Origin of the sequence: Ensifer sp. KUDG1, from assembly GCF_050434285.1 — a bacterium.
Classification (GTDB): Bacteria; Pseudomonadota; Alphaproteobacteria; order Rhizobiales; family Rhizobiaceae; genus Ensifer.
Map to the genome: position 1 here is coordinate 775,277 of NZ_JBNDIG010000002.1, position 57,671 is coordinate 832,947.

General features: G+C 63.2%; 49 protein-coding genes (2 of these 49 running past the window's edge). 27 read left to right on the forward strand and 22 right to left on the reverse strand.

The annotated features are described in order from the left end of the window. Together M2267_RS09345 and soxR are read right to left on the reverse strand one after the other, a co-directional pair. Positions 1–209: the 5' portion of a hypothetical protein gene (locus M2267_RS09345; protein WP_429114175.1), read on the reverse strand. The gene continues 31 nt to the left of window position 1, outside the view; only the first 209 of its 240 coding nucleotides appear in the window; it begins with the start codon at positions 207–209; the stop codon falls past the left edge of the window. Between the two features lie 51 nt (positions 210–260). Further along, positions 261–731, reverse strand: coding sequence for a redox-sensitive transcriptional activator SoxR (soxR, locus tag M2267_RS09350; RefSeq protein WP_043623833.1), 471 nt, complete (start codon positions 729–731; stop codon positions 261–263). 77 nt (positions 732–808) lie between these two features. Between soxR and M2267_RS09355 the strand changes: the two genes are divergently transcribed. Beyond that, on the forward strand, positions 809–1,384 hold the full coding sequence (locus tag M2267_RS09355) for an NADPH-dependent FMN reductase (RefSeq protein WP_429114177.1): 576 nt from the start codon (positions 809–811) through the stop codon (positions 1,382–1,384). 73 nt (positions 1,385–1,457) lie between these two features. Here the strand turns inward: M2267_RS09355 and M2267_RS09360 are convergent, their stop codons facing one another. Beyond that, positions 1,458–1,919: a tRNA (cytidine(34)-2'-O)-methyltransferase gene (locus M2267_RS09360; protein ID WP_429114178.1), complete on the reverse strand. Its 462-nt coding sequence runs from the start codon at positions 1,917–1,919 to the stop codon at positions 1,458–1,460. A gap of 482 nt (positions 1,920–2,401) precedes the next feature. Between M2267_RS09360 and M2267_RS09365 the strand changes: the two genes are divergently transcribed. From M2267_RS09365 to M2267_RS09390, 6 genes are all read left to right on the forward strand, one after another. Beyond that, the gene (locus tag M2267_RS09365; RefSeq protein WP_429114180.1) at positions 2,402–4,255 is read left to right on the forward strand and encodes an ABC transporter ATP-binding protein; all 1,854 of its coding nucleotides are present in this window, start codon (positions 2,402–2,404) and stop codon (positions 4,253–4,255) included. 121 nt (positions 4,256–4,376) lie between these two features. After that, the gene (locus M2267_RS09370) at positions 4,377–6,242 is read left to right on the forward strand and encodes an ABC transporter ATP-binding protein (protein WP_429114181.1); all 1,866 of its coding nucleotides are present in this window, start codon (positions 4,377–4,379) and stop codon (positions 6,240–6,242) included. 367 nt (positions 6,243–6,609) lie between these two features. Further along, complete coding sequence (petA, locus tag M2267_RS09375) at positions 6,610–7,188, forward strand: ubiquinol-cytochrome c reductase iron-sulfur subunit (RefSeq protein ID WP_192446244.1); 579 nt, start codon at positions 6,610–6,612, stop codon at positions 7,186–7,188. A gap of 14 nt (positions 7,189–7,202) precedes the next feature. Beyond that, positions 7,203–8,483 (forward strand): cytochrome b, encoded by a 1,281-nt coding sequence (locus M2267_RS09380; protein WP_429114184.1) that lies wholly within the window; start codon positions 7,203–7,205, stop codon positions 8,481–8,483. Positions 8,484–8,515: 32 nt separating this feature from the next. After that, positions 8,516–9,385, forward strand: a complete 870-nt coding sequence (locus M2267_RS09385) for a cytochrome c1 (protein WP_043626068.1) — start codon at positions 8,516–8,518, stop codon at positions 9,383–9,385. Positions 9,386–9,991: 606 nt separating this feature from the next. Next, complete coding sequence (locus M2267_RS09390; protein ID WP_429114185.1) at positions 9,992–10,375, forward strand: hypothetical protein; 384 nt, start codon at positions 9,992–9,994, stop codon at positions 10,373–10,375. A gap of 310 nt (positions 10,376–10,685) precedes the next feature. Here M2267_RS09390 and M2267_RS09395 read toward each other — a convergent pair whose 3' ends face one another. Then, the gene (locus M2267_RS09395) at positions 10,686–17,357 is read right to left on the reverse strand and encodes a kinesin (protein WP_429114187.1); all 6,672 of its coding nucleotides are present in this window, start codon (positions 17,355–17,357) and stop codon (positions 10,686–10,688) included. Positions 17,358–17,894: 537 nt separating this feature from the next. Between M2267_RS09395 and M2267_RS09400 the strand changes: the two genes are divergently transcribed. Continuing rightward, entirely contained in the window at positions 17,895–18,263 is a 369-nt protein-coding gene (locus M2267_RS09400) for an Hpt domain-containing protein (RefSeq protein ID WP_043624557.1), read from the forward strand. Positions 18,264–18,505: 242 nt separating this feature from the next. Further along, on the forward strand, positions 18,506–18,826 hold the full coding sequence (locus tag M2267_RS09405) for a 2Fe-2S iron-sulfur cluster-binding protein (RefSeq protein ID WP_043624554.1): 321 nt from the start codon (positions 18,506–18,508) through the stop codon (positions 18,824–18,826). Between the two features lie 436 nt (positions 18,827–19,262). Here M2267_RS09405 and M2267_RS09410 read toward each other — a convergent pair whose 3' ends face one another. Then, the gene (locus M2267_RS09410; protein ID WP_043624550.1) at positions 19,263–19,892 is read right to left on the reverse strand and encodes a DUF922 domain-containing Zn-dependent protease; all 630 of its coding nucleotides are present in this window, start codon (positions 19,890–19,892) and stop codon (positions 19,263–19,265) included. A 107-nt stretch (positions 19,893–19,999) separates the two neighbouring features. On the opposite strand from M2267_RS09410, the gene folP reads away from it, so the two are divergent. From folP to folK, 3 genes are all read left to right on the forward strand, one after another. After that, a complete protein-coding gene (folP, locus tag M2267_RS09415) occupies positions 20,000–20,851 on the forward strand; it encodes a dihydropteroate synthase (protein WP_429114189.1) in 852 nt (283 codons plus the stop codon). Positions 20,852–20,965: 114 nt separating this feature from the next. Next, positions 20,966–21,334, forward strand: coding sequence for a dihydroneopterin aldolase (gene folB, locus M2267_RS09420; RefSeq protein WP_034794609.1), 369 nt, complete (start codon positions 20,966–20,968; stop codon positions 21,332–21,334). Then, positions 21,324–21,848, forward strand: a complete 525-nt coding sequence (folK, locus tag M2267_RS09425; RefSeq protein ID WP_043624544.1) for a 2-amino-4-hydroxy-6-hydroxymethyldihydropteridine diphosphokinase — start codon at positions 21,324–21,326, stop codon at positions 21,846–21,848. Before folB ends, folK begins: the two co-directional genes overlap by 11 nt. Positions 21,849–21,927: 79 nt before the next feature. Here folK and M2267_RS09430 read toward each other — a convergent pair whose 3' ends face one another. The 4 genes from M2267_RS09430 to M2267_RS09445 all read right to left on the reverse strand — a co-directional run bounded on the left by M2267_RS09430 (position 21,928) and on the right by M2267_RS09445 (position 25,977). Then, the gene (locus M2267_RS09430) at positions 21,928–22,479 is read right to left on the reverse strand and encodes a hypothetical protein (protein WP_043624541.1); all 552 of its coding nucleotides are present in this window, start codon (positions 22,477–22,479) and stop codon (positions 21,928–21,930) included. A 262-nt stretch (positions 22,480–22,741) separates the two neighbouring features. Then, positions 22,742–23,827 carry a YcjF family protein gene (locus M2267_RS09435; RefSeq protein ID WP_429114194.1) on the reverse strand — a complete coding sequence of 362 codons (1,086 nt, stop codon included), beginning with the start codon at positions 23,825–23,827 and terminating at the stop codon, positions 22,742–22,744. After that, entirely contained in the window at positions 23,824–25,320 is a 1,497-nt protein-coding gene (locus tag M2267_RS09440; protein ID WP_429114195.1) for a YcjX family protein, read from the reverse strand. Before M2267_RS09440 ends, M2267_RS09435 begins: the two co-directional genes overlap by 4 nt. 147 nt (positions 25,321–25,467) lie before the next feature. Then, positions 25,468–25,977 carry a SixA phosphatase family protein gene (locus M2267_RS09445; protein WP_429114197.1) on the reverse strand — a complete coding sequence of 170 codons (510 nt, stop codon included), beginning with the start codon at positions 25,975–25,977 and terminating at the stop codon, positions 25,468–25,470. A 404-nt stretch (positions 25,978–26,381) separates the two neighbouring features. Here M2267_RS09445 and dksA point away from each other — a divergent pair, with 404 nt between their 5' ends. Continuing rightward, complete coding sequence (dksA, locus tag M2267_RS09450; RefSeq protein WP_043614592.1) at positions 26,382–26,801, forward strand: RNA polymerase-binding protein DksA; 420 nt, start codon at positions 26,382–26,384, stop codon at positions 26,799–26,801. A 171-nt stretch (positions 26,802–26,972) separates the two neighbouring features. Here dksA and M2267_RS09455 read toward each other — a convergent pair whose 3' ends face one another. Beyond that, positions 26,973–27,959, reverse strand: coding sequence for a flagellar biosynthetic protein FliO (locus M2267_RS09455; RefSeq protein ID WP_429114200.1), 987 nt, complete (start codon positions 27,957–27,959; stop codon positions 26,973–26,975). Between the two features lie 268 nt (positions 27,960–28,227). Here M2267_RS09455 and cckA point away from each other — a divergent pair, with 268 nt between their 5' ends. Next, positions 28,228–30,864: a cell cycle histidine kinase CckA gene (cckA, locus tag M2267_RS09460; RefSeq protein ID WP_429114203.1), complete on the forward strand. Its 2,637-nt coding sequence runs from the start codon at positions 28,228–28,230 to the stop codon at positions 30,862–30,864. A gap of 107 nt (positions 30,865–30,971) precedes the next feature. Here the strand turns inward: cckA and M2267_RS09465 are convergent, their stop codons facing one another. After that, positions 30,972–31,901: a pseudouridine-5'-phosphate glycosidase gene (locus tag M2267_RS09465; protein WP_043614584.1), complete on the reverse strand. Its 930-nt coding sequence runs from the start codon at positions 31,899–31,901 to the stop codon at positions 30,972–30,974. Between the two features lie 31 nt (positions 31,902–31,932). Next, complete coding sequence (locus M2267_RS09470) at positions 31,933–32,880, reverse strand: carbohydrate kinase family protein (protein WP_429114205.1); 948 nt, start codon at positions 32,878–32,880, stop codon at positions 31,933–31,935. A 319-nt stretch (positions 32,881–33,199) separates the two neighbouring features. Here M2267_RS09470 and recA point away from each other — a divergent pair, with 319 nt between their 5' ends. The 4 genes from recA (at position 33,200) to M2267_RS09490 (ending at position 39,421) form a co-directional block, all read left to right on the forward strand. After that, a complete protein-coding gene (gene recA / locus M2267_RS09475; RefSeq protein ID WP_043614579.1) occupies positions 33,200–34,288 on the forward strand; it encodes a recombinase RecA in 1,089 nt (362 codons plus the stop codon). Between the two features lie 231 nt (positions 34,289–34,519). After that, entirely contained in the window at positions 34,520–37,183 is a 2,664-nt protein-coding gene (alaS, locus tag M2267_RS09480; protein ID WP_429114208.1) for an alanine--tRNA ligase, read from the forward strand. A gap of 182 nt (positions 37,184–37,365) precedes the next feature. Beyond that, positions 37,366–38,217 (forward strand): AraC family transcriptional regulator, encoded by an 852-nt coding sequence (locus tag M2267_RS09485; protein ID WP_429114210.1) that lies wholly within the window; start codon positions 37,366–37,368, stop codon positions 38,215–38,217. A 208-nt stretch (positions 38,218–38,425) separates the two neighbouring features. Beyond that, positions 38,426–39,421: a carbon-nitrogen hydrolase family protein gene (locus tag M2267_RS09490; protein ID WP_429114212.1), complete on the forward strand. Its 996-nt coding sequence runs from the start codon at positions 38,426–38,428 to the stop codon at positions 39,419–39,421. 33 nt (positions 39,422–39,454) lie between these two features. On the opposite strand, the gene M2267_RS09495 is transcribed toward M2267_RS09490, so the two are convergent. Next, positions 39,455–40,051 (reverse strand): demethoxyubiquinone hydroxylase family protein, encoded by a 597-nt coding sequence (locus tag M2267_RS09495; protein WP_429114523.1) that lies wholly within the window; start codon positions 40,049–40,051, stop codon positions 39,455–39,457. Between the two features lie 23 nt (positions 40,052–40,074). Beyond that, the gene (locus tag M2267_RS09500) at positions 40,075–41,289 is read right to left on the reverse strand and encodes an NADP-dependent isocitrate dehydrogenase (protein ID WP_043614565.1); all 1,215 of its coding nucleotides are present in this window, start codon (positions 41,287–41,289) and stop codon (positions 40,075–40,077) included. A gap of 278 nt (positions 41,290–41,567) precedes the next feature. Here M2267_RS09500 and M2267_RS09505 point away from each other — a divergent pair, with 278 nt between their 5' ends. The 3 genes from M2267_RS09505 (at position 41,568) to murI (ending at position 45,270) form a co-directional block, all read left to right on the forward strand. Next, a complete protein-coding gene (locus tag M2267_RS09505; RefSeq protein ID WP_429114216.1) occupies positions 41,568–43,544 on the forward strand; it encodes an FUSC family protein in 1,977 nt (658 codons plus the stop codon). Positions 43,545–43,607: 63 nt separating this feature from the next. Further along, on the forward strand, positions 43,608–44,438 hold the full coding sequence (locus M2267_RS09510) for an RNA methyltransferase (RefSeq protein ID WP_429114219.1): 831 nt from the start codon (positions 43,608–43,610) through the stop codon (positions 44,436–44,438). After that, positions 44,425–45,270 carry a glutamate racemase gene (murI, locus tag M2267_RS09515; RefSeq protein ID WP_429114221.1) on the forward strand — a complete coding sequence of 282 codons (846 nt, stop codon included), beginning with the start codon at positions 44,425–44,427 and terminating at the stop codon, positions 45,268–45,270. Before M2267_RS09510 ends, murI begins: the two co-directional genes overlap by 14 nt. On the opposite strand, the gene M2267_RS09520 is transcribed toward murI, so the two are convergent. Continuing rightward, on the reverse strand, positions 45,267–45,452 hold the full coding sequence (locus tag M2267_RS09520) for a hypothetical protein (RefSeq protein WP_429114222.1): 186 nt from the start codon (positions 45,450–45,452) through the stop codon (positions 45,267–45,269). The two genes, murI and M2267_RS09520, sit on opposite strands and share 4 nt — an antisense overlap. A 343-nt stretch (positions 45,453–45,795) precedes the next feature. On the opposite strand from M2267_RS09520, the gene M2267_RS09525 reads away from it, so the two are divergent. Then, positions 45,796–47,313 carry an ATP-binding protein gene (locus M2267_RS09525; protein WP_043614551.1) on the forward strand — a complete coding sequence of 506 codons (1,518 nt, stop codon included), beginning with the start codon at positions 45,796–45,798 and terminating at the stop codon, positions 47,311–47,313. Between the two features lie 72 nt (positions 47,314–47,385). Here M2267_RS09525 and M2267_RS09530 read toward each other — a convergent pair whose 3' ends face one another. Next, positions 47,386–47,721 (reverse strand): cupin domain-containing protein, encoded by a 336-nt coding sequence (locus tag M2267_RS09530; RefSeq protein WP_429114225.1) that lies wholly within the window; start codon positions 47,719–47,721, stop codon positions 47,386–47,388. A gap of 109 nt (positions 47,722–47,830) precedes the next feature. Between M2267_RS09530 and M2267_RS09535 the strand changes: the two genes are divergently transcribed. From M2267_RS09535 to M2267_RS09555, 5 genes are all read left to right on the forward strand, one after another. Then, positions 47,831–48,358, forward strand: a complete 528-nt coding sequence (locus M2267_RS09535) for a MarR family winged helix-turn-helix transcriptional regulator (protein ID WP_052201699.1) — start codon at positions 47,831–47,833, stop codon at positions 48,356–48,358. Positions 48,359–48,585: 227 nt separating this feature from the next. Next, positions 48,586–49,203: a 30S ribosomal protein S4 gene (rpsD, locus tag M2267_RS09540; protein ID WP_034794529.1), complete on the forward strand. Its 618-nt coding sequence runs from the start codon at positions 48,586–48,588 to the stop codon at positions 49,201–49,203. A gap of 153 nt (positions 49,204–49,356) precedes the next feature. Continuing rightward, positions 49,357–50,304, forward strand: coding sequence for a glutaminase (locus tag M2267_RS09545; RefSeq protein ID WP_034794526.1), 948 nt, complete (start codon positions 49,357–49,359; stop codon positions 50,302–50,304). A 128-nt stretch (positions 50,305–50,432) separates the two neighbouring features. Then, complete coding sequence (gene ttcA, locus M2267_RS09550) at positions 50,433–51,317, forward strand: tRNA 2-thiocytidine(32) synthetase TtcA (RefSeq protein WP_043614545.1); 885 nt, start codon at positions 50,433–50,435, stop codon at positions 51,315–51,317. Further along, positions 51,314–52,138 (forward strand): inositol monophosphatase family protein, encoded by an 825-nt coding sequence (locus M2267_RS09555; RefSeq protein WP_043614542.1) that lies wholly within the window; start codon positions 51,314–51,316, stop codon positions 52,136–52,138. Before ttcA ends, M2267_RS09555 begins: the two co-directional genes overlap by 4 nt. A 78-nt stretch (positions 52,139–52,216) precedes the next feature. Here M2267_RS09555 and M2267_RS09560 read toward each other — a convergent pair whose 3' ends face one another. From M2267_RS09560 to purL, 6 genes are all read right to left on the reverse strand, one after another. Further along, positions 52,217–53,509, reverse strand: coding sequence for a multidrug effflux MFS transporter (locus M2267_RS09560; protein ID WP_429114229.1), 1,293 nt, complete (start codon positions 53,507–53,509; stop codon positions 52,217–52,219). Positions 53,510–53,590: 81 nt separating this feature from the next. Further along, positions 53,591–54,829: a multidrug effflux MFS transporter gene (locus M2267_RS09565; protein ID WP_429114231.1), complete on the reverse strand. Its 1,239-nt coding sequence runs from the start codon at positions 54,827–54,829 to the stop codon at positions 53,591–53,593. A gap of 477 nt (positions 54,830–55,306) precedes the next feature. Then, on the reverse strand, positions 55,307–55,645 hold the full coding sequence (gene grxD, locus M2267_RS09570; RefSeq protein ID WP_043614534.1) for a Grx4 family monothiol glutaredoxin: 339 nt from the start codon (positions 55,643–55,645) through the stop codon (positions 55,307–55,309). A 131-nt stretch (positions 55,646–55,776) separates the two neighbouring features. Further along, positions 55,777–56,025, reverse strand: a complete 249-nt coding sequence (locus M2267_RS09575) for a hypothetical protein (RefSeq protein WP_192446216.1) — start codon at positions 56,023–56,025, stop codon at positions 55,777–55,779. Between the two features lie 6 nt (positions 56,026–56,031). Further along, positions 56,032–56,265 (reverse strand): BolA family protein, encoded by a 234-nt coding sequence (locus M2267_RS09580; RefSeq protein WP_034794447.1) that lies wholly within the window; start codon positions 56,263–56,265, stop codon positions 56,032–56,034. A 225-nt stretch (positions 56,266–56,490) separates the two neighbouring features. Beyond that, positions 56,491–57,671, reverse strand: the 3' portion of a protein-coding gene (purL, locus tag M2267_RS09585) for a phosphoribosylformylglycinamidine synthase subunit PurL (RefSeq protein WP_429114234.1). The gene runs 1,051 nt beyond the window's last position; only the last 1,181 of its 2,232 coding nucleotides appear in the window; its start codon lies beyond the right edge, outside the window — the gene reads right to left on this strand; it ends in the stop codon at positions 56,491–56,493.

A 57,671-nucleotide genomic window follows, 5' to 3' on the forward strand; every position in this document is an offset into this window, starting at 1 on the left:
AGAATTTTTCCGAGAAGAATCAATAGATTAATGATCGCGGTCAGTCCAAGTATCACGGTCCCCAGGGCAAGCGCCAGGAATGTATTGACGACGCATTGCCGATCCCCTGGGGCGCAAGCGCGATCGTCAAGATAATAGAACCATGAGAACAGGATGAGGGCGAGAAGTGGGACGATTATCGCAACGCGACGTCTAAGTTCTGCCTTCACCTTCTTCTCCGCGCAATGACCATATTGGGGCGCCTCCGGTCGAGGCCGCCCTTAAGGGTGGCCGTCCTCATCCATGAGCCTTGGGCCAGCGCCTTCCATCGACAGCACGTCGTGCGGATTGCGCAGCGGACATTCACGCAAGGACAGGCAGCCGCAGCCGATACAGCCTGTTAGGTGGTCACGCAAAGCCATGAGGTTGGCGATGCGCTCGTTCAGCTGTTCGCGCCAAGTTTCGGACAATCTGCCCCAATCCTCGACCGTCAGCGGACGATCGTCCGGCAGCACCGACAAAGCGTCCTGGATTTCCGACAATGGTATGCCGGTGCGCTGCGCCACCTTGATGACCGCGACGCGCCTGAGCACGCCGCGCGGATAGCGGCGCTGGTTGCCGCGGGTGCGGTTGCTGCGGATGAGGCCCTTGGCCTCGTAGAAATGCAGGGTGGAGACGGCGACGCCGCTGCGCTCCGCCACTTCGCCCACGGTCAGTTCACGGCGCAATTCGCTTTGCTTCACAATCGTCATGACGGCTATTGACCTCAACTAATATTGAGGTTTTATAGCATTGGCTCCATGACTGAGACAACTGGAGCTTGATCCCCATGACTGAGAAAATGACCCTTGCCGTGATCTATGGCAGCGCGCGCCAGGGTCGCTTCTGCGACACGGTCGCCAACTGGCTGATCCGGGAACTTTCGGCTTCCGATACGTTCACGCTGACGATCATCGATCCGGCTAGGCTCAGGACGTCCCGGGGCCTTGGCGCCGCGGTCAATCCCGGCGAATGGCTGGAGCGCAAGATCGCCGAGGCCGATGCCTTCATTGTCGTCACCCCCGAATACAATCACGGCTACCCGGCGGCGCTGAAGGAGCTGATCGACTCGGTCTACGAGCCCTGGCATGCAAAGCCAGTCGCCTTCGTTTCCTATGGTGGCGCTTCGGGCGGCATCCGCGCAGTCGAGCAATTGCGCCAGGTGTTTGGAGAGTTGCATGCGGTGACGCTGCGCGACGGGCTGACCTTCCCCAAGGCTTGGTCGAAGTTCGACGCCGCCGGCAACCTCTACAAGCCCGAGGAGCTGCGCGCGCCGCTGTTTTTGATGATGGATCGCCTGACCTGGTGGTCGCGGGTGTTGAAGCAGGCGCGCAAGACCAAGCCTTACAACGAAGTCGCGGCTTGATGCGCCGCGTGTGAAAGGCGGCGGGATCTCAGAGGCTCGGACCGCCGCCATGGAGACGGCTATGGAATCGGTATCAGAGCGGCGAAACCTGCCGGATCGCTTCGCCGGCGATCATCGCGGCAGAGATGGCGATGTTCAGCGAGCGTTGGCCGTCGGCCATCGGAATGAGAATGCGGCCGTCGGCGCGCTCGTGCACGTGGTCGGGCACGCCGGCGCTTTCCCGCCCGAAAAGCAGGATGTCGTCCTGGCGGAAATCGTAGCGGGTATAGGGCAGGGCAGCCTTGGTGGAGGCGAGCACCAGGCGGCGTCCACTCGCAGCACGCCACTCCTCGAAGCGCTCCCAGTTGACGTGACGGGTCAGCGCCACCGATGCGATATAGTCCATGCCGGCGCGCTTCAGGTTGCGGTCGGAAAGGTCGAAGCCGGCGGGCTCGATCACGTCTACGCCAAGCCCGAGACAGGCCGCCATACGCAGGATCGTGCCGGTGTTGCCGGGAATGTCGGGCTGGTAGAGGGCGATGCGCAGATTGCTCATGGGGTCGTGGCTGCTCCGGGAGATAGGGGCGGAACGAATATCGATGGCGGCTCCTATCGCACCGAATGCATGAGCGATCCACCCTCGATCGAACGGCATGGCCGTCAATTTCAGGTCGCTCATTTTGCCCGCGCTAATCTGTGCCGAAACGGCAACAGCGGTCGGAGCGATGAAAAATTGGGCAAAAAAGTGCCTGCGACAATCTGGCATGCGAGCGCGAATAAGGGTAGAGATCGGACCTCTTCAACGCGAACCGACGGAGGCAAACATGAATGTATCGATGTTGACACGCCTTCCTGGAGTAGTGGGCCACCGTTTGGCCTGACCGGTTCCGCGACCTATCTTTTAACCGAGATCGACGCGCTTCCGGAACTCCGGAAGACGAAGCCCTTTGTGGGCTGCATTTCCGGACTGACTTTTTCATCATAAGAATGCGGGGCGAAATCCCGCTTTCCTTCAAAATACTCTGAAGGAGCAATGTTATGTTTGGCTGGTTTGAATCCCGCCTCAATCCTTACCCTGCGGAGGAACCGACGGTTCCGCCGAAGACCCTGTTCGGCTTCTGCTGGCACTATTCCAAGCCGGCGGCACCCTGGCTCGTCATCATGTCCGTCTGCACGGCGCTGATCGCCATTGGCGAGGTGGCACTGTTCCAGTTCCTCGGCAACATGGTGGACTGGCTGTCGAGCGCCGACCGCGAGAGCTTCCTTGCCGCCGAAGGCGGACGGCTGTTCTGGATGGGCGCGCTCGTCCTCATCGGCCTGCCGGGCCTGGTGGCGATCGATTCGCTGATCATGCACCAGGTGCTGCTCGGCAACTATCCGATGATCGCCCGCTGGCAGATGCACCGCTACCTGCTGCGCCAGAGCATGACCTTCTTTGCCAACGAGTTCGCCGGACGCGTGGCAACGAAAGTCATGCAGACGTCACTGGCCGTGCGCGAAACCGTGATGAAGATCCTCGACGTCTTCGTGTATGTCGTCAGCTACTTCGTCACGATGCTCGCCGTCGTCGCTACCGCCGACTGGCGGCTGGTGATCCCGCTCGGCATCTGGCTGGCGATCTACATCTGCATCGTGAGCTACTTTGTGCCGCGGCTGCAGAAGATCTCCAAGGAGCAGGCGGACGCGCGCTCGATGATGACCGGCCGGATCGTCGACAGCTACACCAATATCGGTACGGTCAAGCTGTTCTCGCATGCCGGCCGCGAGGAAGGCTATGCCCGTGACGGCATGGACGGCTTCCTCGACACGGTGCATCGCCAGATGCGCAAGGTGACGCTGTTTCATGTGCTGGTCTATGCCAACAACAGCATCGCGCTCTTTGCGATCGCCGCGCTTGGCATCCATCTCTGGCTGACGAGTGCGATCTCCGTCGGCGCGATCGCGATCGCCGTCGGCCTTGCGATGCGCATCAACGGCATGTCGCAGTGGATCATGTGGGAAGTCTCGGCGCTGTTCGAGAATATCGGCACGGTCTATGACGGCATCGGCATGATGACCAAGGCGCACGACATCGTCGACGAGCCGGACGCCAAGGCGCTGACAGCGGAGAAGGGGGCAATCGCCTTCGACAACATCCGCTTCCACTACGGCAAGGCCAAGGGCGTCATCGATCACCTCTCGCTCGACATCAAGCCGGGTGAGAAGATCGGCCTTGTCGGTCGCTCGGGCGCCGGCAAGACAACGCTGATGAACCTGCTGTTGCGCTTCTACGACCTGGAGGATGGCGCGATCCGGATCGACGGCAAGGATATCGCCACCGTCACGCAGGACAGTCTGCGCTCGCAAATCGGCGTCGTGACGCAGGACACCTCGCTCTTGCACCGGTCCATTCGCGACAACATCGCCTATGGCCATCCGGAAGCGGACGACGAGGCGATCATCGCGGCGGCCAAGAAGGCGAATGCCTGGGACTTCGTTCAGGGGCTCGAGGACAACCAGGGCCGCAAGGGCCTGGATGCCCAGGTCGGTGAACGCGGCGTCAAGCTCTCCGGCGGCCAGCGTCAGCGCATCGCGATCGCGCGCGTGTTCCTGAAGGACGCGCCGATCCTGATCCTCGACGAGGCGACCTCGGCACTCGATTCCGAAGTCGAGCAGGCGATCCAGGAGAACCTGTTCGCTCTGATGGCAGGCAAGACGGTGATCGCGATCGCCCACCGGCTGTCGACGCTGACGGAGATGGACCGGCTGGTGATCCTCGAGGCGGGCCGCATCGTCGAGACCGGTTCGCATGCCGAGCTCGTGGCCCATGGCGGTCTCTACGCCGATCTGTGGTCTCGCCAGTCGGGCGGCTTCATCGCCGACGATGTCGAGAAGGAAGAGGCAGCGGAGTAAGCAACCCAAGGCCCGCAGTTCGAATGAGCGGCGGGCCTCTTTCGTTAGACGTTACGCATTTGTAATCTGCAATTGTGTCGAAACCGATTGCTGTTGTCGCCGAACCGCCTATATCGGAACCATGCTCAGCGCCATCGTCAGCCTCTTCGAGAACTGGATCAAGCCCTTCGCACCGCGCGAGCGCCTGCAGCCGCCGAAATCGCTCTGGGGTTTTGCCTGGTTCTATGCCAGCCAGGCCAAAGGACCGTTTATCGCAATGGCGGTGCTCGGCGGCCTCGTTGCTATGCTGGAGGCGGGGCTCTTCTATTTCGTCGGCCGGCTCGTCGATCTGCTCGACACCGTGAAGCCGGAAGCCGGCTGGAGCGGTCTGATCGCCGCCAATGGGCCGGAACTCCTGTTCATGCTCTTGACGGTCATGGTCTTCCGCTTCGTCGCGGTGTCGCTGGCGGCGCTCGTTGAAGAACAGGCGATCACGACAGGCTTTTTGAACCTGGTGCGCTGGCAATCCTATGTGCATGTCGCCCGGCAGTCGCTGACCTTCTTCCAGAACGACTTTTCCGGCCGCATCGTCACCAAGGTCTGGGCCGGGGCACAGGCAACGAGCGACCTGCTCGTCTCCCTGCTGCAGGTCGTCTGGTTCATCGTCATCTACACCGCGTCGACCATGGCGCTGGTGGCGCAGCTCGACTGGCGCCTGGCGGCGATGGTCGGCTTCTGGATCGTCGTCTTCCTGGTGCTGGCGCGCTTTTTCGTTCCGCGCATCCGCAAGCACGCGCGCGATACCGCCGAAATGGCGTCGATGCTGAACGGCCGCATGGTCGATGCCTATTCCAACATCCAGACATTGAAGCTCTTCGGGCGCGACGAGGAGAACGACCGCTATATCCGCGGCGGCTTCGACCGGTTCCAGCGCGCGGTCATCCCGTTCACGCGGCTCTTGACGGCGGTGCGTGCTTCGCTGGCGCTGCTTTCCGGCCTGATGATCACGGCGATCGCGGTCTATGCCATCCATCTCTGGCTCGCGGGCTCGATCAGCTCCGGCGCGGTCGCTTTCACGCTGGCGCTGGTGCTGCGGCTCAACATGCTGCTCGGCCGCATGATGACGCAGTTCAATTCGATCATGCGCAACATCGGCACGATCCAGAACTCGGCCGAACTGGTCTCGCAGTCGATCGGTCTCGTCGATCGGCCGGACGCGACGGAGCTTGCCGTGAGCAAGCCGGAAATCCGCTTCGAACACGTGCGCTTCCACTACGGTAAGGGCGAGCGCGTCATCGACGACTTTTCTCTCGTCGTCCGTCCGGGCGAGAAGGTGGGCATCGTTGGCCGATCCGGCGCCGGCAAGTCGACGCTCGTCAATCTGCTGTTGCGCTTCTACGACCTTGAAAGCGGGCGCATCCTGATCGACGGGCAGGATATCGCGACCGTAAGGCAGGAATCGCTGCGCGCCCAGGTCGGCATGGTCAGCCAGGATACCTCGCTGCTGCACCGCTCGATCCGCGACAACGTCCTCTTCGGCCGCCCCGATGCGAACGAGGAGCAGCTGATCGCCGCGGCACGGAAAGCCGAAGCCTATGATTTCATCGCCGACCTTCAAGACCAGCGCGGCCACAAGGGGTTCGACGCCCATGTCGGCGAGCGCGGCGTCAAGCTTTCGGGCGGCCAGCGTCAGCGCATTGCGATCGCCCGGGTGATGCTGAAGGATGCGCCGATCCTCGTGCTCGACGAGGCGACCTCGGCGCTCGATTCCGAAGTCGAAGCGGCGATCCAGTCCAATCTCGATCGCCTGATGCAGGGCAAGACGGTGCTCGCGATCGCTCACCGGCTGTCGACGATCGCGGCACTCGACCGGCTGGTGGTGATGGACAAGGGACGGATCGTCGAACAGGGAACGCACGCCGAACTTGTTGCCCGCGGCGGGCTTTACGCCGGCCTCTGGTCACGCCAGTCCGGCGGATTTCTCGCCCGGGAAGAGGCGGCGGAGTAAGGCGCTCTTCGGACGCCTCCAGGCCCATCCGGCGGGTGCAAATTCCGCCTAACTGATGGCCGTCAAGTCCTTGTGCCAATTGGCCGCGCTTTTCCCCGCGACAATCTGCCCACATCCCCTTGTCAAGGCTGGACATAATTTGCGATCAAGCATAGAACGCGCCGGATTGACGGGGATTCTGCGTGCCGTGTGCGCGCCGATTCTTTTCGGATTCTGTGCCGATGTCGCATTTGCAACTGCAGGGCGACGGGGCGACAGCACTATGAATAGGGCGTGGTTCCTTGACCTGGATCAAACCGCAAGGGGCAGGAATTTCGCCGGGGGCGGATGCGGTTTCCGCAATATTGCGTGAGAGGATGGTTTAGCCGTGAGCGAACACGACACTTCAAGCGAGGCCTTGGGCGAGCCCACTCGCCGCGACTTCCTTTATCTGGCTACCGGTATGGCAGGCGTCGTTGGCGCTGGCGCCGTCGCCTGGCCGTTCATCGACCAGATGCGTCCGGATGCATCAACGCTCGCGCTCGCCTCGATCGAGGTTGACGTATCGAGCCTGCAGCCCGGTATGTCGCTGACCGCGAAATGGCGCGGCAAGCCGATCTTCATCCGCAACCGTACGGAGAAGGAAGTCGAGGAGGCAAAGGCCGTCCAGCTCGACGAGCTTAAGGACCAGGTTGCGCGCAACGCCAACCTTCCGGCCGATGCAACCGCGAGCGACCTCGATCGTTCCGCCGGCGAAGGCAAGGAAAACTGGATCGTCATGATCGGTTCCTGCACCCATCTGGGCTGCGTGCCGCTTGGCCAGGCCGGTGATTTCGGTGGCTGGTTCTGTCCCTGCCACGGTTCGCACTACGATACGGCCGGCCGCATCCGTAAGGGTCCGGCGCCGGAGAACCTTCACGTGCCGACCTTCTCGTTCGTATCCGACACAGTTATCAAGATCGGTTGAGGGGACTACTGATAATGAGTGCTGAACATTCAACCTACACGCCGACGACTGGCATTGAGAAATGGGTTGATTCCCGTCTGCCGTTGCCGCGTCTGATCCACGATAGCTTCATCAGCTATCCGGTTCCCCGGAACCTGAACTACGCCTACACCTTCGGTGCCATGCTCTCGGTCATGCTGATCGTCCAGATCCTGACCGGTATCGTGCTGGCCATGCATTATGCCGCCGACACCGCCGTTGCGTTCAACTCGGTCGAAAAGATCATGCGCGACGTCAACCACGGCTGGCTGCTGCGCTACATGCACGCCAACGGCGCGTCGTTCTTCTTCATCGCCGTCTACCTGCACATCGCCCGTGGTCTCTACTACGGCTCGTACAAGGCTCCGCGCGAAATCCTCTGGATCCTCGGCGTGGTCATCTACCTCCTGATGATGGCGACCGGCTTCATGGGCTACGTTCTGCCCTGGGGTCAGATGTCCTTCTGGGGCGCGACCGTTATCACCGGCTTCTTCACCGCCTTCCCGCTGGTGGGTGAGTGGATCCAGCAGTTCCTGCTCGGCGGCTTCGCCGTTGACCAGCCGACGCTGAACCGCTTCTTCTCGCTGCACTACCTGCTGCCCTTCATGATCGCCGGCGTCGTCGTCCTGCACATATGGGCCCTGCACGTAACGGGTCAGACCAACCCGACCGGCGTTGAAGTCAAGTCCAAGACCGACACCGTTCCCTTCACGCCTTATGCGACGCTGAAGGATGCACTCGGCGTTTCCGTCTTCCTGATCATCTATGCCTGGTTCGTCTTCTACCAGCCGAACTTCCTCGGCCATCCGGACAACTACATTCCGGCTGACGCGCTGAAGACGCCTGCTCACATCGTTCCGGAATGGTACTACCTGCCGTTCTACGCGATGCTGCGCGCCATCACCTTCAACATCGGCCCGATCGACTCCAAGCTCGGCGGCGTTCTGGTGATGTTCGGCTCGATCATCATCCTGTTCTTCCTGCCCTGGCTCGACACGTCCAAGGTCCGCTCGGCCGTCTACCGTCCGTGGTACAAGCTGTTCTTCTGGGTCTTCGTGGTCAACGCCATCCTGCTCGGCTGGCTCGGCTCGCGTCCGGCAGAAGGCCTGTACGTCGTGATGTCGCAGATCGGCACGCTGTACTACTTCGGCTTCTTCCTCGTCATCATGCCGGTCCTCGGCCTGATCGAAACGCCGAAGCGCATTCCGAATTCCATCACCGAAGCGGTGCTGGAAAAGCAGAATGCCAAGGCGCAGCCGGCCGCCGCGCGCGCCTGATCAGAACAGCGATTGATAAGGAACCCACAACAATGAAAAAGCTTGTTACAGGCATTCTGTCACTCGCTGTCGTCGCTGGTCTCGGTCTCGGTGCGGCTGTTGCCGAAGAGGCGAAGGGCGGCGAGGAGCATGGCGGCGGTACGCCCCACTATCCGATCCACAAGCCGGAACAGCAGGACTGGAGCTTTGCCGGTCCCTTCGGTCACTACGACAAGGGCCAGCTGCAGCGCGGCCTGAAGGTCTACACCGAAGTCTGTTCTGCCTGCCACTCGATGAACCTGGTTGCCTTCCGCACGCTGGAAGGCCTGGGCTACTCGGATGCACAGGTAAAGGCTTTCGCGGCGAACTACGAAGTCCAGGACGGCCCGAACGCCGACGGCGAGATGTACACCCGCAAGGCTGTCGCCTCCGACCACTTCCCGTCGCCTTACGCGAACAAGGAAGCGGCTGCCGCATCGAACAACGGTGCAGCTCCGCCGGACTTCTCGCTGATCGCCAAGGCACGCGGCATCGAGCGCGGCTTCCCGCAGTTCATCTTCGACATGTTCTGGCCCTACCAGGAAGGTGGCCCGGACTACATCCACGCGCTGCTGACCGGCTACCAGGATCCGCCGCAGGGCGTCGAAGTCGCTGAAGGCACGCACTACAACCCGTACTTCGCCAACGCTGCCGCGCTGGCGATGGCTCAGCCGATCTCCGCCGACCAGGTCACCTATGACGACGGCACGCCGCAGACGGTCGACCAGTACGCCAAGGACGTTTCGGCGTTCCTGATGTGGGCCGCCGAGCCGCACCTCGAAGAGCGCAAGCGCACCGGCTTCATGGTCATGGTGTTCCTGCTGATCTTCACCGGCCTGGTGTACCTCACCAAGAAGTCGGTCTACGCCAACAAGGAACATTGATCGGTTTCCGGCTCAGGCCGGTACGACCAAGACCCAACGAAAAGCCCCGGTTCGTCCGGGGCTTTTTGCGTTTCAGGGCCTCATGCAAGGCAGTGAGGAAGGCAACGCCGGTTCGGCGAAGCCCTATGTGCCTTGGCTCATGATCGGGGCCAAGCGGCACATACGCACCATCCTCCGCCTTTGAACGCGGAAACGCCACGCGGCCTCTGGCCCCGGCACATGAGGTGCCTCGTCGTCCGCCCAGCAAGGCAAGTCTCAGCTCCTCTCGCGGCTTCTGCAATCGTTTTCCAGACGGACCATCGGGCACGCGACCTATCGAGACTGTCCGCCGCCAGCCGTCGATAGATGTCGCCGTCGTATGCAAACGATTGTATTTGGCAAACGTTTGCACACGACCGAGTTCTCGCGTTCGGCCGACTGGGGTGACGTCGCCGGCTTGCAGCACAAACCGAGAGCCCTTCGGCAGAACGAGGGGTGACCGGCACTTGCTTCCGAGTGCCTGCGCGCCTCGTGGGCGCGTTAATCACGTCTGCGTTCTAGGTTGCACCATCCGGATGCGGCGTCGTATTCGGATTTGTCGTTTTCTGTTTAAGAGGTTGAAACCCAATGTATATTTCGCGCAAACGCCTGGCGGTCGCCGTCGCGATCGGCCTGGCCTTCGTTCCCGGCATCGCGCAGGCGGAAAGCTATTCGGCGCTCACCAAGCAGGGCTACACCACCGGAAAGCTCGCCAGAGGCAAATCCGGCGCCTGGGGCTGGGTTGTCGGCAATGGCGAGAGGACGTTCTTTTGCCGGCTCAACGTCGCCTCGGCCTATGTGAACAAGAAGGAGATGGTGAGCTTCGCCGCAAGCGGCCGCATGCTCAAGATCGACCGTGCGACCTATGACGGCGCGCTCGGCGGACCGGACCCGAACAAGCCTTACCTGAAAGATCTGCAGGCGGGCCGGGTCAAGCCCGCCGATGTCGGCGGCTGCTCGCCGCTGCGCTGACTGGTCGGATCCCGTCGCTTCGCCCAGTGTGGCTGTACAGGGCGTCGACAACGCGTTGTTCACGACGTCTGCCGACGAACCCAAATCCCGCTTGTCCGGCTCCGCTCGCGGGCAGTGGTCCTGAAGCAGCGAGAAGCTCGATAGCACGGCGCACGGGCGCAGAGAGCGCCTGAAAAGCACACCGCGTCATAGAGGGCTTGCCACATCCGAGCGGAAGCGATCAGTCGCTTCTCTTCTCTGATATCCCCGCATACGAAAACGGCCCCGTCACGAGACGGGGCCGTTTTCCTTGTTCTCTATCCGGGCTCGCTTAGCTGAAGCGGCCGGCGGCGTGGGCGAGCATCGTGTAGACCTTGCCGGTATCCGACGTCAGGTAGGTCTGCGTGATGCGCTTGTCCGGGTCGTTGCGTGCGACGTCCGCGAGCAGCTTTTCGAAATCGGCGATGTAGCGGTCGACGGCGGTGCGGAACTCCGGCTCGCGGTCGTACTTGCGCTTGATCTCGTCGAAGGTCTGCTGGCCCTTGAGCGTGTAGAGGCGACGGGTGAAGACGTCGCGCTCGCCGCGCTGGTAGCGGCGCCACAGATCGACCGACGCATCGTGATCGATGGCGCGGGCGATATCGACCGAAAGCGAGTTCAGCGATTCAACCACGTGGCGCGGGTTGCGGCTGTCGCCGGTCCGTGCCGTCGGCTGGGCCTCGGCCGGGCGCTGCGGCGCGGGCGAGGGTGCCTCTTCGCGGGACGCCGCACGGAGCAGGTCGCGCATCCAGCCACCACCTTCGGCGACCTCGTTGCTGACGGCCTGCGACGGCGCCGGCTGGCGAACGGCGGGCTGTTCGATGCCGAGGCTGCCGCGGAGCGCTGGTGCCGGTTCCTGACGGCGCGGCTGCTCGACGACGGGCTGCTGCGCTACGGGCTGCTGAACCACCTGCTGCTGGGCCGCTGGCTGGGGCTGGGGCTGTGCGACCGGTTGCGGCTGCGGGGCTGCCTGCTGCTGCACCGGACGGGCGACCGGAGCGGCGGCCGGCTGCTGGCGCAGCGGCTGGGCCACTTCGAGCTGCGTCGAGGACTTGCCGATGATATCCGACAGTTCCTGCAGCGCCTTGATCTGCTCGCTGACGGCGCGGCGCATGACGGCCGCGTTTTCCTTGGCTTCTTCCGGCAGGTCGAAGGCACCGCGCTTCAGTTCTTCGCGGGTCATGTCGAGTTCCTTGCGGATCTCGCCGGCAGAGCGACGGATTTCGTCGGTCGCACCACTGAAGCGGCCGATCGCCTCGTCGATCGCGACGCGAACGGCGTCACGCAACTGGCCTGCGACGCCATCGGACTTCTTGCCGCTCTCGGCAAGCATGCGCTCGATGTCGGATACCGAGGCCGCAACGCTGCCGCGCAGACGCGAGGCGACTTCCTTGGAGCGTTCTTCGGCATTGGCAAAGGCGCCTTCGATCGAGGCACCGGCATCTTCGCCGACCTTGGCGATCGCCTGCCGAAGGGCTTCCGACGCGCCGAGCGCACGGCCTTCGACCGAAGTGAGCGTCTTGTTGACGTCGGCGAACGAGGTCTCGACGCCGGAGCGAAGCGTGTTTGCGATCTGGCGCGAACGCTCTTCGGCGCGGCTGAACACCTGTTCGACCGAGGCGCCGGCTTCATCGCCGGCCTGGGCCAGCGTGTTGCGCATCGCTTCAGCAGCTTCGGCTGCCCGCTGTTCGGCGCTGGTCAGCAGACGACCGACATCGGAGAAGGACTGCTGGATGCCGCTGCGCAGGTTGCCGGCAACGAGGCCCGAGCGCTCTTCGGCGCGCTGGAAGGCGCCGTCGACGAAGCCCTCGAGCGCACGCATCGTGCGTTCGATCTCTTCCGAGCGCTGGACGAGGCCGACCGACAGGGTGCGAAGCGCATCCTGGCGTTCCTCGAGCGTGCTGACGAGGTTCGACTGGGCGGCGCCGAGCAGGTCGGAGGCTTGGCCGAGAACGCGCGAGTGGTCTTCGAACCGGCCGACAATGCCGCCGATCTGCGACAGGGTGGAGGCCGAGATATCGGAGAGCTTGTCGACCTTGCCTTCGATGAGGCGGGTGGAGGTCGACAGCATGTCGGAGGCCTGGCGGGTCGATTCCGACACGCGGGCGATCGTCGATTCCAGACGCTGGTCCATTTCGCCGAGGTTGTTGCTCGCCTGGTCGATGACGGTTGCGATCGCCGCATTGTTGCTGGCGAGCTGATCGATCAGGCCGATGGCGGTCGATTGCAGACGGTTCTCGACCATCTTCATCGCCTTTGCCGTCTCCTCGGCGCGATAGGAGATCGCGTTCAGCGTCTCGCCGGTGCGCTCGGCAATGGCGTTGACCAGGGCCGCATTTTCCGCACGAAGGCGGTCGGCGCTTTCCTGGGTGACGGCGGCGATGCGCTCGGCGGCCTCGCGGCCGGTCGCCGCATACTGGTCGATGACCGGGCGTGCCTGCTCGTCGATCAGTCGCGACAGCTCCATCGAGCGGCCGGCGAGCATCGAGTTGAGTTCGCGGGTGCGGTCGTCGAGCGTGTTGCGGATCGCCTCGCCACGGGCTTCCAGCGCCTTCTCCGTATTGGTGAGGCCCTGGTGGATGTTGTCGGCGTGGTTGGCGATCTGGCTGTGCGTTGCGGCCAGCCGTGCGGTTGCGCTGTCGGCCGCATCGGCGATCGAGCGGGCGAGTTCGGCATGACGCGCTGCGGTGGCTGCCGCCTTCTGCTCGATCGAGTTGGCAAGCTCGGCATGGCGTGCGGCCGTGGAGGCTGCCGTCTGGTCGATCGTGTTGGCGAAATCCGCCTGGCGCGCGGCAAGTGCTGAGGCGAAATCTTCGCCGGCCTTCGACAGGAGCCCGGCCGAGCGGACGGCTTCCGCGTCGATTTCCTGGGCCGCATCGCTGATGGCGCCGCGCAGGCTGTTCACAAGGCCAGCGGCCTTGTCTTCCATGCGCAGCGTTTCCGCATCGAGCTCCTGGGCGACGTCGCCAACGGCACTGCGCAGCGTGTTGACGAGGCCGGCAGCCTTGTCTTCCATGCGCAGCGTTTCTGCGTCGAGTTCCTGCGCGACATCGCCAACGGCGCTGCGGAGCGTGTTTGCAAGACCGGCTGCCTTGTCTTCCAGGCGTACGGCTTCGGCATCGAAGTCCTCGGCCACGCCACCGACGGCGCTGCGCAGATTGGCGACGATGTCGGACGTCTTGCCTTCAAGGCGGTTGGCTTCGGCGTCGATATCCTGCGTTGCCTCGTGAACGGCGCCGCGCAGGCTGGTGACCAGAACGGCCGCCTTGCCCTCGATCGTGCGGTTGACGTTCTCAAGGCCGATGTTGAGGGCGCGATCCATGGTGCCGAGGCGTTCGGCGATGCGCTCCGCACCGGACTCGATGGCGCCGGTGATCCGGGTGGCCGCCATTTCGCTCATGCGGTCGATGTCGCCAGCGCGGTCGCCGAGGCTGTCGGCGATACGCTGTCCGGCACCGTCGACGATCTGGTTGACGCTGCCGACGCTGTCGCGAACCCGGTCTTCGAGCGAGCTGAGGCTGACTTCCAGGCGCAGGCCGGTATCGTCGACCAGGGTGTTGACGTCGTTGACGCTGCCGCGAATGCGGTCCTGAAGGGCGCCGAGGCTGTTTTCGATCAGTACACCGGTCTCGCCGACGACGGCGTTGACGCCGCTGACGCTGCCACGGATACGGTCTTCAAGCGCACTGAGGCCACCTTCGACGCGCGCCGCCGCATCATCGACGACGGAGCCGACATTGGTGACGCTGCCGCGAATGCGGTTTTCCAGCGCGCCGAGATTGCTCTCGATCCGCGCGCCGGTGTCGTCGACCACGGCGCCGACATTGCCGACGGTGCCACGAATGCGGTCTTCGAGCACGCCGACGCGGGTCTCGAGATGCATGCCGGTTTCGTCGACGATCGAGCTGATGTTGCCGGCGCTCTCGCGCATGCGCTCTTCGAGGGCGCCGAGGCTGGTTTCGACACGCATGCCGGTGTCGTCGAGGCGGTCGTTGAGGCCGTTGATCGACAGGTCGACGCGGTTGGTGAGGCTGTCGGCCGCCAGGCTGATCTGGTTGGCGGTTTCGGCCAGGCGCTCGGCAATATGGCCGGTGGTCGAGCGCATGCGGCTGTCGAGTGCTTCGCCGCTGCGGTCGATGGCTCCGGCGAGTGCCGCCTGGCGCTCTTCGAGCGACATTTCCAGCATGCTGGCGCTGGTGGCAAGCGTCGTCGCGATCGAGGTCGACTGATCGGCAAGCATACCTTCGAGCTGGTCGCGGCCCTGGCCGACGGCGAGGTTGATGGCGTTGATGCGGTCGTCGAGCGTGGCGCGGATCTGCTCGTGCGTGGACGAGAGCGTATCGCGCAGGTGCTCGGCGCGGCCGCTCAGCGTCTCCTCGATTTCCGCTGCCTTGCCGGCGAGCGAGGCGGTCGCTTCGGTGGTGCGTGCCGTGAGGGCGTCGGCGATGTGCGCGCTGGTCTCGGTCAGCGTGTCGGAGATCTTGCTGACACGTCCGCTCAGATCCTCGGCAATGCGGGCGCTCGTCTGGGTGAGCGTATCGGAGATCAGGCTGACGCGGCCGCCGAGGTTTTCGGCGATCGTGTTGACGCTCTCGGAGAGCTTCTGCTCGATGTCGCCGACGCGGTCGGTCATGGTTTCGGCGACAGCCGTTGCCCGGAAGGTCAGGCTGTCGGCCACGTCTTCGGCGTGACGGCTCAGCGTGTTGGCCATCTCGTTGGCGCGCGACGACATCGTCGACGTGATCGCGGCGGCGCGCTCGGCGAGGACGCCGTCGAGCGCCGTCGTCTGGTTGGTGAGCGCGTCGGAGATCGCTTCGCCGCGTTCGGAAAGAACGCGCTCCAGCCGGTCGGCCGTGCCGCTGACGGCGGTATCGATCGAATCCGCGCCCATGGAGAGGATCGTCGAAAGGGCGAGGGTGCGTTCCGACAGGGTGTTGTCGAGGCGGTGCTGGCTGGCAGCAATCGCGCTGGTGATCTCGTCGGTCGAGCCATGCAGGGTCTGCTCGATGCGGGCGTGCGCGGCGTGCAGGCCGTCGACGAAGGCGGCCGTGCGGCTGTCCAGACCTTCGGTCAGGCGCTGTTCGCTCGTCGTCAGTGCGCTCGAAAGCGCGTCGGCACGCTGGCCGAAGCCGTTTTCGATGCGGTCCTGGGCCTGGGTGAGGGCACCCATCAGGCCGCTGGTCTTTTCGGAGAGCACGCTGTCGATGCGGGTGTGCGCATCGCCGATCATATTGCCGAGTTCCGTGGTGCGGCTGGCAATCGTCTCTTCGATGAAGTCCTGGGTGGCGCCGAGCGTGGTCGCAAGCGTCAGAGACTGGTCGGAAAGGGCCGAGCCGATCTTCTCGATGCTGCTGTCGAGCGCGCCGCCGATCGCCTCCGAACCGCCCGAAACGGTCTCGTTGATGCGGTGCAGGCTTTCCATGAGCTTGGTGTCGAGCAGGCTCGCGCGCTTGTCGAAGGCGGAGGCAAACTCGTGGAAGCGCTCGTCGAAGGCGGTGGCGAGCTGGCCGACGGTCGTCTGCAGCTTCTCCTCGAAGAAGCCGCCGCGCAGGTCGAGGTCCATGATCGCGTCGTCGGCGCTGGAGCGCAGGCTCTGGCGGAAGCTCGCGCCCTTTTCGTCGAGCGTGGCGTTGAGCGAGGCGAGTACGTGGTCGAGGCCGCCGGTGATGGCGTGCTGGCCGACGCTCAGGCTTTCGTTGAGGTCGCGGGTGCGGGCGATCAGCGTTTCGTTGAGCTGGCGGGCGCGTTCGTTGAGCGCCGCATTCAGCTTCTCGGTGCTGGCGTCAAGCGAGGAGGCGCGGGTTTCGAACTGGCTGAGCAGATCTTCGCCGCGCTTCGTCAGCGTGTCGCTGAGCTGGTCAAGCCGGGTGTCGAATTCGGTGCTGAGGCCGAGGCCGGCAGCCGTGAGGCCCGAAAGCAGCGCATCGGTGCGTGTCGTCAGCATGCTGCCGATCGACTGCAGGGCGGTGTCGGACTTCTCGCTGAGGGCGGCCGCACGGGTATCGATCAGCGAGGCAAAGGCTTCGCCGGAGATCGCGATGCGCGAAGCAATGTCTTCGCTCGCCTGCTCCAGGTCGTCCTTCAGCTTGCCATGGGCACCGGAGATCGCCGAACGGATACGCTCGGAATGGCCGATGATGGCTTCGCGTTCAAGGCCGAGTTCCTGCACCAGGGTGCGCACGCGCAGTTCGTTTTCGCTGTAGCTGCGTTCGAGGGCGTTGACCTCGGAATGAACAAGCGTTTCGAGCTCGGTGGCGCGGGCGATCGTGCGTTCGATGCCCTCGTTCATCGCCGAGACTTCGCGGCGAACGGCCTGGCCGACGGTCATGACGCGATCAGCGGCAGCGGTTTCCGGCTCGGCAAGGCGCAGGGCGACTTCGGCCATCGAACGCGCGGCGTTGCGCAGTTCCTGCGCGCGGGCGATCATGATGGCAAAGGAGAAGAAGAGCATGATCGGCAGAACGATACCGATCGCAACGCCGACGGCGCCAGGCGTGGCCGAGAGGTCGCTCAGCGAACGGATCTGCCAGATCTGCGGCCCGTAAAGAAGGTTGGCGACACCAAGGCCGGCAACCGCCCAGATGACGGACACCAGCGCGGCAACGCGGATCGCGGCGCGATTGGAGCGCACGTCGAGCGCGCGCAGCATCGCAGCCGGCGAACGGCGACCATCGTCGTTGGCGGCAGAAAGGGACGGGGACTTGGGCGCAGGTTCCGGAGCGAGCGTCTTGGCCGCTTCTGCAGCACGTGCCCCGCGGGACTGTTCCGGCTGAGGCCGTGCTTTCTTATTCTGATCGGGCGTTGCCGCCTGATTGGTGGGCTGAGACACATTTTCCTCCGGATCATCCAAGGAAGTCTTGTCATTCGGGCTCGATGCAAGCTCGTCGAAATCAATCTTCAGGGCAGCTTCCAGAGCCTGGAACGCCTTTTCGTCGATCGACTCATTGCTCTTTTTCGTCGCCATAGGGATACGCCTCATTACCTTTTGCCCAGAGCGGAAAGCGCCTCAGGCCCGTTGTCGGGCAGGGTCTCTTCCTCATGGGCGGTGACGGCAAGATACGCGCATCAGATCTACGCAATACCCTACTGATCACCCACTGCATTGCCTCGACGGATAGTCGCATTTGTGGCCGAATGGGACCACGCGTCGAGCTTATCCACCGGAACGGTTGCCATTTTCGTACGCGGGTCCGTTCCTAAGCGTATCGTAGTGACACATTAGCTGGGTTCTTACAATTAAGAGCGCTTGGGGTTGATTAAAATCCTAATGAAATCTTAATGCGATGCGGAGTTAAAAGCCGGAAAAGATAAGGAAATCAGAGAGTTTAACGAGCATTAACCATTTTCCCAAAATACTGCCTATATTGCGCCCGGATTTGAGCCAATAGGTGCCGGAGCCCGCCGAAGATGGAAGTCTCGATCGTGCGGGCAGCGGCACCGCTCGCGATGGAGCGATGCCGGAAACAGGCCAACATCAAACAAACAATAGGGAAATTGGCTCATGGCGGCCCTCAGGATTGCCTTTGAAGCCCCGGATAGTCCGGGAAACTCTTCTGCGTCAGGCAAAAAGCCGATCGACTTTGCGCACCTCGCCGTGCAGACGATGGGTGACAAGGCGCTCGAAATCGAAGTGCTGCAACTCTTTGCGCGCCAGGCGCGCCAGGTCTTGAAGGAAATTGTAGAGGGCGAGGGCACGCCCCGCGCCCAGGCAGCCCACCGGCTGAAGGGCGCAGCCCTGGCGGTGGGTGCCGTCGACGTTGCAAGCGTTGCCGGCGCGATCGAGCACAATCCGGCCGAAGCCCCGCTCTGCGACCAGCTTGCAGCGGCCGTGCTCGAAGCCGAACTCTTCATTCTGAAGCTCTGCCGTTAGCGGCTTCCGGGCGGACTTGGGCCACCCGGCCCCTGTCTGCCGCCCGATGGCTGCGCCTCGCTTCGAGGCTTCGCGCCGGCGGCAATTGCCACCGGCGCGATCTGCGGCGATGCACCGAATGCTGGCCGTTGTTGACTGACCGGCCGATTTGTTGGAAGAACTTTCCCTGAATTTGCGCCCGAGGCGTTCCTTCTCAACAGGCCTGCGCCCGGCCAATCCACCAGTTAATTCCGGAAAGAGACATGACAAAACTTAACATCGTTGCCTTTGATGGCGCGCGCCATGAACTTGATGTCGAAAACGGCTCGACGGTCATGGAAAACGCCGTTCGCAATTCGGTTCCCGGCATCGAAGCCGAATGCGGCGGGGCCTGCGCCTGTGCGACCTGTCATGTCTATGTCGACGATGCCTGGGCCCAGGTCGTCGGCGCTCCGGAAGCGATGGAAGAAGACATGCTGGACTTCGCCTACGACGTCCGCCCGACGTCGCGGCTTTCCTGTCAGATCAAGATGAGCGATGCGCTTGACGGTCTCGTCGTGCACGTGCCGGAGCGCCAGGCCTAAGGCCTGCGTTTCACGCCCCGTCTTTCAGACCTCCGCACAAAAAAAGCGCCTCGCCGGTCGTTGGACAAGCGAGGCGAGGAGGGCGCATCGCATACAGATGAGGGAGGGAACATCTGCTGCACCAAGACACGCCAGGAGAACCCGTTCCGGCTCCGCTGTTCGATTTCTTCTTTTTCTTTTCAAGTGAACAACGTTGCGCAAGTCAAAGTAAAGGCAACATCTAAGCTTTTCGCGCCGCAATCGCGTCGCGCATAACCTATTCAATTTGTGGGGCTAGTCTTTGTCCCGGCCCCTCTCTCCATGGTTTGAATATAGATGAGTCGCCGGCCGGCAGCCATCGTTATATTTCACCAATAAAATACTGTGGGTATTGCCGCTGAAATGGCCCGAGCCGCGACTATAGTCAGGCTCTTCTTCGGGGTTCCGGCTTTGCTATCTACTGTTGCGCTTTCTTCAGCGTTTCCAGCCTGTATTGTAGAAGACGGATCATGCGCTTGTCGAAGTTCGCGGCTTCGGTGCGGTCGAAGCGGGCCTGATCCTTGTCATGCGCCTCGATCGCGGTCGCGCTGGCGCGGGCAACGCTTTCCTGCATCTCTTCGCACGTGTCCTGCGGCTTCAGCGCCAGGAACATCTTTTCCATCCGCCGGGCGTGATTGCGGGCGATTTCGGCGTGGCGCTCCTCGTGGCGCTTGATGTCGCTCGACAGCGTGTCCCACACGAGTGCGAGGTCACGTCCGGCCTGGCGGCGGTATTTCCATTTGGGCAGAATGATGCGCGTGTTGAGCGTGACGCGGGCCGAACCGACGGCGCAGCGTCCGTTGCGGCTGACATAGGTGATCGAGCCACCGAACTTGATGCGGGTGGCGCCGGGATGCCGGGCGCCGGTCGATTTCATCATCGGGCCGCTGGCCGAGAGTGCCTTGTCCAGTTCTTCCGCAGTCCGGCCGCCGATCGAAAAATAGGAGAAGCTCTTGTTCACCACGGTTTCGCCCGAGGCCGTACCAAACGGGGCGGCAACCAGGAGAGCAAGAAGGGCGACTTTGAACGGGACGCGTACTCGGGACATCAATGCGTGGTTCTCTTCGGTTGAACTTCAATCAAGCTTGGGGCATAGCCAGCGCCGGCGCAACAGCAAAACGATGGCTCCCGGCCGTATACGGATGGTGAGGGAAAATGACTTACAATCCATTTCAGAAATTTAACTGGAAGCTGGCGCACGGACGCAGCCTCGAACTGGGGCCGCGTGGCGTTTTGATGGCGATCGTGAATGTTACCCCGGATTCTTTTTCCGATGGCGGCCGTTTCATCGATGCCGTTGCGGCGGTGGCACAAGGAGTGCGCTGCCTGGAGGAGGGCGCCTTGATCCTCGATATCGGCGGTGAATCCACGCGGCCCGATGCGGCGGCCGTCAGCGCCGAGGAGGAACAGGCGCGGATCCTGCCGGTGATCGCAGCGCTTGCCCGCGATACCGATGCGCTGATTTCCGTCGACACTTACAGGGCGTCCACCGCCCAGCTTGCGGTCGACGCGGGCGCGCATATCGTCAACGACGTGCACGGCCTTCAGCGCGAACCCGACATTGCCACGGTCGCCGCCAGGACCGGCGCCGGCATCTGCATCATGCATACCGGCCGGGGCCGTGAAAAACTCGCAGACGTGATCGCCGACCAGTTTGAGTTTCTCGACCGGTCGCTCGATATCGCGGCAGCGGCCGGCGTGGAGCGGGATCGCATTATCCTCGATCCGGGCTTCGGTTTTGCCAAGGACACGGACGAGAACCTGGAACTGATGGCGCGCTTCGCAGAACTGCACCGTTTCGAACTGCCGTTCCTGGTCGGAACCTCGCGCAAGCGCTTCGTCGGTGCGGTCAGCGGCCGCGAGGCAGCCGATCGCGACATGGCGACGGCCGCGACGACGGCGCTTTTGCGCGTTGCCGGCGCCGCGATTTTCCGCGTACACGATGTCGCAAACAGCAAGGATGCACTGGCAATGGCGGATGCTATGCTGCACGCCAGAGCGAGGTGAGCCTTACTCGCCCGTATTCCGCCTGAACCTGTGACTACCAATCACGCGCATGACTGCGGAACGGCTCGACCGCGCAATCATCGCGATCCAAGAAAGCCGATGGGACTGAGAAGCATGAGCGCGACCTATATCATCACCCTCAAGAACTGCGCCTTCTTCGCGCGCCACGGCGTCTTCGACGAGGAGGAGCTTCTCGGTCAGCGCTTCTTCGTCGACGCCGAGCTTGAAGTCGAGCAGGGAACGGCGCTGGTCGACGACTCGATCGAAGACACCGTGCATTACGGCATCGCCTTCCAGGAAATCGAGCGCATCGTCACCGGCCGCCGCCGCTATCTGATCGAGGCTCTGGCGCTGGAAGTGGCCAAGACGCTCTGCGTGCGTTTCCCGCAGATCAAGCGTGCCAAGGTTTCGATCCGTAAGCCGAATGCGCCGGTTCCAGGCGTGCTCGATTATGTCGAAGTGACGGTCGAGCATGTCGTCTGAGGTGACTTGGCGGGCTGCAACGCTCGGGCTTGGCGGAAATCTCGGCGACCCGCGCAAGGCGATGGCCGAAGCGCTTCGGTTGCTCGATGCCCGCGACGACTGCGTGGTCGAGGCGGTCTCGCGACTTTACCGCACGCCACCCTGGGGCAAGACGGACCAGGCCTGGTTCTACAATGCCTGCGCCAAGGTCGAGACGACGCTCGCGCCCGAAGCCCTGCTTGACGCCTGCCTTGAAATCGAACGGTCGATGAAGCGGGTGCGCGACGAGCGCTGGGGGCCGCGCACGCTCGACATCGATGTACTGACCTTCCAAGGTGTGGCGCAGGCAGGCGGGCGGCTGGAGCTGCCGCATCCAAGGATGACCGAGCGCGGCTTCGTGCTGATGCCGCTTGCCGACTTTGCCGCCGACATGGCCGTTGGCGGCCGATCGGTCGGCGATTGGCTGCAGCAGGCTGACGTCGCCGGCATCGAGATTGCCGATGATCACATGGGCTGGTGGCGCGCAGGCGCCTGAACAGGACCGCAACACAATCCACAAACGACAAAGCCCCGGTCTATGCCGGGGCTTTGTCGTTTGATCGGGCGTTTGACGTTTACTTGATCGAGCCGACGGCGATTGCGTCGATCTGGCGATTGAGGCTGACGCCGATGACCGGCACCATCGTCTCTTCGACCTTGACCGAAATTGTGATGTTCATCGTCTGGTCGTCCTGCAGGCGGGCGATCATGGCACCATTCAGCTTCTTGCGGTTGATGCCGACGACGACCTTGTCCTTGGCGACGTTGCCGGAAATGATATCCAGGCCCTTGCCCTCGGCGCCATCGAGGAACTTGCCGGTGTAGGTGTTTCCCTTCTGGGTGATCAGCGCCGACATCGGCTGCTTGAACACGCCGACGCGGCAGAAGCCGTCGAGCTTGATGCCGGTCTCATCGCCCGCAACCGGCTCGCCGGAGAGGTCGCAAGTGAACTTGGTGCCCTTGTACTTGCCGGCGACAATCTCGCCCGGGCCTTTCCACTGGCCGGCGACCTTCTCGAAGAAGACCTTGTCCTTGGCGCCGGAGAAAGCCGGTGTCGCAAGGCCGACGGTGGCTGCCAGCGCAAAAGCGGCAGCGCCGCGAGCGATCAAAGAAGGGCGCGAGAACATAAACGATCCTTGATGAGTCAACGTCCGAAACTGGATGCCACATTTGCGCGCAAATGGTTAATGGACGGTTTCTGTCTGGCGGATATCGGGGCTGATCGCGGCCGGAAAACCAGTTGTTCACAGGCTTTCGCGGCCTGGTCATTGCCTGCCTTAGCATGCGCTTGCAATCGAACAGCTGTCGGCACTGCGCGAAGCAGGATCGCGACCGGGAGAGCCCGGTTGCGATTCGCTTGCAAACGTTCAGCCTATTGTCAGAGCGAGCTTACTTCTCGCCGTTGTCGCCGAGAACGCGCCCGGCGCCGGGGCTGAGGTCGGAGAGAAAGTCACCGATACCCGGACGTTTCAACGCCCGAAATGGCATGGGACGGCAGAGATCCATGGCGGCGATGCCGATGCGTGCCGTCATCAGGCCGTTGATGACGCCTTCGCCAAGGCGCGCCGAGAGCTTCGAGGCCAGCCCGTGGCCGAGCACCTGCTGGATGAGACTGTCGCCAGCCGCGATCGAACCGGTGACGGCCAGATGGGCGATGACGTCGCGCATCAGCCGCAACAGGCCGAGCGTGCCGGGGCGGCCGCCGTAGAGTTCGGCCATGGCGCGGATCAGGCGGGCGGACTCGTAAAGGACATAACCGAGGTCGACGAGCGCCCGCGGGCTGACCGCCGTGACGATCGACACGCGCTTGGAGGCCGCGAGAATAAGGCGCCGCGCCTCGCGGTCGAGCGGGCTCAGCAATTCCCGCTCGGTGAGTTCGATCACGTGCGGACCGTCGATGATCTCGCCTTCGCTCTCCTTCAATCGTGTGCGCCCGCGCGCCGTTCGCGGATTGCCGGCCAGCAGGTGCACGAGCTTCGCCTGCGCCGCACGCGCCGGTTTCGCAATGGCCGAAGCTGCGGCCGCCTCCGTTTCCGCTTTCAGCTTCTGGATCGCCGTGAGCTGCATCAGCCCTGAAAGCTCGCGGCCAACAACGATCAGCAGCGCCAGCAGCCCGATCGCGACGACGGCAAGCGCGGAGTAGCCGAGCCAATCGGCGCGTGCGAAGAGATCGCGCAGCAGGCGATCGACCCAGAGGCCTGCCGCAAGCGAAAGGATGATGCCGAGCGCGCCGGTTGCGATCTTGCCGACCGACAGCCGGCGTTTGCGAGGACTTGCTTCGGGCAAGGCGAGGGCTTCGACCGCAAGCGTGGTCTCGCGGAACGGGTCTTCCGCATCGGGGGTCAGTACGACGTTGTCGTCGAAGCTCGCAGGCGCGCGCCGCGTCCGCATCTGCGGCGCTGCCTCGGCGGGCTTGTCTTCGCCAATTGAAAAGGCACCGGGACGGCGGCTGCGGCCGTTGCTGTCGTCACTCATGCGAGCCGGTCTCCGAACAGGAATTGCATGGCCCGGTCGAGGCGGATATGCGGTACCGACAGTTTCAAGCCGCCGCCGGTTTCCTCAAGATGTGGCGGACGGAAGCGAACGAAGCTGAGTTCCGGCAGCGGATGAGCGCTCTCGATATAGGTGGTCGCGCCGGACCGGGTCTCCATCGTCTTGAAAAGAACTTCAGGATCTGCCGGCAAATCACCGGGAAATATAGCAGTTTTCTTTTCGCCGTCGAAAAATTCGCCGTTGATCTTCTCGCCAGCGATCGGCGTGCCGACGATGACCGGCAGGGCATGGCCATCGTGGTTGACGGTCGCTTCGCGGGTGGCCCTGACCGATGCGAGCGCCATGACCTCGAGGCCGGCACCACTCAATCCGATGCTTTCGGCAGCGCGGTCGACGAGGCGCGCAGCGATGCGTTCCAGCCGGTCGTGGCTTTCGTGATGCAGGTGATCCGCCTTGGTTGCGGCGATCAGCACCTTGTCGATCCGACGCGTCAGCAGGGAGGAGAGCCAGCTGTTGGTCCCCGGACGGAAGCAGGCAAGCACGTCCGCCAGGGCCTGCTCGAGATCGAGCAGCGCCTCGGGGCCGTTGTTGATCGCCTGTAGCGCATCGATCAGCACGATCTGGCGGTCGAGGCGCGCGAAATGCTCGCGAAAGAACGGGCTGACGACATGTTTCTTATAGGCTTCGTAGCGCCTCTCCATCATCGCCCAAAGCGAACCCTTCGGCGCGCGGCCCTCGGGCAGGTCCGGAAGCGGCGAGAAAGTGAGCGCCGGCGAACCTTCGAGGTCACCCGGCATCAGGAAACGTCCGGGCGGCAGGGTCGAGGGCGAGCGTTCGTCCGCCTTGCAGGCTCTGAGATAGCCGGTGAAGCTCTCTGCGAGCCGACGGGCGCTGGCCTCGTCGGCGGTCGCCGTGGATCCGGCCGACGCGGCGAGCGTCAACCACTCCGCCGACAGCTTCGCGCGGCCAGGTGCACGGGCGCGCGCCACGGAATTGTTGCTGAACGCGCGGAAGTCCTGCGCGAGCAGGGGCAGGTCGAGCAGCCATTCGCCGGGATAGTCGACGATGTCGAGCGACAGCCGGCCTGGCGAAAATAGCCGGTTCCAGCCGCTGGCGCTCTCATATTCAAGCGTGATGCGCAACTGCGAGATGGCGCGCGTGGAGTCCGGCCAGATGCGATCGCGCACGAGGGCGGCTATATGGTCTTCATACTGGAAGCGCGGCACGGCATCGTCGGGCTGCGGCTCGAGCCTGACCTTGGAGACACGGCCCGAGCGCACCGGCTCGAACACCGGCAGGCGCCCGCCGTTCAGCAGATTGTGCACGAGGGAAGAGATGAAGACGGTCTTTCCCGCACGGGAAAGGCCGGTGACGCCGAGCCGGATCGAAGGGTTGACGAGGCCGGAGGCGCGGTCGGTGAGATTATCGAGCGCGATCAGCGCGTCGTCTTTGAAGCTGGTCAGGTTAGGCGCCAAGTCTTGGTCTTTCTTGCGGCGTGTTTCCCGGGATCGTTCGGATCGGCGAGCCTGCGAAACGGCGATCGGCTGCAGGCTGCCTCCGCGATATAGGCACTAATTGCGGCGCCGCAACGCGCACGCGGCATTTCTTCTTACGGTGCGCCGTTATGATGTCGGCAGCAGCATTGATACCAGGCGGGCGGCGGCGGCGGCGCCGACAGCAGGCAGATCCAGGATAGCCAGTCCAGCCGGCGGATAGCCGTCGGGAAGTGCCTCGCGGGCGGCATCGTCTCCAACCAGACTGCACAGCAACTGTTCGATCATCGGGTTGTGGCCGACGAGCATCAGCGCGTTTACATGCCGGTGGGCGTCGATGAGGTCGAGATAGACGCTCGTCGGACCGGAATAGAGCGCATCGATGTAGCGGATATCCAGGTCTTCGCTGACCGTGCGGAAGAATGGCTCGGCCGTTTCGCGGCAGCGCACGGCCGTCGAGCAGAGGATGCGGTCGGGGCGAATGCCCTGGTCGGCGGCCGTCTGGGCAAGCCGCTCCGCATCGATGTAGCCGACCTCGTCCAGCGATCGATCGAAATCGCGCTGGCCCGGAAGCGCCCAGCCGGAACGGGCGTGCCGCAGAAGGTAAAGGCGGAGAGCCTTGGGGGCGCTGTCTTGCATCGAATGGTTCCGGCGTTGCCTGCCGGTTGCAGCGACAGGGTAGAATTTTGTCGGCTTTCGTGTCGGCCGGCAGACCGTCACCTTTCCTCGCCAGGACCGTAAAGATCAAGCTGGCCGCCGTGATTTTTTCGGGGACTGCGGGGTGCTGCGCTTTGCCGCGGTCGCGAATGGACGATGAAATGACGCAAACACATCATTGTCACTTTTCAGCGAGCAGAGGCGGTGTCGTCGGTGGGCGCAAGTCGGAAATCAAGATCCGATGTGTAATTTTGATGAAATATTCGTCAGTTAGCCTGAAACGCGAGCAATATTAAAATACGGTTGAGTGTCTGTTCCGAGGCTTGAATCACGGCTTCCATAGGTCTATACACCGCCGCAATGAGATGTTCTTCAGGAGAATCGCGTTGAGTGAGAAGATCGATCTTAGTACCTTCGTCCTTTCCGAGGACGAAGAATTCATGAATGCCAACCACCGGGCGTATTTCCGGGCCAAGTTGAACGCTTGGAAAAATGACATCCTTCGCGAGGCACGCGAGACACTGGATCACTTGGCAGAGGAGAGCGCCAATCATCCGGATCTCGCAGACAGGGCTTCTTCCGAAACTGACCGGGCAATCGAGCTCAGAGCCAGGGACCGCCAGCGCAAGCTGATCTCCAAGATCGATGCGGCGTTGCAGCGGCTCGACGAAGGCACCTACGGCTACTGTGAAGAAACAGGCGAGCCGATCGGCCTGAAGCGACTGGACGCCCGTCCGATCGCAACCCTCTCGATCGAGGCGCAGGAGCGCCACGAGCGGCGGGAAAAGGTCTACCGGGACGAATAAGCTTTCGGGCTTTCGTAGCAGTCTGAAAAAAGGCGCGGGTCAAACCGCGCCTTTTTCCGTTATGCCGAATTTCTTGCGAAGAAACGAAGCGGATTTTCGCTTCAGTTTCTGGCCTCAGACAGTATCCCGCGTTGTCGCGATGCCCGACGTCGCCGTCGGGCCAATGCGCAATCAGGGCTTACGCCCGGCGGAGATGTCGGCCAGCATGCGGTTCATCTCCTCTTCGATCGTCGGCTCCTTGTGACCGCCATCGGCAGGCGCGCCGAGGGTTGGCTCCTGACGGCCGGATTGAAGCGATGCACGGTTTTCCGGGTTGACGGATGTCGCCGGGCCGAGGCGCTGCAGGTCGCCGGTAATCTCGGCGTCGAGGAGGCGCTCGAAGTCGGAAAGGGCAGCGGCCGGAGCTGGCTGCGGCTGAGGCTGCGACTGGATGATCGGTGCGGGGCGCTGAAGCTGCTGGGGTGGCTGCGCCTGAATGGGCTGTGGCTGCACGGTCTGAGCCATGGCGACCGGACGGCTCATCGGCGCATCGACGTTCACCGAAGGGGGAGCGACGGCGGCAACGGATGGGATCTCGGGTGCCGCTTGGGCGACGGAGCGGGCAACAGGGCGCTGCTCTGCCGCAAGGGCAGGTGCGGCCACCGGGCGCTGTTCGGCCGTAACGCGCATCGGCGCGACAGGCTCGACGCGGGCGACCGGCTGTTCCTCGGTCCGGGTGATGGGGCGAACCGGCGTTGCGACGACGGGTTCGGCCTGCATCGTCGACGCGGGCTGCTGAATGGGTTCCCTGACGGCCGGACGGCTTTCAGCCATCGGTTCGGCGACCTTGCGTTCGATGACAGCGGGGCGTTCGGCCGCACGCTCGTCACCGCCGGCGACGATCCGGCTTTCGATGACGATATCCGTCGGCCCGCCGATCATGATCAGGTGCTCGACATCGTCACGGCGCACCAGCACGAGGCGCCGCCGGGTATCCACGGCGGCGGCGTCGAGCACGGCCAGACGCGGCTGGCGGTTCTTGCCGCCACGGATGAAGGGCGACGAAGGGCGGTTGCGCATGATCCAGAGTACGGCCACGAGGCACAAAAGTCCGATCGCGACCGCTGCAGCGGCGACAACGAACCGGCTGCCGTTGTCGGCGATGATCGTTTCCATCATAGGCTGAACTCCTTCTGCCTTTCGAGTGGCAGTATTTGACGGCTTTTTTCGGGCTCGGACAAGCACTTCGCCGACATTCCCTGTGAATTGGCTCGAATGCTTCCGCACAGGTGCTTTTTGCTGTTATCTCTGATTGTTAAAGATGATTCTTGTCCGAATGATCGAGGGCGTGTCGGCAATGGCCGATTTTGCCCGGCGGTTTGAGCGGATGCCGGCCGGAAGGGCTGGGCCGCGCCCGCGCGCGGCGCCGGCCGCGTAAGAGGACCCGATGACGAAATTGCGGCAGTCAGGCGACTACCAGATGCCGGTTGTTGACCGTGGCGTCAGGCCCGGAACCGTGCTGCGGATCGTGCTGCTCGCGATCGTCCTCACCGTTTCCGCCATCGCCTTCGTGATCTTCCGGAACCAGATGGAAAACGAGATCGTGCTCGGCATCCTCGGCGTTCTCGCCATGGTCGGCATCTTCTTTCTCGTGTCCTCGGTCATCGGCTTCATCGAGGTGATGCCGCAGTCGCGCCCGGACGAACTGGCGCGTGCCTTCCTCGATGCGCATGAGGACGGCACGATCGTGACCGACCGCAAGGGCCGGATCATCTATGCCAACGCCGCCTATGGCGCGTTGACGGGTGCCAGAAACGCTGCCGGCATCCAGTCGCTCGAAACAATCCTGTCGCGCAATCGCGAGGCGACGGAAGCGATCTACCGGCTGACCAACGGCCTGCACGAGGGCAAGCAGGGGCATGAGGAATTCCGCCTGCTGAAGCCGCTTGCGACCGGTGCGGCCACCGGCTCCGGCGCCCATTGGTTCCGGCTGAAGGCGCGCGTCCTGCCGCTCGAAGACAGCGAGCGCAACCCGCTCTATCTCTGGCAGATCGCCGACATTACCGCGGAGCGCGACGACCAGGAACGCTTCTTCAAGGAATTGCAGAACGCGATCGACTATCTCGACCACGCGCCCGCCGGCTTCTTCTCCGCCGGCCGCAAGGGCGAGATCTTCTACATCAACGCCACGCTCGCCGACTGGCTCGGCATCGATCTCACCAAGTTCCAGCCGGGTTCGATCAGCATCGGCGATCTGGTGGCTGGCGAAGGACTGACGCTCGTCCAGGCGGTGCAGGCCGAACCGGGTCTGAAGAAGACCAAGATGCTCGACCTCGACCTGCGCAAGATGAACGGCCAGAGCCTGCCGGTGCGCATGATCCACCGCGTTTCCTCCACCCGCGACGGCGCGCCCGGCGAAAGCCGCACCATCGTCATGTCGCGCGAGGGCGGCGAGGACAGCGACCAGTCGGCGTCGAGCGCGGCGATGCGCTTTACCCGCTTCTTCAACAACACGCCGATGGCGATCGCCTCGGTCGACGGCAATGGCCGGATCCTGCGCACCAACGCGCCGTTCCTGAAGCTGTTCTCCGGCCTCGTCTCGCAGGATGACGTCGAGCGCGGCGCGCTGATTGATGCCGTGGTGCACGAAACCGAGAAGCTTCGCCTGCACGATGCGCTTGCGGCCGCCAAGGACCGGCAGGGCGACATCGCACCGATCGACGCGCTGCATCCGACCGATGGCGAGCGCCATTTCCGCTTCTACGTCAATGCCGTGATCGACCAGACCGACCAGGCGCCGGAGGAAGCGGCGATCATCTACGCGCTGGAGATTACCGAGCAGAAAGCGCTCGAAAACCAGATGGCGCAGACGCAGAAGATGAACGCCGTGGGCACGCTTGCCGGCGGCATCGCGCACGACTTCAACAACGTCTTGACCGCGATCCTGCTGTCGTCCGACCACCTGCTTCTGTCCGCCCGCCCGGCCGACCCGAGCTTTGCCGACCTGATGGAGATCAAGCGCAACGCCAACCGTGCCGCAGTTCTCGTTCGGCAGCTGCTTGCCTTCTCGCGCAAGCAGACGATGCGGCCGACGGTGCTCAACATGACCGACGTCATCGGCGACCTGCGCATGCTGGTCGACCGCATGACCGGAACCAACGTCAAGGTCGAGGTCGATTATGGCCGCGATCTCTGGCCGGTCCGGACCGATCTCGGCCAGTTCGAACAGGTGCTGCTAAACCTTGCCGTCAATGCGCGTGACGCGATGCCCCAAGGCGGCATCATCACACTTCGCACCCGCAACCTGCCGGCGGAGGAGGTCTCGGCCTTCGGACGGCGCGAACTGCCGGACGAAGACTTCGTGATGGTCGAAGTTTCCGACCAGGGAACCGGTATTCCACCTGAGATCCTCGACAAGATCTTCGAGCCGTTCTTTACGACCAAGGAGGTCGGCAAGGGCACCGGTCTCGGCCTGTCGATGGTCTATGGCATCGTCAAGCAGTCGGGCGGCTACATCTATCCGGAATCGGAAGTCGGCAAGGGCACGACCTTCCGCATCCTTCTGCCCCGCCACATCGAGGTGCCGGTCGCTGCGGAAGAGACCGCACAGGCCGGGACAACGCCCGCGACCAATACGATGGCTGTTGCCGCGCCGGCCGCTCAGGCAGTTGCAGCACCCGCTGCGAAGCAGGAAGAGCCGACCGATCTCACCGGGGATTCGGCCGTGGTGCTGTTGGTCGAAGACGAGGAGGCCGTGCGTCGCGGCGGCAAGCGCATGCTGGAAACGCGCGGATACACCGTCTATGAGGCCGGCTCCGGCGTCGAGGCGCTCGATATCATGGACGAGCTCAACGGCGCCGTCGATATCGTGGTATCCGACGTGGTGATGCCGGAAATGGACGGACCGACGCTTCTGACCGAACTCAGGAAGAAGTATCCGGACCTGAAGTTCATCTTCGTTTCCGGTTATGCCGAAGACGCCTTTGCCCGCAACCTGCCGGCGGACGCCAAGTTCGGCTTCCTGCCGAAGCCGTTCTCGCTGAAGCAACTGGCCGTCGCCGTGCGCGAAATGCTCGATTCCTAAGCCTGGTAGGTCTAAACCTCTCTTGAGCGATCCCGGTGAACTCCGGACACGAAAAAGCCCGGCGAAATGATCGCCGGGCTTTTTTGTTCGTCCAAGCCTGTCCGAGATTACTTCGCGTTCAACGCAACGGCGATCTCGCCGGCAAGCCGGGCATTGTTCTCGACCAGCGCAATGTTGGTCTCGAGGCTGCGGCCCTCGGTCATTTCGAAGAGGTTGCTGAGCAGATAGGGCGTGACCGCCTTGCCCGTGATCTCGTCGTTTTCAGCATTGTCGAGCGCGCGGGCGATGTAGATTTCCATCTCTTCGCGCGGGATCTCGGCAGCTTCCGGAACCGGGTTGGCGACCAGCATGCCGCCTTCGACGCCGAGCTGCTCGCGCATGGTCTGGAAGTTGGCGATGGCCGCCGGGCTGTTCAGCATCAGCGGGCTCTTCAGGCCGCTGTCGCGCGACCAGAAGGCCGGGAAGATTTCGCTGTCATAGGTGACGACAGGAACGCCGCGGGTTTCGAGTACTTCGAGCGTCTTCGGAATGTCGAGGATCGCCTTGGCGCCGGCGCAGACGACGATGACGCCGGTGCGGGCAAGTTCGTCGAGGTCGGCCGAGATGTCGAAGGAGAGCTCAGCGCCACGGTGCACGCCGCCGATGCCGCCGGTCGCAAAGACGCGGATGCCGGCGCGGGCGGCGGCAATCATCGTCGCGGCAACGGTCGTCGCGCCGGTGCGGCGCTCGGCGATCGCGAAGGCGAGGTCGGCGCGCGAGACCTTCATCGCGCCCTGGGTCTTCGCCAGTTCTTCGAGCTTGGCGTCGTCAAGGCCGATATGCAGTACGCCATGGATGACCGCGATGGTCGCCGGCACGGCACCCTGTTCGCGGATGATCGCTTCAACACTGCGGGCCATGTTCAGGTTGCCCGGGTAGGGCATGCCATGGGTGATGATGGTCGACTCCAGTGCCACGATCGGCGCGCCACGCGCCTTGGCGGCTGCGACCTCGTCGGAATATTCCATCGGCAGGAAGGGGGAAGCGGGTTTGGTCATGGTCTTTCCTTGGGAGTTCTGCTGGCAAATGTCATGACAGCATTTGGGGCGCGGGCACAAGGGCCAGCGCCTGTTCGAGATTGGCCGCGGACATCTCTTCGGATGCGGCCAAGGGAGAGCGCAAGGTGATTTGAGCGGCTGCGATGCCGTGCCGCAGGCACGCGTTGATGGCGTGGCCACCAAGGCGCGCCGAGAGGAATCCGGAGGCGAGCGCGTCGCCGGCGCCGGTGACGTCGGCAAGCGCGGGAAGGGCTGGCGGAACGGCAACGCAGGTGTCTTCGCCGTCGAAGGCGACGACGGCGCGGCCGCCGCGTGTGACAACGCCACCCGTAAGGCCGACGCTTCTCAGCAACGACGGCCACTCATCCGCCTCGGCCGCATCCTTGCCGGTCAGTGCCCGGGCCTCGGACTCGTTCATGAACAGGAACGAGAGATGCGAGAGGCAAGGCCGGTAGCGGATGACCTTGGCCGGCGAAACGGCGATGCCGGCGACGAGGCGACCGTTGCCGGCAGCCGACTGGGCAAGTGCGGCGATGGTTTCTTCCGGCAGGTTGGCGTCGGTCAGCACGAGCTGGCTCGTGGCAATGACCTCGCGCAGCGCCCGTCGTTGCAACTGCCGTGGCGAGAACAGCCGGTAGAGCTCCATGTCGGCAAGCGCAATCACCAGATTGCCGTCGTTTTCAAGGATCGCCGTATAGCTCGGCGTCTGGCGGTCGAGAAAGGTGAGGGGAGTGTCGATGACGCCGGCGGCGGCCGCGGCTGCGGTCACCATCTCGCCGGCCGCATCGCCGCCGCGGGTGCTGATCATGCGCACACTGTGGCCGAGGCGCGCCATGTTGCGCGCGGCATTGAAACCACCTCCGCCCGCTTCTTCGAACCAGCTTCCCGGATTGCTCGATCCTGGCGCTGTCGTTCCCGATATGCGGCCGCGCCTGTCGATATGCGCACCGCCGAAAACGGCGATCTCAGCTTGCGTCATGAATGTTCCTCTGCTTGGCCGATCGGCCGAATATCTGTTGGCATTTTGCAATGCCGCATCGCGAAGCGCCACGCGCCCGAGCCGTCCGAAGTGTCATGCGCCAACGAATCGGCCGGGCCTAACCGGGCAGGTTCGAAGTGCTGGCGCCAACATTCGAAAACTCTGGTTTCGCTCCGTGAACAAGAATCGAACGCATGGTGGATAGCTATTGTTTTTCAATGTGTTGTCGCGCTCTTGCAAATACGGAACAAAACATGTACAAAAACTCCTGCGGCGGCTTCATTGCCTCGGTAGCTTCAATAACCTAAAGGTGGACCAAATGGCACAAAACTCTTTGCGGCTCGTAGAGGACAAATCGGTGGATAAAAGCAAGGCACTTGAAGCGGCACTTTCCCAGATCGAACGTTCGTTCGGCAAGGGATCGATCATGAAGCTCGGTGGGAAGGACAGCATCATTGAGATCGAGACGGTTTCGACCGGCTCTCTCAGCCTCGACATCGCGCTCGGCATTGGCGGCCTGCCGAAGGGCCGTATCGTTGAAATTTACGGCCCGGAAAGCTCGGGTAAGACGACGCTGGCGCTGCAGACCGTTGCGGAAGCTCAGAAGAAGGGCGGCATCTGCGCCTTCGTCGACGCAGAACACGCGCTCGATCCGGTCTATGCCCGCAAGCTCGGCGTCGATCTCGAAAACCTCCTGATCTCGCAGCCCGATACCGGCGAACAGGCGCTTGAGATTACCGACACGCTCGTGCGTTCCGGCGCGATCGATGTTCTCGTCGTCGACTCGGTTGCCGCACTCGTGCCGCGCGCCGAAATCGAAGGCGAAATGGGCGACAGCCTGCCGGGCATGCAAGCCCGCCTGATGAGCCAGGCGCTGCGCAAGCTGACGGCTTCGATCTCCAAGTCGAACTGCATGGTCATCTTCATCAACCAGATCCGCATGAAGATCGGCGTCATGTTCGGTTCGCCGGAAACCACCACCGGCGGCAACGCGCTGAAGTTCTACGCCTCGGTCCGCCTCGACATCCGCCGCATCGGTTCGGTCAAGGAGCGCGAAGAGGTCGTCGGCAACCAGACCCGCGTCAAGGTCGTCAAGAACAAGATGGCGCCTCCCTTCAAGCAGGTCGAATTCGACATCATGTATGGCGAAGGCGTATCGAAGACCGGTGAACTGGTCGACCTCGGCGTCAAGGCCGGCATCGTCGAGAAGTCGGGCGCCTGGTTCTCCTACAACAGCCAGCGTCTCGGCCAGGGCCGCGAGAACGCCAAGACGTTCCTGCGCGACAATCCGGATCTCGCACGCGAGATCGAGACGGCGCTGCGCCAGAACGCTGGCCTGATCGCCGACCGGTTCCTTGAGAATGGCGGTCCGGAAGCGGACGACGGCGACGAGCCGCCGGAAGCATAAGCCGCTCGGTCCACTGAGGTTACCCAAAAACCGGTCGCCCCATGGGCGGCCGGTTTTTTGCTGGCGTCTGGACAGTCGGATATGTGAGCGATAAAAGCCTTTGGTTCCGGCGACCCAGCGCGTTGGAGGGTGCGGTCACCGTGGGCGGCTGCAGGGTTTAGGGACAATGGCTTAGTGGCGCGGCGTGGGCCGGACCCGGGCCGGAATCGGTGCTTAAGAATAGGACGCAAGATGAGCGGCGTGAATGAAATCCGGTCGACCTTTCTCGACTATTTCCGCAGGAACGGTCACGAGGTCGTGTCGTCGAGCCCGTTGGTGCCGCGCAATGACCCGACATTGATGTTCACCAATGCAGGCATGGTGCAGTTCAAGAACGTCTTCACCGGCCTGGAACAACGCCCCTATTCAACGGCCGTGACGGCGCAGAAGTGCGTTCGCGCCGGCGGCAAGCACAACGACCTCGACAATGTCGGCTACACCGCACGCCACCACACTTTCTTCGAGATGCTCGGCAACTTCTCCTTCGGCGATTACTTCAAGGAGCGCGCGATCGAGCTTGCCTGGAACCTGATCACCAAGGAATACGGCCTCGACGCCAAGCGCCTGCTGGTCACGGTCTACCACACCGACGATGAGGCCTTCGATCTCTGGAAGAAGATCGCCGGCTTCTCCGACGACCGCATCATCCGCATTCCGACCAGCGACAATTTCTGGGCGATGGGCGATACCGGCCCTTGCGGCCCGTGCTCGGAAATCTTCTACGACCACGGCGACCACATCTGGGGCGGACCTCCGGGCTCGGCCGATGAAGACGGCGACCGCTTCATCGAGATCTGGAACCTCGTCTTCATGCAGTACGAGCAGATCACCAAGGAAGAGCGGGTCAACCTGCCGCGTCCGTCGATCGACACCGGCATGGGCCTCGAGCGTCTCGCCGCCGTGCTGCAGGGCGAGCACGACAACTACGACATCGACCTGTTCCGCGCGCTGATCGCCGCTTCTGAAGAAGCAACCGGCGTCAAGGCCGAAGGCGACCGTCGCGCCAGCCACCGCGTCATTGCCGACCACCTGCGTTCGTCCGCCTTCCTGATCGCCGACGGCGTGCTGCCGTCGAACGAAGGCCGCGGCTACGTGCTTCGCCGTATCATGCGCCGCGCCATGCGCCATGCGCAGCTGCTCGGCGCGCAGGATCCGTTGATGTGGAAGCTCCTGCCGGCGCTCGTCGGCCAGATGGGCCGCGCCTATCCGGAGCTGGTGCGCGCCGAAGCGCTGATCTCCGAGACGCTGAAGCTCGAGGAAACCCGTTTCCGCAAGACGCTGGAGCGCGGCCTCAACCTCTTGTCCGACGCCTCTGCCGATCTGTCGGAAGGCGACCAGTTCAACGGCGAGACCGCCTTCAAACTCTACGATACCTACGGCTTCCCGCTCGACCTGACCCAGGACGCACTGCGCGCCAAGGGCATCACCGTCGATACCGACGCTTTCTCGGCCGCTATGGAACGCCAGAAGGCTGAAGCCCGCGCCAACTGGGCCGGTTCCGGCGAAGCTGCGACTGAAACCATCTGGTTCGAGCTCAAGGAAAAGCACGGCGCGACCGACTTCCTCGGCTACGACACAGAGACCGCCGAAGGCGTGATCCAGGCGGTCGTGCGTGACGGCGCCGTCGTCGCCTCGGCTGCCAAGGGCGACACCGTCCAGGTTATCCTGAACCAGACGCCGTTCTACGGCGAATCGGGTGGTCAGATGGGCGATACCGGCACGATCACCGTCGAAGGCGGCAAGCTCACCGTCACTGACACGCAGAAGCGTGGCGAGGGGCTCTTCGTCCACTTCGCGACCGTCGCCGAAGGCACAGTCAAGACCGGCGACGCGGCCCAGCTCGACGTCGATCATGCGCGCCGCTCGCGCCTGCGCGCCAACCATTCGGCAACGCACCTCCTGCACGAGGCGCTGCGCGAAGTGCTCGGCACCCATGTGGCCCAGAAGGGCTCGCTGGTGGCGCCCGAGCGCCTGCGCTTCGACGTCTCGCACCCGAAGCCGATGACGGCCGAGGAGCTGAAGATCGTCGAAGAGATGGCCAACGAGATCATCGTGCAGAACTCGCCGGTGACCACGCGCCTGATGAGCGTCGATGATGCGATTGCCGAAGGCGCGATGGCGCTCTTCGGCGAGAAGTACGGCGATGAAGTTCGCGTTGTCTCGATGGGCCGCGGCATCCACGGCTCCAAGGCCAACCGCGCCTATTCGGTCGAACTCTGCGGCGGCACGCATGTGTCTGCCACCGGTGACATCGGCCTCGTCCGCGTCGTCTCGGAAAGCGCCGTCGGCGCCGGCGTTCGCCGCATCGAGGCGCTGACCGGCGAAGCGGCCCGCGCCTACCTCAACGAGCAGGACGAGCGCGTGAAGACGCTTGCCAATACGCTGAAGGTTCAGCCGGGCGACGTGCTCGGTCGCGTCGAAGCTCTGCTCGACGAGCGCCGCAAGCTGGAACGCGAGCTGACCGAAGCGAAGAAGAAGCTGGCGCTTGGTGGCGGCGGCGAGGCCGGTTCTGCCGACGCAGCCCGCGACATCGCCGGCATCCGCTTCCTCGGCAAGGTCGTCTCGGGCGTCGAGCCCAAGGACCTGAAGAGCCTTGCCGACGACGGCAAAAAGAGCCTCGGCTCCGGCATCGTTGCCTTCGTCGGCGTTTCCGGTGACGGTAAGGCCAGCGCCGTCGTCGCCGTAACCGACGACCTGACGTCGAAGCACAGCGCCGTCGACCTCGTCCGCATCGCGTCCGCCGCTCTCGGCGGCAAGGGCGGCGGCGGCCGTCCCGACATGGCCCAGGCCGGCGGCCCGGATGGAGACAAGGCGGCCGAAGCGATCGAAGCGGTGGCCGTCGCGCTCGCCGGCTGATTGCCAGCGACAGAATAGGAAAAGGGTGCCCGTTGCGGCACCCTTTTTTGTTTGCTGCGTCAGGTCTTATCGAGCCCGCCGAGGCGCACAAATCCTCTGCGAAAGCAGCCGGACAACTCCGCAGGATTTGTCAAATTGATCTATGGTCTACCGATCCGTGAGCAAAGCGCGAAAGGGTGGACATGGAAGAGCGGGTAACGTGGGCGACCTATGAACGGCGTCTGCACCGGGTCAGCGACTATATCTACGGTCATCTCGATGGCGATCTCGACCTCGATCGTCTCTCGGAGATTGCCTGCCTGTCGCCGCACCATTGGCACCGCATCTACCGTGCGGTCCATGGCGAGACGCTGGCAGCGACCGTCAAGCGGCTGAGGTTGCAGCGGGCCGCGGCCGATCTCGCCCAGACCGATCTTCCTGTCGAAACGATCGCGCAACGCTCTGGCTATCCCAATCTGCAATCCTTCAACCGCACCTTCAAGGCCGCCTACGGGCTGCCGCCGGCGCGCTACCGCAAGGAGGGAAGCCATGTCGCCTTTGAAACCGCTTCAACGGAAGGAATTCCAGACATGTACGAAGTCACCCTCAAGGAGGTCGAAGCCTTCGACGTCGTCGGTGTCGCCCACACCGGCTCCTATATGGAGATCGGCAAGGCATTCGAGACGCTCTACGGCACTCTCTTTTCGCGGCAACTGTTCCGGCCGGACATGGAGATGATCGGCATTTATCTCGACGACCCGGAACTGGTATCGACCGAAAAGCTGCGCTCCTTTGCCTGCGTCAGTGCGCGCGGACAGATGCCGGTGGAGGCGCCGCTGACGCCACAGCATCTCGACGGTGGCCGCTATGCGGTGCTTCGCCACAAGGGCCCCTATGCGGACATGCCGAAAGCCTATCAATGGCTCTACGGAACCTGGCTGCCGCAGTCCGGCCGCGAGATCCGCGACAGCCTGATGTTCGAGAAATATCTCAACAATCCGCGGGAGGTCGCACCGACCGAGCTTTTAAGCGAGATCTACCTGCCTTTGAAGTGAAGGAAACTTGAGCACTGCGCCGCAATTGACGAATCAGCGGCCGGGCGGCACCTTTTGATTCGGCGTGGCCTGCGCCGAACCTCCAAAGATCGTCCCCAGCACGATCCTTTCATGGAGGCAAAGGGACTTCAGTCTCGGGTCGCAATCCTGGTCCCACCGTTTCGGATCCGGTTGCTGGGGAACTTGCCCGAGACGCGAAAGGCCCGTCATGACTGAAAACCGGAATTTCAAACGCCGCGTGCGCGCCCGTGCCGCCAAGACCGGCGAATCCTACACAACCGCACGCTTGCACCTTCGCGACGCGGAGGCGACCGGGGCGCTGCGGCAAGCCAAATCGTTGCGCCTGGCCGTGGTGCAATCGGCCTATTTGGACGATCCCCGCGCCCCGGCAGCCCTTCGCCATGCCGGTGAAGGGATCCGCCAGCTCATGAGGCAGGCGCATCGGGCAGGGGCGCGTGTTGTGCACTTCCCGGAAGGAGCGACATGTTTTCCGAACAAGCGGATCATGTCCTCAATCGGTCCCCGCGACATCGGCCCGTCCGATTGGCACCGGTTCGAATGGGCGGTTCTGCGCGAGGAGCTTGACGCAATACGAATGCTGGCGCGTGAGCTCGGCCTGTGGACGGTGCTCGGCTCCGTGCACAAGCTCACCGAGCCGCATCGTCCGCACAACAGTCTCTATGTGATCTCGGACAAGGGAACGATTGCGACGCGCTATGACGAGCGCATGCTGTCCAACACCAAGATCTCTTTCATGTATACGCCAGGAACGATCCCGCTGACCTTCGAGGTCGATGGCATCCGCTTCGGCTGCGCGCTCGGGATCGAGTGCCATTTTCCCGAGATTTTCCTCGAATACGAGCGGCTGAATGTCGATTGCGTCCTGTTTTCCACCTCCGGCGGCGCTCTGGCAAACGACCTTGCGTTTGCCGCCGAAGTACAGGGGCATGCGTCGAGCAACCGCTACTGGGCAAGTTTTGCCGTGCTCGCACAACCGGGCCTCACAGCCCCCTCAGGGATCGTGGCACCTGACGGACAATGGGTAACGCGATGTGTGGGAGATGGGGCGTCAATGGCGATAGCCGATATCGGCAACGATCCCGACGATCCGGCCCGACCCTGGCGCCGACAGGCGAGGGGCGGGATCTACGACCCGCATGTCGTCAGCGACGACCCGCGCAGCAGCCGCCGCGATATGTTCTAGGCGTGGACAGCACCTCTGCCGATGCGATCGCGCCTAAAGTGAATCAGCCTGCGGCGAGGCTTTCCGCAGGGCTGCCGCCATGCGCGTGGAATCGCCCCAGGTCGAAAGCCAGATCAGGACGGTGGTGGCAAGGGAGATGACGGCGCGCAGGGCGTGGGCGAGCCGGTCTTCGCCGGAAAGCTGCGCCTCCGCGTGATCGAGATGCGCCAACTCCTCCTCGCGGATCGACAGGATGAGGGCATGAAACTCCGGATCCTTGTCGGCGAGAAAATGCAGTTGATCGTCGAGATGGTGATGCACGGCGGCTTCCACGGCGGCCGTGCAGGCCCATATGCCGCGACGCCCGAAGAGCGCGGTCACGAACCCGAGCAACCACCCGCCCAGGCTCCAGAACTGCATGATGCGGCAGGGTCGGGATTTTCGTGCAGGCATCACCGCGCGAAACAGCGCGCAGTGCTCGATCTCGTGACCAAGCATTTCCGAGAGCATCGGCACGCAATCCGGATAGAGCCTGCGGGCGACCGCGATCTGGGCTCCATAAATGCGGATCGCGCCGAATTCCCCGGCGTGATTGACCCTGACGATGCGAGCGATCGTCAGGGCGTTGCGCGGGGAAATCGGCGCGATCATTTTTTCAAGCTCGGTCGAGCTTATCAGGCAGCCATGGCCTTCTGCAGGTTCTCGTCGATCTTGTCGAGGAAGCCGGTGGTCGAGAGCCACGGCTGATCGGGGCCGATGAGCAGCGCCAGGTCCTTGGTCATGAAGCCGGCTTCGACGGTGTCGACGCAAACCTTCTCGAGGGTTTCGGAGAACTTTGCGAGTTCGGCATTGCCGTCGAGCTTGGCGCGGTGGGCAAGGCCACGGGTCCAGGCGAAGATCGAGGCGATCGAGTTGGTCGAGGTTTCCTCGCCCTTCTGGTGCTGGCGGTAGTGGCGGGTCACCGTGCCGTGGGCGGCTTCGGCTTCAACCGTCTTGCCATCCGGCGTCATCAGAACCGAGGTCATCAGGCCGAGCGAGCCGAAGCCCTGGGCGACGATGTCGGACTGAACGTCGCCGTCGTAGTTCTTGCACGCCCAGACGTAGCCGCCGGACCACTTCAGAGCAGAAGCGACCATGTCGTCGATCAGGCGGTGTTCGTACCAGATCTTCAGTTCCTTGAACTTGTCGGCGAATTCGGCGTCGAAGACCTGCTGGAAGATGTCCTTGAAGCGGCCGTCATAAACCTTGAGGATCGTGTTCTTGGTCGACAGGTAGACCGGAACCTTGCGCTGGATACCGTAGTTGAAGGAAGCGCGCGCGAATTCGGTGATCGAATCGTCCAGGTTGTACATGCCCATGGCAACGCCGGCCGACGGTGCGTCGAAGACATCGTATTCGATTTCCTTGCCGTCTTCGCCGACGAACTTCATCGTCAGCTTGCCCTTGCCCGGGAACTTGAAGTCGGTGGCGCGGTACTGGTCGCCGAAAGCGTGACGGCCGACGATGATCGGCTTGGTCCAGCCCGGAACCAGGCGCGGAACGTTCTTGCAGATGATCGGCTCGCGGAAGATGACGCCGCCGAGGATGTTGCGGATCGTGCCGTTCGGCGACTTCCACATCTTCTTCAGCTTGAATTCCTCGACGCGGGCTTCATCCGGCGTGATCGTGGCGCACTTGACGCCGACGCCGTGCTTCTTGATGGCGTTGGCAGCGTCGATCGTTACCTGGTCTTCGGTCGCATCGCGGTTTTCGACGCTGAGGTCGTAATATTCCAGATCGACATCGAGGTAGGGATGGATCAGCTTATCCTTGATGAACTGCCAGATGATGCGGGTCATCTCATCGCCGTCGAGTTCGACGACCGGATTGGCGACCTTAATCTTTGCCATGAATATGCCTCGTAGCTTATGCGGGACAGCGGGAGCGATGTCCCTTCCTCTCTGAAAAATCCTGTGCCCTATAGCACTCAGAACCGACAAGGCAAAGCATGCTTGGCTGAAACTTTGGATGGAGGTGGAGGCGGACCTCGGATGGCTCTTCGCCATCGCTTTTCGACGCCCGCTTTCGTCGCGCCGGCCTTGCAAAGATCGCGTCTGCCGCTATGCAGGAAGAACCGGCGAAAGCGGCGCGCGTCTACAGGCGGCCGCGGGACAGGCAAAGGCGACCGATGGCACTTCGTTCCCGTATGCGCGATTGGCTTCTTGCCAATGATCCGGCCTTCTCCCGCCTGCGGCAGGCCTCGCGCATCACCGCGACGATCGTCGTTTCCATCCTGTTGCTGATGGCGTTTCACTATCTCGTCGCACCGCTGCCGCCGGCGGCCTTCGGCCTTGCCGCGTCGCTGTCGATCGAAGGGGGGCTGGCGGTGCGCGATCGCACCATCGCCGGCCAGCGGCTGACCCGCATCATCGCGGTCCTCGTCGGCGTATCGATGGTCGGGCTTGCGTCGGTGCTCGAGAATCACCGCTACGTCTCCGACGTCGTCTTCCTGCTGATCATCTTCCTCGCGGTCTATGGCCGCTCCTTCGGCCCGCGCGGTTTTGCCGTCGGCATGTTCGCCTTCATGTCCTATTTCACCGGTGCCTATCTGAGGCCAACGCTCGACCAATTGCCGGCGCTGTTCTTCGGGGCGGCCGTTTCGGCCACGGTCGCGCACCTCGTCCGCACGCGGCTGCTGCCGGACGATCGCTACCAGGACCTCCTGCGCGCGACGGCAAGCGTGCAGCGCCGCGTCGACCAGATGCTGCTGCAACTGGCGGAGATCGCCCGCAAGCCCGTCCTGTCGCCGGCCGATCGTCGTCAATTGCATGCGGCTGAAGAGCGGCTGAAGGAAGCGGTGCTGATGGCCGAGAGCTTCATTCCGACCGAAAACCGGCGCCCGGAACCGCAGCCCGGCCTCACCACCTCCGACCTCGTCATCAACCTCTTCGACCTGCACCTTGCGGCCGAAAGCGTGATGGTTGTCAGCTTCCAGTCGATGCCACCGCCGGCACTGGTCGAGGCGATGGTGGCGCGCGACGGCGAGCGTATCGACGCGGAGATCGCGCGGCTTGGTGACGCGGCTCCGCGCCGCGAAGAAACGGTGAAGGCGCTGCTGTGGCTGCGCAACGTCCGGCAGAGGCTTGCCCGGAGCCTTGCAAAGCTGACGCCGGCCGATCTGGAGGAAACGCCACCGCACTTGAGTGGCGTTTCCACCCGTTGGAAGCCGTCGCTGGACGATCCCGCCCTGAAGGCGGCGATCCAGATCACTCTGGCTTCAGGTATCGCCATGGTTTTCGGGCTGATGCTGTCACGCGAGCGCTGGTTCTGGGCGGTGCTTGCGGCGTTTCTCGTCTTCACCAACACGCGCTCGCGCGGCGACACGGCGGTCAAGGCGCTGCAGCGCTCGGCCGGCACGCTCTTTGGCATCGTGGTCGGCATCGTCGTCGGCACGCTGGTCGCCGGCAGTATCTACCTGGTGCTGCCGCTCAGCGCCCTTTGTGTCTTTCTGGCGTTCTATTTCCTCGCCGTTTCCTATGCGACGATGACCTTCTTCATCTCCGTCGTGTTGTCGCTGGTCTACAGTCTGATGGGCGTGCTGAGCCCGCATCTGCTGCAACTGCGCCTGGAGGAGACCCTGATCGGTTCGATCGCCGGTGCTGCGGTCGCCTTCGTCGTCTTTCCGACGCGCACCCGCACGACGCTCGATGCCGCCGTCGCAAGCTGGTGCGACGAGCTCAACGGCCTGCTGCAGGCGGCGCGCGACGGGGCCTCGGGGCTGGTGCTGATCGCCCGGTCGCAGGCGCTCGACCGCGCCTATCGTGACCTGGCGGCGGCAGCAAAGCCGCTCGGGCTTCCCTGGCAGCTGGTGACGCGTCCCGGTCATGTGCGTCAGGCGCTGGCGATCTTCATGGCTTGCACCTATTGGGCCCGGGTCTTCGCCCGGCGTGTCGGCACGGATGCGGCGCTGGAAGGAAGCGATTTCAAGGCGGATATCGACGCCAATCTCGCGCTCGTCCAGACGGTGCGCGACAAGGCGTCCGCCTATTTCTACCAGGTTGGTCGGATTGGCGCGCCGGTCGATCGCCATCTGCCGATTTCGAAGGACGATGCCGAGCTTGGGCTTGAGATGATCGGGGTGTCTCTCAACCGGCTTCATTTGTAGTGGACTTTAATTTCGCCGACATTTGTGCAAGGGAAGCGCCGAACGAAGGCAAAGGCTAGGGAAATGGCAGGCACGAACAGCGAGCGCGAACTTCTGGCGGAAGGGCCGGCGATCATCCTCGCCTATCCGCAGCTCGGCGAAAACATCGGCATGGTCGCCCGCGCGATGGCCAATTTCGGCCTGGCGGAGCTTCGGCTCGTCAATCCGCGCGACGGCTGGCCGAGCGAAAAGGCACGATCGGCCGCAAGCCGCGCCGACCACGTGATCGACGCCGCCAAGCTCTATGGTTCGGTCGAAGAGGCGATTGCCGATCTCAACTTCGTCTATGCGACGACCGCCCGCGACCGCGACGGCTACAAGCCGGTGCGTTCGCCGATCGTCGCGGCGCGCACGCTGCGCCAGCGCTTCCAGGGCGGTGAGAAGACTGGCATCCTGTTCGGGCGTGAGCGCACCGGCCTTACCAACGAGGAAGTGGCGCTCGCCGACGAGATCGTGACCTTTCCGGTCAACCCGGCCTTCGCCTCGCTCAATCTCGCCCAGGCCGTGCTTCTGATGTCCTACGAGTGGCTGAAGACCGGCATGGAGTCTGAGGACCAGACCTCGTTCCAGGCGATCGAGCAGCGGCCGGCGACCAAGGAACACCTGCAGGGTCTGTTCGAGCATGTCGAGGAAGCGCTTGAGGCGCGCAACTACTTCCGTTCCGCCGACAAAAAGCCGAAATTGGTCGAGAACCTGCGCGCGGTTCTGACCAGGCCGTCCTTTACCGAATCCGAAATCCAGGTGCTGCGCGGCGTCATTTCTTCGCTCGACCGGTTCACGCGGGAAAATCCGCGTGGCTCCGGCGCTCCGGGCGAACACAGCAGGAAAGCGCGAGAAAAAGGTGACAGCGAGTGAACTGAAACCCATCCTCGTCTTCGATAGCGGCATTGGCGGCTTGACCGTGCTGCGCGAGGCGAGGGTGCTGATGCCCGAGCGGCACTTCATCTATGTCGCCGACGATGCCGGCTTTCCCTATGGCGGCTGGGAAGAGGCGGCGCTGAAAGAACGGGTGATCGCGCTCTTCGGCCGGCTGCTTTCCGAGCATGACCCGGAAATCTGCGTCATCGCCTGCAACACCGCCTTCACGCTTGTCGGCGCCGATCTGCGCGCGGCCTTTCCTCAGATGACCTTCGTCGGCACGGTGCCGGCGATCAAGCCGGCGGCCGAGCGCACGCGCTCCGGGCTGGTTTCCGTTTTGGCGACGCCCGGCACGGTCAAGCGCGCCTATACCCGTGATCTCATCCAGTCCTTTGCCACGCAATGTCACGTGCGCCTTGTCGGCTCGGAGAACCTTGCCAAAATGGCCGAGGCCTATATCCGCGGCGAAAAGCTTGACGATGCGGAGGTTCTGGCCGAGATCGCGCCGTGCTTCGTCGAGATGGACGGCCGGAAGACCGATATCGTCGTGCTTGCCTGCACGCACTACCCCTTCATGGCCAACGTTTTCCGCAGGCTCGCGCCCTGGCCGGTCGACTGGCTGGATCCGGCCGAAGCGATTGCCAGGCGGGCGCGGTCATTGGTGCCGCTGCCGAACGGCTTCGAACCGCTCAATGGCCTCGACCCCGCGATCTTCACCTCCGGTAAACCGGATTTCGCCACAAGGCGGCTGATGCAGGGCTTTGGCCTGACGGTAACGGCAAATGCGACCGCTGACGAGCGCGCGGGACAGACCGAAGCGATCAGCTAGAAGAGGATTGCCAGAAGGATGGCGATCAAGGAAACCAAGGCACAGGCAAGCAGGAAGGTTTTGTGACCGGCGTGTTTGGCTTGCGCCTTTGATAAGACGGGTTGGCCCTCCTTGTAAGCGTCGCGCATGCGCTGATCGAGATCGTTCATCTCGAAGTGACGTTCCGTCTCGCTCTGCGTCATCGCTGCCCCCGGGGAAAGACTGTTCCTTCCAACCAATATGGGGACGCGCAATCACTCGCAAAACTGACAATATCGAAAATAGCAACTTTATCTTGCAGAGGGCTGCGTGCAGCTTGAACGGTCGTCGCATTTGCGGCGTTTATTCCCTGTGGGTTTTGTGCGGCGGTGACAGGATTTCCGGGAAATCCATGCTAGGTGTCGCCCGATCGGCGGTCCGCGCTCGATCGCGAATCATCTAAAGCTGTACCGGTAGGATGCGTCGCGGCCCTGCGCCGGATCGGCGTGAGAACTCAAGAATGAGCGGTTGCCCTGGCTGGAACCGCTTTTGCACGAAGAGGTGGACATGAAGGTCGGCATCGACATGGGAGCGACGTCCGAAGGGACCTCGGCCTCGCTCGATATCGAGGAGCTTCTGGCCACCCGTCTTCTGGTGCAGGGCAATTCCGGTTCGGGCAAGTCGCATCTCCTGCGCCGGCTGCTGGAACAGTCCGCGCCCTGGGTGCAGCAGTGCATCATCGACCCCGAAGGCGATTTCGTCACGCTTGCGGACAAGTTCGGCCACGTGGTCGTCGAGGGTGAGCGCACCGATGCCGAACTGATCGGCATTGCCAACCGCATTCGCCAGCACCGGGTTTCCTGCGTGCTCTCGCTCGAAGGGCTCGATATCGAGCAGCAGATGCGCAATGCCGGCGTGTTCCTGAACGCCATGTTCGATGCGGATCGCGAGTTCTGGTATCCGGTGCTCGTCGTCGTCGACGAGGCCCAGATGTTTGCACCGTCGGTTGCCGGCGACGTTACTGAAGAAGTGCGCAAGATTTCGCTCGGCGCCATGACCAACCTCATGTGCCGCGGCCGTAAGCGCGGGCTTGCCGGTGTCATCGCGACGCAGCGCCTGGCGAAGCTCGCCAAGAACGTGGCGGCGGAAGCCTCGAACTTCCTGATGGGCCGCACCTTCCTCGATATCGACATGCTGCGCGCAGCCGACCTGCTCGGCATGGACCGGCGCACGGCGGAAATGTTCCGAGACCTCAAGCGCGGCTCGTTCGTCGCCCTCGGTCCGGCCCTATCGCGCCGTCCGCTCAAGGTAACGATCGGCACGGTGGAGACCTCGGCCCGCTCGACGAGCCCGAAGCTGATGCCGCTGCCGGAGGCGCCGCAGGACGTCGAGGACCTGATCTTCACGCCGGATCCGGACGAGTTGACCCGGCCGATCATGCGCCGCGCTGTTGCTCCGCCACGCCCGACGACCGACATCCTGGCCGAACTCTCGCGCCCACGGCCCGAGCCGGTCGCGCCGATCGAGGCAAGGCCGACGCAGCCGGAGATGACCGCTGACGAGAAGGAGACCCTGCTCGACAGCGTCTTTGCGGAAATCCTCGCCAATCCGGAGGCAGCCTTCCGGCCGGACGCGGAACTGTTTCAGGACTTCCTGGTGCGCTGCCGCATTCGCCGCATGCCGTCCGGTACGGCCCTGTCACTTGGCGCCTTCCGCCGCAAGATGGCGGTCGCGCGCTCAGGCGTCGATCCGGAGACTGCTGCGAGCGAGACCTGGGCCCAGGCCCTGCAGCTTGCCGATCGCGTCACCGAGGATCTGCAGGCCGTGTTCCTGATGATGGCGCAGGCGGCCGTCCGGGGCCTGCCATGCCCCTCCGACGCGATGATCGCGCGCGCCTACGGCACCCATTCCGCAAGGCGGGCTCGCCGTCTGCTTGGCTACTTCGAGGAGCATGGGCTGATCGTCATCCATGCGGATTTCGCTGGAAAGCGCATCGTTGCCTTCCCGGACCTCGGCAGCGAGACCGCTCCAGGCGACGCCAACGGGCCGGATGTGACGGGCGCGGCCGCCGCTGCGGCGGAGTGAGTCCGGTTACAGATCAAGCCTTCGTTTCTCGCGGGAACTCAAGGCGAGAGATGCCGACCGTGTCGGCATGGCTCAGATAAATTCCTGTATGACGCGGTCGGACGCGTGGATGCAGGTCATCGCGAGCCGCGCCGTACCATTGTTGACGAAACGGTGGGGCGTGCCGGCTTCGACGACGATGATGTCACCGGTCTTACCGATCAGCGTCTCATCTCCAACCGTGAACTCCGCCTCGCCGGAATGAATGAGCCAGGTCTCGGGATAGGGATGCACATGCAGCGCCGGCCCTTGGCCTGGCTCAGCATCCATCAGGAAGAGCGAAATCGGCGTGCCATATTGCCCACCTTCAAACAGGATGGTCCGCTTGGGGCTCTGTTTTTGCTCTGAGCGCGGAATGACATGAAACATGCTGGCCTCCATCGGGTTGGCTTGTCGGTTGCAATGAACTATCTTCACGAGAAGATATTACTCGAAACTATCTTCTCGTCAAGATAGTTTCGAAGGCCTGGAGCAAGCGATGCAAAACGAAAAGACCGAGAGCGATCACGTCGACCGGTTGCGGGCGCAATGGGACCGCGAACTGCCGGACCTCGACACGGAGCCGATGACCATCCTCGGTCGCGCCTACCGGCTTTCCAATCTGGTGCGCCCCTCGATCGAAGAGACCTTCGCATCCTTCGGCATCGACCGCGGCGAGTTCGACGTGATCTCGACGCTTCGGCGATCCGGCCCGCCTTACCGGCTGACGCCGACGGATCTCTATACGCTGCTGATGATTTCGTCGGGCGGACTGACGCATCGGCTCGACCGGCTGCAGAAAGCGGGATTGATCCTGAGGGAACGCTCGGCCTCCGACGGCCGCAGCAGCGTCGTCGGACTGACGGAAAAGGGAATAGCGCTTGCGGAAAACGCCTTTCGTGCCGACATGGCGAGCGAAGCGCGCTACCTCGACGCGCTGAGCAAGGAAGACCGCGTAGCGCTGGCGGCGCTCCTCAGGAAGCTGCTGATTTCGTTGGAGCAAGCGCCGCCGGGTGATCCGGCGTGATCAACGGCTGTTTGTCACGATTTCGTTTGACAACAGGGGCCGGACCCACTAAAGCCGCCCCAACGCCGGGCAGAAATGTCCGGTGTTTCATTTGACATGTCCCGTGGCTTCTCCGTCAGCTTGATCGTGAGAAACCTGTCAGAACCCCGAAAATGGGTTCAGAGGAGGGCGTGTTTCCTTGATCCGGTTTGGAAACAGGCCGGTGTAACCGTTTGAAAGGAAATGCGATGAGCAAGCGCGAGTCGTCCAAGTACAAAATTGACCGCCGTATGGGCGAAAACATCTGGGGCCGTCCGAAGTCCCCGGTAAACCGCCGCGAATACGGCCCGGGCCAGCACGGCCAGCGCCGCAAGTCCAAGCTTTCGGACTTCGGTGTACAGCTGCGCGCCAAGCAGAAGCTCAAGGGCTACTACGGCGACATCCGCGAGAAGCAGTTCCGCGCGATCTTCGCTGAAGCTGACCGCCGCAAGGGTGACACCCCGGAAAACCTGATCGGCCTGCTCGAATCGCGCCTCGACGCGATCGTCTACCGCGCCAAGTTCGTTCCGACGGTCTTTGCTGCCCGTCAGTTCGTCAACCACGGCCACGTCAAGGTCAACGGCGTCCGCGTCAACATCGGTTCCTACCGTTGCAAGCCGGGCGACGTCATCGAAGTCAAGGAAAAGTCGAAGCAGCTCGTAACCGTTCTCGAATCGGTTTCGCTCGCTGAACGCGACGTTCCGGACTACATCGAAGCCGATCACAACAAGATGGTCGCGACCTTCGTCCGCGTTCCGGTTCTCTCCGACGTGCCTTACGCCGTCGTCATGGAACCGCACCTGGTCGTCGAATTCTACTCGCGTTAATCCGAGGCTCACGCCTTGTGACGTTTCGAAAGCCGCCCGGAAACGGGCGGCTTTTTTGTCAGTGCCGATCAGCATCCGCGCAACCGCGGACCCCAGCGAACAAGCGCCTTATCGTCGCCTCGATCCGAAGGCGATGACCAAGAGGGAAGCCCGATGCCCGAAGAGCAGAAGCCGCAGGATCTGCAGGCGATCATCGACGACATTCATCGGGAGCTGAGCCCGCGGTTCGGCCAGGGCAAGGTCGCCGATTACATTCCGCAGCTCGCGCGCGTCGATGCCAAGCATTTCGGCATGGCGATCGTGACCACAGGCGGCCAGATTTACCGCGTCGGCGATGCCGAGGTACCGTTCTCGATCCAGAGCGTTTCCAAGGTCTTCACGCTGACGCTGGCGCTCGGTAAGCACGGCGAGAACATCTGGCACCGTGTCGGCCGCGAGCCGTCGGGCTCGGCCTTCAACTCGATCGTTCAGCTCGAGCAAGAGGGCGGCAAGCCGCGCAACCCCTTCATCAATGCCGGCGCGATCACCATCAGCGACCTGATCCTCGCCGGCCATACGCCGCGGGAACTGATCGGCGAAATCGTGCAGTTCGTCCGCTACCTCGCCGACGATGACCAGATCGTCATCGACCATGAGGTCGCGCGTTCGGAGACGGCCACCGGCTACCGGAACTTCGCGCTTGCCAATTTCATGCGTTCCTTCGGCAAGCTCGACCATCCCGTCGACCACGTGCTCGGCGTCTATTTCCACCACTGCGCGCTATCGATGACCTGCAGCCAGCTCGCCAAGGCCGGGCTGTTTCTGGCCGCCGGCGGCAGCAATCCGCTGACCGGTCACAACGTCGTTTCGCGCCAGCGGGCGCGGCGCATCAACGCGCTGATGCTGACCTGCGGCCACTATGACGGCTCGGGCGATTTTGCCTATCGCGTCGGCCTGCCGGGAAAGAGCGGCGTCGGCGGCGGCATTCTTGCGGTAGCACCCGGCAAGGCGTCGGTTGCCGTCTGGTCGCCGGGCCTCAACGAAAACGGCAATTCGCTGCTCGGATCGCTGGCGCTCGAAATGCTGGCGGCGCGCACTGGCTGGTCCGTCTTCGGCCCTTGAACTGCTCCGACGCGGGCGATCTGCGCCTTCAGGCCGATTTCCCTTGATCTTGACGGCCGGAGCGGGCAAGTGCTGGCCAAGATGAGCCGGGCGCCGGTTGCGCCCGCCTGCCGCACAGGATCCCCGCCATGGACCTTTCATTGAGCCAGCCCCAAGATCCGGTTGAAGCCGCGTTCGATGACGCCGCTATCGACGCCGGCGCACACCCGCTTTTCGAGCGCATGCCGTCTTCGGTCTCGTTCAACAAGCTGCGCAAGCGTCTGCTTCGCCAGACCCGACAGGCGCTCGACGATTTCGGCATGCTGAAGGGATCGAAGCGCTGGCTGATCGGCCTTTCCGGCGGCAAGGACAGCTATAGCCTGCTGGCGCTGCTCATGGACCTGCAATGGCGCGGGCTCTTGCCGGTGGAGCTCATCGCCTGCAACCTCGACCAGGGGCAGCCGAACTTCCCGAAGCACATCCTGCCGGAATACCTGGCATCGATCGGCGTCAAGCATCGCATCGAGTATCGCGACACCTATTCGATCGTGAAGGAGAAGGTGCCGACGGGGGCGACCTACTGTTCGCTCTGTTCGCGGCTGCGGCGCGGCAACCTCTATCGCATCGCGCGTGAAGAGGGCTGCGACGCGCTGGTGCTCGGCCACCATCGCGAGGACATCCTCGAAACCTTCTTCATGAACTTCTTCCATGGCGGCCGGCTGGCCTCGATGCCGGCAAAGCTCCTGAACGACGAAGGCGACCTGATGCTGCTTCGGCCACTCGCCTATGCGGCCGAGGACGATCTCGCCAAGTTCGCCGCGGCCATGGAGTTTCCGATCATCCCCTGCGACCTCTGCGGCTCGCAGGACGGCCTGGAGCGCAATGCGATGAAGGCGATGCTTGCCGATATCGAGCGACGCATGCCGGGCCGCAAGGACACGATGCTGCGGGCGCTTGGCCACGTGAACCCGTCGCACCTTCTCGATCCCAAGCTGTTCGATTTCCAGTCCCTCACACCGGAGCCCAAAGAATGAGCCATCCCGTCGACATTGCCGGCCTTGCCAACCTCCTGCAGGAAGCGGCGGTCAAAGAGATCCTGCCGCGGTTCCGCAATCTTGAAGCCGGCGACGTCAGGGTGAAATCGGAAGCAATCGACCTCGTGACCGAAGGCGACGAAGCGGCCGAGCGGCTGATCAAGGCGCGCATCGAGGACGTCGCGCCGGGCGCACTGTTCGTCGGTGAAGAATCGGTTGCCGCCGATCCGGCGCTGCTCGAAAAGCTCGCTGATGCCGACCTCGCCGTCGTCGTCGACCCGATCGACGGCACCTTCAATTTTGCCGCCGGCGTGCCGCTCTTCGGCGTCATGGCAAGCGTCGTCGCCAAGGGCGAGACGGTTGCCGGCATCATCTACGATCCGCTCGGCAACGACTGGGTGATCGCCGAGAAGGGCTCCGGCGCCTGGATGTGCCGCGCCAACGGATCGCAGGAGCGCCTGTCGGTGACCGCCGGCGTACCGCTCGAGGCCATGGTCGGCGGCGCTTCGACCGGTTTCTACCAGCAGGAAGCGCGCCGCGAAGTCATGGCCAACATGGCGAAGGTCCGCATCGCCACCAGCTACCGCTGTGCCGCGCATGAATATCGCATGCTTGCCGGCGGCCACATCCACTTCCTGATGTACCAGAAGCTGATGCCCTGGGACCACCTGGCCGGCACGTTGATTTCGCAGGAAGCCGGCGCCTATGCCGCCCGCTTCGACGGCTCGCCCTACCTGCCGTCCCATCTCAACGGCGGCCTGCTGCTGGCGACCGACAAGGAGAGCTGGGAGACGCTGCGCCGCGAGGTCTTCACGGTCTAGCTGTTCGAAGCAGCCCGAAAATGCGAAAGCCCGCCCGGATCGCTCCGGGCGGGCTTTTTGTTTGCCTTATGGCGACCGTTACATGTGGCCGCCGCCGTGATCCATGGAGACGTCCTTGTCGCCGGGATGGGTGAAGAGCTTGCCCTTTTCAGCCCAGAGCGTTGCAAGGATCGTCACCGCGCCGAAGAGCGCGAAACCACCGAACAGCGGCTGCAACGTGCCATTGAAGAGCTGGCCGACAGCGCCGCCGATGAGCGCGCCACCGGTGGTCGAAACGAAGCCGGTGATCGCCGTTGCGGTGCCTGCCAGGTGCCCCATCGGCTCCAGGCTGATCGCGGTGAAGTTTGTTGCGATCACCGCGAAGAACATCAGGAGCACCGAGAACATCAGGTAGCTGACGACGAAGGCCGGCGTGCCGGAGAGCGACATCACGAAGCCTGCGACCGAAATCAGCGTGAACAGGATCATCGAGACGTGCGAGATGCGGCGCATGCCGAAGCTGCGGACGAAGAAGCCGTTGGCGAAGTTCGCAACCGCGATGCCGCCGGCCGTGCCGGCAAAGGCGATCGGCAGCCACTCGCCGAGGCCGTAGACCTCGCCGAAGATCTGCTGGACGGTGACGATATAGGCGCAGATGACGGCGGTGAACATCGTCATGCCGATCATGTAGCCGCAGGTGATGCGGTTGGTGAGAACGGTCTTGAAACCCGACGCCACCGCGCCGACGGAGAGCGGCATGCGCTCCGCTTGGGGCAGGGACTCCTTCATGCGGGAAAAGGCCCAGACGAACAGGATCGCGCCGATGATGCCGATCAGGATGAAGATCCAGTGCCAATTGGCATAGAGGATCACGAGCTGGCCGATCGAAGGTGCCACGATCGGCACGATCATGAAGACGATCATCACATAGGACATGACGCGCGCCATTTCACGGCCGCCGAAGCAGTCACGCACGATCGCCATGGTGGTGATGCGGATCGCCGCAGCCCCGATACCCTGGATGAAACGCAGGATCAGCAGCGTCTCGAAGCTCTGGGTGAGGGCGGCGGCAAACATCGACACAGTGAAAAAGGCGAGCCCCCCGAGCAGCACGCGGCGACGGCCGAAGGCGTCGGACAGGCTGCCGAAGAAGATCTGCGAGATGCCGAAGCCGAGGAAGAAGACGCCGATGACCAGCTGGCTGTCGTTGGTGTTGGCGACGTTCAGCGACTGGCCGATTGCCGGCAGAGCCGGCAACATGCTGTCGATGGCGATGGCGACGCTCGCCGTCATGACGGCGATGGTGATGATGAATTCGACGATGCCCATGTTGAGGCGCTCGGCCCCCGAGACCCCGTCGACATGTTCGGATTGATTGGTGATGGTGGACATTGGGATAACCCGTAAATTCAATCTTTGGAAAAGGCTGGCCGGCGGTTTAGAGCGCGACAGCGACTGTTGGCGCTTTAGAGATCAGCCGGCCGGCTGATGGTGCGGTTTGAACAGCTTGCCGCGTTCGGCAATCAGGACGAAGACGAGGCCGATGGCCGCGACGGTGAAGTAGCCGGTGGCAAGCGGAGTGGCCGTTCCGTCGAAGGACTGGCCGATGAAGGCTCCGATCACGCTCCCGCCGATCGTCTGCATGAAGCCGAGGACCGAGGACGCCGTGCCGGCAACGTGGCCGAGCGGCTCCATGGCCATGGCGTTGAAGTTTGGCGCGATCAACCCGAACTGGAACATCGTGGCGCAATAGAGGACCACGAAGAGCGGGAAGGGCAGCGGCGCATAGAGGGAGGCCGACATCCAGATGAAGCTAGCGAGCGTAAAGCCGCAGAGTGCCGCATGGGACAACGGCCGCATGCCGAAGCGGCGGACGAGGCGGGAGTTGGTAAAGGAAGCAACCGCCATCATACTCGCGAAAGCCGCAAAGACAAGCGGAAACCACACGCCCAGATCGTAGACGCCGACGAGCACCTGCTGCGCCGAGTTGATGAAGCCGAACAGCGCGCCAAGGATGACCGAGGTCGCGAGCGTGTAAAGCAGCGACAGCCGGTTGGTCAGCACGATGCGGAAACCGCTGAGGATTACCGACGGCGTGAAGGCGCGGCGATGCGCCGGATCAAGCGTTTCGCCGAGCTTCGTCAGCACGATCGCAATGTTCATCACCGCATAAAGCGCGACGATGACGAAGATCATGTGCCATTCGGCAAAGCTGATGATGAGCTGGCCGATCGACGGGGCGATCACCGGGACGATCATGAACACCATCATGACCAGCGACATCACTTCGGCCATCTGCCGGCCGCCATAGACGTCACGGACGATCGAGATGGTGATGACGCGTGTCGCAGCCGCACCGGCGCCCTGTATGAAGCGCAGGGCGAGCATGAGGCCGAAGGTCGGCACGACGGCGATTGCGACCGCGCAGACCGCATAAAGCGCAAGGCCGGCCAGAAGCGGCGGCTTGCGTCCGAAGCGGTCGGACAGCGGGCCGAAGAACAGCTGCGCCACGCCCATGCCGAGCAGGTAGGCGGTGATGATGTACTGCCGCTCGTTTTCCGACGCCACGCCGAGGCTCGCGCCGATTTCCTGAAGACCCGGCAGCATGATGTCGATCGAAATCGCGTTCGTCGCCATCAGGGTGGCCATCAGCGCGATGAACTGGAACTTCGTGAGGCCGGGCAGGGCGTCGTCGTTGGTCGTGCTTGTCATTTTTCAAAAGTCCTAGCGGCGCGGTCAGCGCCAAGCGAAACGGGTCTGGGTCCGGACGGTGCCGGAAAAAGAAGGATGTCGGCTGGCTTAATGCCGGTCGGCACAGGGATAACAGGCGGGGGCGACCGGGCAGCCGCACCAATTGGACCGGGCCTGCACGAAACGGCGAGGGCATCGATCGGCAGCGACGGGGTCATTTCCGTGCCGGGAGGCCGGAGCGGGAACCGTTGCTGCTTATGCCGAACGATCGCGACTGCTTCATGACAGGCCGAAAACTCGGCCCAGGCCTCGCTTCAGAACGCCGGAAACGTTACAGGAAGGAAGCCCGTTTTCACAAACATTCAAACGGTCATTGCGCGAACCAAGCGCGCAAAGCCTTTGGGAAGACAACGAAAATCGAAATCCGGACAGCGACGTCCGAATCAAAAAAGGCGGTTACCCGCCTTCTCCGATGGATCGGGACAAGGCGTCCTTAGATCAGGCGGCAGCGCCCTTGACGGCGATACCCTGCTCGGAAAGGTGGGACTGAAGTTCGCCGGCCTGGAACATCTCGCGCACGATGTCGCAACCGCCGACGAATTCGCCCTTGACGTAGAGCTGCGGGATCGTCGGCCAGCTGGAATAGTCCTTGATGCCCTGGCGCAGGTCCGCGTCGGCGAGCACGTTGATGCCCTTGTAGTCGACGCCGATGTAATCGAGAATCTGGACCACCTGACCGGAGAAGCCACACTGCGGGAACTGCGGCGTACCCTTCATGAAGAGCACCACATCGTTCGTCTTGACTTCGTTGTCGATGAATTCGTGAATTCCGCTCATCCTGTCATCCTTCCTGCGCCGGCTTCAAGGGCCGGATATCGATTGGGTCTTAGATAGCATGCATATTGGTGATTTTCACCACCCAATCGCAACAAATATTGATGGTCCTCAAGATGTGGTTTTAATACCACTCAGGCCGTACGGCGCCGCGTCTTGCTGCGCGCCGCCGACGTTTTCCGCCGACTGACCTGCTTCTTCGCCGGCTTGCGGAGGGCCGCCTCCAGAATGTCGCCAAGAAGACCCCCGCCACCGGAAGAGGTCGGCCGTGTCCGGCGCTTGGTCCGCTTGGTGGTGGTTCGCTTGACGCCGGTCTTCTTGAGGATTTCCTTCAGCGCACTGTCAACGACGCCGCTGACGAGTTCCTTGATCAGGTCAGCCACGCCAGCTTACTCCGGCGCGCTCGTCTGAAGTGCAAGGGCATGCAGCACGCCGCCCATATTGCCCTTCAGTGCGTTGTAGACCATCTGGTGCTGCTGCACGCGGCTCTTGCCACGAAACGCCTCGGCCACGACTTCGGCGGCATAGTGGTCGCCGTCACCGGCCAGATCGCGGATCGTGACCTTGGCTCCGGGAATCCCTGCCTTGATCATGTCTTCGATGTCGCCTGGTGTCATGGGCATGATACGCCAACTCCCTTTTTATTCTGCAACGTCAGCAACCTGCCGACGTTGTCCATGAAATAAGGGAACCACGATTCAGGGGCGGAACGCAATTGCTGAATTGGGTGAGGCAGGGCTGTTGCCAGCGTGAACACGATCAAATGATCGCTCCCGGCAGCGCCTGCAAGCAGGCACCGCAAAGGAGATATGGGAGCCGCAGAAACCGCAGCTCCCGTCCTCGATCCCTTAGTTTTCAGGCGCGACGTCGCCCTGCATGAAGTCCGGGAACCAGCCTTCATGGGCGGCGCGGAGATCCGCAACCGACACGGCCTTGGCATCGCCAAGCTTGACGGCGTCGCCGCCGGTCTTGCCGATGACGGGAAGCGAGACGCCGGCAGCCTTCGCACGGGCGGCAACCGCATCGAGCGCACCGGCGGCAACCGTCACGACGTAGCGGCCCTGGTCTTCGCCGTAGAAGGTGGTGATCGGATCATGGCCGGCCACGGCGTCGACCGAGGCGCCGATGCCTGAAGCCATCGCCATTTCGGCAACGGCAAGCGCCAGGCCGCCCGACGAGCAATCGTGCACGGCGGTGACGAGACCGTCGACAATCAGGCCGCGGACGAAGTCGCCAACCTTGCGCTCGTGCGCGAGGTCGACATGCGGTGCCGGGCCGTCGGTGCGGCCGTGGATGTCGCGCATGTAGACAGACTGGGCGATGTGCGAGCCGAGACCGGCAGGGGCGCCGGCGACGAGAATCGTTTCGCCTTCAGCGGCAAAGCGGATGCGCGCCATCTTCGACCAGTCCTTGATCAGGCCAACGCCGCCGATCGTCGGTGTCGGCAGGATCGCCTGGCCGTTGGTCTCGTTGTAGAGCGAGACGTTGCCGGACACGATCGGGAAGTCGAGCGCGGTGCAGGCCTCGCCGATGCCCTTGATGGCATGAACCAGCTGGCTCATGATTTCAGGACGTTCCGGGTTGCCGAAGTTGAGGTTGTCGGTGGCTGCGAGCGGCAGCGATCCGGTTGCCGTCAGGTTGCGCCAGCACTCGGCGACCGCCTGCTTGCCGCCTTCGTAAGGATCGGCTTCGACATAGCGCGGCGTCACGTCGGACGAGAAAGCGAGCGCCTTGGAGGCGTGGCCTTCGACGCGCACGACGCCGGCGTCGCCGCCCGGCAGCTGCAGTGAGTTGCCCTGGATCAGCGTGTCGTACTGCTCGTAGACCCAACGGCGCGACGAGTTGTTGGCCGAACCGACGAGCTTGACGAGCGCGTCGGCGACGTCGGCTGCCGGAATGTCGTTGGTTGCGAGCGGTGCCGCGGTCTTGGCCGGGGTCCAGGGACGATCATATTCCGGGGCTTCGTCGCCCAGTTCCTTGATCGGCAGGTTCGCGACTTCTTCGCCCTGGTGCAGGATACGGAAGCGCA

Excerpts from the sequence above, each read along its gene's own strand:
- M2267_RS09525 (WP_043614551.1), top strand. The coding sequence starts at position 45,796 with ATGAAGGTCGGCATCGACATGGGAGCGACGTCCGAAGGGACCTCGGCC.
- M2267_RS09535 (WP_052201699.1), top strand. The coding sequence starts at position 47,831 with ATGCAAAACGAAAAGACCGAGAGCGATCACGTCGACCGGTTGCGGGCG.
- M2267_RS09380 (WP_429114184.1), top strand. The coding sequence starts at position 7,203 with ATGAGTGCTGAACATTCAACCTACACGCCGACGACTGGCATTGAGAAA.
- M2267_RS09490 (WP_429114212.1), top strand. The coding sequence starts at position 38,426 with ATGACTGAAAACCGGAATTTCAAACGCCGCGTGCGCGCCCGTGCCGCC.
- M2267_RS09500 (WP_043614565.1), bottom strand. The coding sequence starts at position 41,289 with ATGGCAAAGATTAAGGTCGCCAATCCGGTCGTCGAACTCGACGGCGAT.
- M2267_RS09400 (WP_043624557.1), top strand. The coding sequence starts at position 17,895 with ATGGCGGCCCTCAGGATTGCCTTTGAAGCCCCGGATAGTCCGGGAAAC.
- M2267_RS09385 (WP_043626068.1), top strand. The coding sequence starts at position 8,516 with ATGAAAAAGCTTGTTACAGGCATTCTGTCACTCGCTGTCGTCGCTGGT.
- M2267_RS09560 (WP_429114229.1), bottom strand. The coding sequence starts at position 53,509 with ATGTCCACCATCACCAATCAATCCGAACATGTCGACGGGGTCTCGGGG.
- M2267_RS09485 (WP_429114210.1), top strand. The coding sequence starts at position 37,366 with ATGGAAGAGCGGGTAACGTGGGCGACCTATGAACGGCGTCTGCACCGG.
- M2267_RS09470 (WP_429114205.1), bottom strand. The coding sequence starts at position 32,880 with ATGACGCAAGCTGAGATCGCCGTTTTCGGCGGTGCGCATATCGACAGG.
- M2267_RS09495 (WP_429114523.1), bottom strand. The coding sequence starts at position 40,051 with ATGATCGCGCCGATTTCCCCGCGCAACGCCCTGACGATCGCTCGCATC.
- M2267_RS09520 (WP_429114222.1), bottom strand. The coding sequence starts at position 45,452 with ATGACGCAGAGCGAGACGGAACGTCACTTCGAGATGAACGATCTCGAT.
- M2267_RS09555 (WP_043614542.1), top strand. The coding sequence starts at position 51,314 with ATGAGCCATCCCGTCGACATTGCCGGCCTTGCCAACCTCCTGCAGGAA.
- M2267_RS09465 (WP_043614584.1), bottom strand. The coding sequence starts at position 31,901 with ATGACCAAACCCGCTTCCCCCTTCCTGCCGATGGAATATTCCGACGAG.
- M2267_RS09435 (WP_429114194.1), bottom strand. The coding sequence starts at position 23,827 with ATGAGTGACGACAGCAACGGCCGCAGCCGCCGTCCCGGTGCCTTTTCA.
- M2267_RS09405 (WP_043624554.1), top strand. The coding sequence starts at position 18,506 with ATGACAAAACTTAACATCGTTGCCTTTGATGGCGCGCGCCATGAACTT.
- grxD (WP_043614534.1), bottom strand. The coding sequence starts at position 55,645 with ATGAGCGGAATTCACGAATTCATCGACAACGAAGTCAAGACGAACGAT.
- recA (WP_043614579.1), top strand. The coding sequence starts at position 33,200 with ATGGCACAAAACTCTTTGCGGCTCGTAGAGGACAAATCGGTGGATAAA.
- M2267_RS09530 (WP_429114225.1), bottom strand. The coding sequence starts at position 47,721 with ATGTTTCATGTCATTCCGCGCTCAGAGCAAAAACAGAGCCCCAAGCGG.
- soxR (WP_043623833.1), bottom strand. The coding sequence starts at position 731 with ATGACGATTGTGAAGCAAAGCGAATTGCGCCGTGAACTGACCGTGGGC.
- M2267_RS09510 (WP_429114219.1), top strand. The coding sequence starts at position 43,608 with ATGGCAGGCACGAACAGCGAGCGCGAACTTCTGGCGGAAGGGCCGGCG.
- M2267_RS09355 (WP_429114177.1), top strand. The coding sequence starts at position 809 with ATGACTGAGAAAATGACCCTTGCCGTGATCTATGGCAGCGCGCGCCAG.
- alaS (WP_429114208.1), top strand. The coding sequence starts at position 34,520 with ATGAGCGGCGTGAATGAAATCCGGTCGACCTTTCTCGACTATTTCCGC.
- cckA (WP_429114203.1), top strand. The coding sequence starts at position 28,228 with ATGACGAAATTGCGGCAGTCAGGCGACTACCAGATGCCGGTTGTTGAC.
- ttcA (WP_043614545.1), top strand. The coding sequence starts at position 50,433 with ATGGACCTTTCATTGAGCCAGCCCCAAGATCCGGTTGAAGCCGCGTTC.
- M2267_RS09565 (WP_429114231.1), bottom strand. The coding sequence starts at position 54,829 with ATGACAAGCACGACCAACGACGACGCCCTGCCCGGCCTCACGAAGTTC.
- M2267_RS09370 (WP_429114181.1), top strand. The coding sequence starts at position 4,377 with ATGCTCAGCGCCATCGTCAGCCTCTTCGAGAACTGGATCAAGCCCTTC.
- folB (WP_034794609.1), top strand. The coding sequence starts at position 20,966 with ATGAGCGCGACCTATATCATCACCCTCAAGAACTGCGCCTTCTTCGCG.
- folP (WP_429114189.1), top strand. The coding sequence starts at position 20,000 with ATGACTTACAATCCATTTCAGAAATTTAACTGGAAGCTGGCGCACGGA.
- M2267_RS09580 (WP_034794447.1), bottom strand. The coding sequence starts at position 56,265 with ATGCCCATGACACCAGGCGACATCGAAGACATGATCAAGGCAGGGATT.
- M2267_RS09395 (WP_429114187.1), bottom strand. The coding sequence starts at position 17,357 with ATGGCGACGAAAAAGAGCAATGAGTCGATCGACGAAAAGGCGTTCCAG.
- folK (WP_043624544.1), top strand. The coding sequence starts at position 21,324 with ATGTCGTCTGAGGTGACTTGGCGGGCTGCAACGCTCGGGCTTGGCGGA.
- M2267_RS09410 (WP_043624550.1), bottom strand. The coding sequence starts at position 19,892 with ATGTCCCGAGTACGCGTCCCGTTCAAAGTCGCCCTTCTTGCTCTCCTG.
- M2267_RS09455 (WP_429114200.1), bottom strand. The coding sequence starts at position 27,959 with ATGATGGAAACGATCATCGCCGACAACGGCAGCCGGTTCGTTGTCGCC.
- M2267_RS09390 (WP_429114185.1), top strand. The coding sequence starts at position 9,992 with ATGTATATTTCGCGCAAACGCCTGGCGGTCGCCGTCGCGATCGGCCTG.
- M2267_RS09430 (WP_043624541.1), bottom strand. The coding sequence starts at position 22,479 with ATGTTCTCGCGCCCTTCTTTGATCGCTCGCGGCGCTGCCGCTTTTGCG.
- M2267_RS09545 (WP_034794526.1), top strand. The coding sequence starts at position 49,357 with ATGCCCGAAGAGCAGAAGCCGCAGGATCTGCAGGCGATCATCGACGAC.
- M2267_RS09505 (WP_429114216.1), top strand. The coding sequence starts at position 41,568 with ATGGCACTTCGTTCCCGTATGCGCGATTGGCTTCTTGCCAATGATCCG.
- M2267_RS09365 (WP_429114180.1), top strand. The coding sequence starts at position 2,402 with ATGTTTGGCTGGTTTGAATCCCGCCTCAATCCTTACCCTGCGGAGGAA.
- M2267_RS09360 (WP_429114178.1), bottom strand. The coding sequence starts at position 1,919 with ATGAGCAATCTGCGCATCGCCCTCTACCAGCCCGACATTCCCGGCAAC.
- M2267_RS09445 (WP_429114197.1), bottom strand. The coding sequence starts at position 25,977 with ATGCAAGACAGCGCCCCCAAGGCTCTCCGCCTTTACCTTCTGCGGCAC.
- rpsD (WP_034794529.1), top strand. The coding sequence starts at position 48,586 with ATGAGCAAGCGCGAGTCGTCCAAGTACAAAATTGACCGCCGTATGGGC.